The sequence below is a fragment of the Maritalea porphyrae genome, from assembly GCF_030159895.1.
Lineage (GTDB): Bacteria > Pseudomonadota > Alphaproteobacteria > Rhizobiales > Devosiaceae > Maritalea > Maritalea porphyrae.
In genome coordinates this window covers 2515773-2571533 of record NZ_BSNI01000002.1, presented here as the reverse complement: position 1 = coordinate 2571533, position 55761 = coordinate 2515773, and the positions used below count along the sequence as shown (strand labels likewise).

Genomic DNA, 55761 nt, shown 5'->3' with positions numbered 1-55761 from the left:
AACTGGCTCTCAAATCGCTAGGGTATCACTGCTTTCAGGCGCTAGACAGAATCTGCAAATTGTGATGGATTCCGTGGCATGCTAAGTGCCATTTCAATTCGCAACATAGTATTGATAGATCAGCTTGATCTGATGCTGGATCGCGGCATGACTGCGCTTACGGGTGAAACCGGCGCGGGTAAGTCGATTCTGCTTGATTCATTGTCGCTTGCTCTTGGTGGGCGAGGGGATGCGGCATTAGTGCGCAAAGGCTGTCCGCAGGGCCAAGTTGTTGCCACCCTTCATTTGCCACAAAAACATCTCGTGCGCGATTTGATGCGTGAGAACGAACTAGATGATGACGAAGAAATCATCTTGCGTCGTGTGCAATATGCAGATGGTCGGACACGTGGGTTTATCAATGATCAGCCCGTATCTGCCAAATTTCTTCGCCAGCTCGGCGCTCATCTGATTGAAATTCATGGTCAGCACGATGATCGTGCTTTGGTTGATCCCGCGACACACCGTACTTTGCTTGATGCGTTTGGTGATTGCCAAATGGCGTTGGCAAAAACCTCAGCAGCATTCAAAGCGCTTGGCCAAGCACAGGACGCACTGAACCGACAAGAAGCCAAAGTTGCAAAGGCACAAGAAGACGAAGATTTCGCCCGCCATGTAATTGTTGAACTGTCGGAGCTCAATACAGAAGTTGGTGAGGAAGAGGCACTTGCCACCACGCGCCAACGATTGATGGCGCTTGAAAAGGCCGCGGATGAAGTGCGCGATGCGGACGAAGTGTTGAACGGTCCCAATGCCGCTTCAAGCGCACTGGCGGGGCTGATGCGGCAATTGATGCGCAAAGGTGAGGCGGAGGGGGGCTTGTTCACGCCGCTGGTGGAAAGTCTTGATGCATCGCTTGTGGCACTTGATCGAAGCTCTGAGGCGCTAGAAGAAATTAAGCGTCAGATGGAGTTTGATCCGTTAGAGCTTGAGCGGACCGAAGAACGATTATTTGCCTTACGAGCTGCTGCGCGCAAACATCAAGTGTCTTGCGACGAGTTGCCGGCCGTATTGGACAAATATGCACAAGCCATTCGGGATTTGGAGCAAGGTGGCGATGATCTGACGGCGCTTCGTGATGCGTTGGACAAGGCAAGAACAGATTATCAAGCTGCCGCCAAGGCATTGGCTGAACAACGGGCACAGGCTGCCGACAAACTTGTTGGAGCCGTTGAAGCCGAATTGCCTGACCTCAAATTGGGGCAAGCCAAGTTCATTGTTGATCATCAGATCGATGAAACCCGTGAAAGCGCAAACGGCTTTGATGTGATTGAGTTTCACGTGCAGACCAACCCGGGCACTCATCCTGGACCAATGATGAAAGTGGCATCAGGTGGCGAACTTTCACGGTTCTTGTTGGCGCTCAAAGTTGTGCTGGCCGACAAGGGTTCCGCTCCAGTTTTGATTTTTGACGAAATTGACACAGGCGTCGGCGGGGCTGTTGCTGATGCAATTGGCAAGCGCTTGGCGCGTTTATCAGCAAAGGTGCAGGTGCTTTCGGTTACCCATGCGCCGCAAGTGGCGGCAAGGGCGACCAAGCATTTGCTGATAGAAAAGCAGGTAATCGCCGAAGGCAGTTTGACCCGCACCGATGTTGCTGAGTTGGATGACAAAGCGCGCCGCGAAGAAGTTGCGCGCATGCTTGCGGGCTCCACCATCACTGATGAAGCACGTGCCGCAGCACATAGATTGATTGATGAGGTTTCGGCGTGACCGAGCAGAAACAAGTTGCGGATCTATCCGCAGACGAAGCAGCGCAAGAACTTGCGTTTTTGGCAACGGAAATTGCCAAGCATGACGCGGCCTATCACCAAAATGATGCCCCCGAGATTGCCGATGCGGCTTATGATGAGTTGCGCAAACGCAATGAAGCGATTGAAGCGGCATTTCCTGATTTGGTACGCGACGACAGCCCGACAAAGCGGGTTGGGTTTGCAGTGGCTGATGGCTTTAAAAAAGTCACTCATCGCGTTCCCATGCTTTCGCTGGGAAATGCGTTCTCTGATGAAGACCTGTCTGATTTTGTTGGCCGAGCTCAAAAGTTCTTTGCCAAAGACGCCGGGCTAGAAATCGCATTTACGGCGGAGCCGAAAATTGATGGCTTATCGGCAAGCCTGCGTTACGAAAATGGCATTTTCGTTCAAGGTGCGACGCGCGGTGATGGTTCTGAAGGTGAAGACATCACCGAAAATCTCAAGACGATCAAAGATATTCCGCAAAAGTTGGTCGGCGATGATGTGCCCGCAGTGTTTGAGGTGCGTGGCGAAGTCTACATGTCTCATGCAGATTTTGAGGCGCTCAACAAAAAGTTGGAAGCCGAAGGTAAGCAAACCTATGTGAACCCGCGCAACACCGCTGCTGGGTCATTACGGCAGCTTGATTCAAACATTACCGCGAGTCGCAACCTTAAATTCTTCGCTTATGCGTGGGGTGATTATTCGGCTTTGCCTGCGGATACACAAATGGGTGTAGTCGAGGCTTTCAGTCGATGGGGCTTTAAGGTTAACCCATTGATGCGATGTGTGAAATCCGTTGAGGAAATGGTTGCGCATCACACATTGATTGGCGAGCAGCGAGCAACCCTTGGCTACGATATTGACGGAGTGGTTTATAAGCTTGATCGCTTGGATTTGCAGGCGAGATGGGGCTTTGTTGCGCGCGCGCCGCGTTGGGCGATTGCCTTTAAATTTCCAGCGGAAAAAGCAACAACCATATTAGAAGACATCGAAATTCAAGTTGGTCGCACCGGGGCACTAACGCCGGTTGCAAAGCTTAAGCCTGTCACCGTTGGCGGTGTCGTTGTATCTAACGCAACACTGCACAATGAAGATGAGATCGAGCGCAAGGGCGTGATGATTGGTGATACGGTGACCATTCAGCGCGCAGGTGACGTAATCCCGCAAGTGCTGGGGCCAGTTCTTGAAAAACGACCAGCTGACGCGAAGGCATTCGATTTCCCGACCCATTGTCCAATTTGTGGGTCTCCGGCGGAAAGGGAGATCAATGAAAAAACAGGCAAGCTGGATGCGGTTCGTCGATGTACCGGCGAATTGATTTGCCCGGCACAGGCGGTCAACCAGCTTAAACACTTTGTATCACGCGACGCGTTGGACATTGATGGCTTAGGCGCCAAACAGGTAGCTGCGTTTTACGAAGAAGGACGTATCAAGTTTGCCGCTGACATTTTCACGCTTCGGGATCGCGATGCTGAGAGCTTTAAAAAGCTAAAAGATCAAGAAGGGTGGGGCGCCACTTCGGTGCGCAAACTCTTTGATGCCATTGATGCGTGTCGCATGCCTGAGTTGGACAAGTTCATATTTGCGCTCGGTATACGTCATGTTGGCAGCACTACTGCCGCTATGTTCGCCAAAAACTACGGGACTTTTGAAGGTTTCATGGCGGCATGCGTCGCTGCCGGCGATGGCGATGCAGCGGCACGTGAAAGTCTATTGTCAATTGACGGTATCGGTGAAACGGTCGTGCAATCGGTAGTGGGTTTCTTTGCCAACGCCCAGAACCGCGAGGCGATAGATGCGCTTCTTGCTGAGGTTAAGCCGCTCGAATATGTAGTGGCCTCGGCAGAAGAAAGCCCAGTGGCAGGCAAGACCGTGGTCTTTACCGGTTCGCTCGAGCACATGTCGCGTTCAGAAGCAAAGGCTATGGCTGAGCGCCTGGGGGCAAAGGTAGCTGGTTCCGTTTCGGCAAAAACTGATTTGCTGGTGGCAGGGCCGGGTGCCGGTTCAAAGTTGAAAAAGGCTCAAGATTTGGGCGTTGAAACCACCGATGAACAAGGTTGGTTTGATTTGGTCGGTCGCTAGTTTCTTCTAATTTGAGATGTGCAATTTTGTCCAAGACGGCTTGTCACCATTGCGCTAGTGTTTGTGCATGGAGATGATTTCGGGGCAAGATGAAACGACGATTGAGCTCAAGCAGGGCGAGCACGCTACCTTTTGGCGTGAAGAAAGCTATGACAGCCTAGAGTGCTTCAAAGCCACATTTCTTCGCCACGAGTATTCCCCTCACACCCATGATACTTTTGTAATTGGTGCAGTGGTTTCTGGCTATCAACGCCACAAACTGAAGGGGTCGGAGTCTGTTGGAGGTCCTGGTTCTGTATTCATGTTGAACCCCGAGGATGTGCACGATGGTCGTCCTTTGGAACAGGGGTACACTTACCGCATGTTCTATCCGTCGGTCCGCTTGATGGATGAGATCGCTGCTGATTTGCCTGGCATTCGCCAATCTGGTTCTTTGTTCTTTCGAGAGCTGATGTGTGATGACAAGCGCATTGCCCGCGCCTTGATTGAAGCGCACAACGTTATTGAGCACAGCAGAGACCCCTTGGAAAAAGACGAAGCCCTTTTTCGCTCCTTGGGTGCTTTGATCGACAAATATGGAAGTTGGTCGACAGGACTGTTGGAAAAGCGGGAACCGCGCGCAATTGCGCGTGTTTGCGACTATATGCAGGCGCATTTTGGCGATGAGTTAAACCTTGAAATGCTGGCCAATATCGCCGGCATGAGCCGGGCATATTTTGTGCGTGTGTTTGCCAAGAATATGAACCAAACGCCGCATAGCTATCTCACCGATATTCGCATCCGCGCGGCGCGGAAGCTGTTGAATTTGGGGCGAGACCCCATGTCCGTTGCAATTGAATGTGGCTTTTTTGATCAGTCTCACCTGAACCGGCATTTCAAACGCCGGATTGGCATCACCCCCGGCGCCTACAAAAATATGCACGCCCACCAAAACTAGCGCATTTCGTCCAATCCATTCAGTGTTTTTGTCTCTAAAGTCCTAGGACATAGGAGATCAATGATGACAATTTCATCCAACACAGATTTGCGGCCAAACGACTTTGCGGATGGGTTGCGTGCGATCGCGCCATTGGTTGTCGCTGCGTTTCCTATCGCCTTGGTGTTTGGCGCGTTGGCTGCCCAAAAGGGCTTGTCACCATTCGAAACCATGTTGATGAGCAGCGTGGTGTTCGCTGGCGGCTCGCAGTTCGTTGCTGTCGACTTCTGGGCGGACCCAGTGCCGTGGGTTGCCATTACAATTAGTGCGCTTTTGGTCAACATTCGCCATGTGCTGATGAGTGCATCGCTGGGCACCAAGACCCATCAAATGGGATTCGGTAAGCAGTTGATCGCGTTTGGTTTTCTTGCGGATGAGATTTGGGCGTTATCTGAGCATCGTGCACGAAAACAGGACGCCAGCTTTGCCTTCATGATGGGGCTTGCGATGCCGTTTTATATAAATTGGGTGGTGATGACGGGAGTTGGCTCTAGTTTGGGCACGCTCCTTGCTAATCTCGATCCAGCGAAATGGGGTTTTGACTTTGCATTCCCAGCGATTTTTATCGGACTGATTATGGGCTTCTGGCAGGGTCAAAAAACGGGCATCATTCTAGCGGCCAGCGGGTTGGCGGCTATTGCATGCAAGGCATTGGTGCCTGGGGCTTGGTACATTGCCGCGGGTGCGGCCGCTGGCGTGTTGGTCGCTGCCATTTTGACCGATCCAGAAGCGGTGGAGGGTTAGAAATGGAGAGTTTTTTCCACACTGATCCGCTTACATTGCTCGCTATTTTAGGCATGGGTGTCGCCACCTACGTCACCCGTATTTCTGGGCTGTTGCTGGTCCGATTTGTAGATCTCAAGGGCCGAACTCGTGCCGCTTTGGAGGCGGTACCCGTGGCTGTTTTGATGGCGGTAATTGCACCGACAGTTCTTGCCACTGGACCAGCTGAAACGGGCGCTGCGATCATCACGATGCTTGCTGCTTTTCGACTGCCCTTGCTTGGCGTTGTGGCCGTTGGGGTTGTGTCTGTCGCTGTACTGCGCGCAGCGCTTGGAATGCTTTAGATTTGTCCGAGCAGAGTGCCAACGATGGCGCCGATTAAGACCACCAGCCAAGGCGGTAGCTTGTAAACCATCAACAGCAGAAATGCAGCTATTACCAATGCAAAATCAAGCGCTGTAAGGACAGTGCTTTGCCAAATCGGTGTGAAGAACGCAGCGGCTAGAAGCCCGACTACAGCGGCGTTTGCGCCAGCCAAGATGGACCGTGCGCCCTGCCAGTTTCTGAATTTCTGCCAATGCGGAAGCATAGCATAGACCAGCAAGAAACCGGGCAAGAAAATAGCGATTGTGGCGATGGCGGCGTTCAGCGCAGCGTCGGGCATTGGCGCGCTTGCAGCGCCCAAAAAGGCAGCGAAGCTGAAAACTGGCCCGGGCACCGCTTGGGTTATGCCATAGCCGGCTAAGAAGCTGTCTTTGTTGACAATTCCTGTGGCGACGACCTCGGTTTTAAGCAAGGGCAAGACCACATGACCGCCGCCAAAAACCAATGCGCCAGCGCGATAAAAACTGTCTAGGAGCTGGATCCGAAGGTCCGATGTGAACTGCGCCAATAGGGGAAGAAATAGGAGTAGTGCGAAAAAAAACGCTAAGGCGATGTATCCAGCAAAAACGGGGATATGTCGTGTTGGTGTGTTTTGGAATGTAGGGACATGTTCTGACTTATTCACGAACTTTCCTAAAAACGCCCCAAAGGTGATTGCTAGGACCTGGCCGAGCGGGCCAGCGATCAGTGTGACAATAAGCAGGGACAGAGCCGCAATAGTTGCAGTGGCTTGTGTCTTACATAGACTTGTCGCCATGCCCAAAATCGCCTGTGCGACGACTGCTGCGGCGACAATTTTCAGGCCGTGGATAAGACCGTCCCCAAACGTTCCTGATAGCGTGTCGGCATAAAGGGCAAACAGCACCAAAAATAGCGCGGATGGCAAAGTGAAAGCCAAGAAGGCAGCGATGCCGCCAAATAATCCACCGCGCTGCACGCCGAGTGCAAAGCCAACTTGCGAACTGGAAGGGCCGGGCAAGAACTGACAAAGCGCAACCAAATCAGCATAGGCATCATCAGTGAGCCATTTGCGCTTTTCAACGAATTCGGCGCGAAAGAAACTCATATGAGCAACCGGCCCACCAAAAGAGGTGAGACCGAGTTTTGCAAAGGCGTTGAAAATTTCAAACAATGGACGTGACACAATCAAATACCCTTTTGGTTGGGCACGCCTTGTTTTTTAAATCGCTTTTGTCGCGCTCGCCAACCACGCCTTGTCACTATCGCTCAATTGTGACGCTGCGATCTCGTAGCATTTTTTGTGATAGTCATTCAGCCAGTTGATTTCAGTTTCCGTCATCAAGCTTTTGTCGATCAAGCGCGTGTCGATTGGCGTGAAAGTGATGGTTTCAAAGCTATAGAATGGCTGGTCTTTGGTGCCCTTGTCACTTTCAACAACAACAATCAGGTTTTCAATGCGGATGCCGTGGCTACCTTCCAAATAGTAACCCGGTTCATTTGAGATGATGTTGCCGACTTCAAGTGGTGCTGTATAGCGTGGAGAGATGCCGCATGGCCCTTCGTGTACGCCCAAGAAAGCGCCGACGCCATGACCGGTTCCGTGATTGTAATCAAGACCTTCTGCCCACAGGAATTGACGCGCCAAAATATCCAGATGCGAGCCGGTCGTGCCTTTTGGGAATGTTGCTAGAGTAAGAGCGATCATGCCCTTGAGCACCAAAGTGAAGTGCTTTTTTTGCTCTGCTGTTGCAGGGCCAGTGGCCATGGTGCGGGTAATGTCAGTTGTGCCTTCGCGATATTGACCACCGCTATCGACCAGCATCAATTCGCCAGGGATAAGGCGACGATCTGAGTTTTCAGTAACACGGTAGTGGCAAATCGCGCCATTTGGGCCTGAGCCTGAAATGGTTTCAAAGCTGATGTCGACGAGAGAGTTGGCCTGGCGACGTATCTGCTCAAGCTGTTTGACGATAGCGATTTCGGTTAACTCGCCTTTTGGTGCTTCGGCGTCAAGCCAAGACAAGAACTTCGCCATCGCGGCTGAATCAAGCCGCTGAGCGGCTTTCATGCCATCAATTTCTACAGCGTTTTTACGTGATTTGATTTTGAGAACTGGATCAGCTTCATTGACTAGTTTGCCGCCAGCTTCGGTGACAATGTTGGCCAATTTGGAAGGGCAGGTGTTGCCGTCTAGCCAAATGGTCTTGTCTTGTGCAAGTTCTGCAAGGTTACCGGTTAAGTCGCCAATCGGGCGCAGTGCTACCACGTCACCAAGTTCATTTTGAACGTCGGCAGTGATCTTTTCAGGTTGCACGAACAGTGTTGCTTTGCCAGATTTCTCGATGATCGCAAAGCCTAGTGTCACCGGCGTATTTGGAATGTCAGAGCCGCGAATGTTGAATAACCAACAAAAGCTTTCTGGCAAAGTCAGAACGAGAGCGTCGGCTTCGCGTTCCTCAATTGTCTTGATCAGATCGCTCACTTTGTCCGCAGCGCTTTTGCCTGTTTGATCCAACGACAATGTAAAAATCTTGTCGGTTGGCGGGGCAGGACGGTCTGTCCAAATTTCATCAACCAAGTTGTTGGTTTCAACCAGATTGATTTCGGCTTTTGCCAAAGCCTCGCGCAGCGTTTTGATGGCGTTCGGTGTATGTAGCCAACCGTCAAACCCGACTTTGCTTCCGGCTTCAAGCGCATCAACTAACCATTTTTGTGCAGCATCTGGCTTCATGTCGACGCATTCAATGTGGTCGGTATCTGTTTGCGCTGGCGCTTGGATCGTGTATCGCCCATCAACCACGAGAGCCGCGCGGTCTTTGGTTACAAGTGCATAGCCTGCAGACCCGGTAAAGCCTGTCATATAGGCAAGGCGTTCGTCACCCGCCGGAACGTTTTCACCGCGGTGCGCATCATCACGCGGGACAATAAAGGCATCCACATTTGCAGCAGATAGCGCGGCGCGCAATGCAGTTAGGCGCGGCAGAACTTGGGTTGAGTCAGCTTTTTCATCAAATTGTTGGAATTGAATTGAGCCGTCATTGTTAAACATTCGGTACGGTATCCTTTGAATCGCCGATCTTTCACTGCGATGTGTCTGCGATTTGATTTGTTTGTTGGTTTCTCGGACAGGAGGAAAAATTGGCTAAGCCATTTGAATTTGTACGCGATATTTTTGCTGCAATCATGAACTCACGCTCGAAAGCGGTTGAACATGATATCGACCACATCGTGGAAGCAGAGCACCATGATTTCACCAAAAATCACACGCTATAGACAGCCATTTCACATTATTCTATCCGATTTTTAAACGCGCAGCTTGTTCAAAGCGGCGCGTTTTGCATGTCTCCGTTTGTATTGGTCTATCGGTATTCCAAAAACGCATGGCTGTGGTGCGTTTCCAGCTCTACCTAAAAAATTTTACTGCGCTACATTGGTTTCACGAATTCAAAAAAGCAACCCCACTTTTGGTGGAAATTGTAGGAGACGAATATGGCACAGACAGTTGGATTTTTTCGCAACGTAGTAGACGCAATGGTTTCTTCTCGCTCAAAACACGCTGAGCGCCAGGTTGCAAACTTTTTGAAAACCCACGGACACGAAGCGATCAACAATGATCGTTTGAACGGCTTTTGATTTTTGGCGTAATCGCCACACTTTTTTAGGATGCACAAAATGGCTAAATCTGGTTTCTTCCGCAACGTAATGGACGCAATCGTAACATCACGTTCTAAGCACGCTGAGCGCGAAGTTGCTCGCTTTGTGGAAACACATGGCTACCGCAATTTGTTGAACGAAGAGCGTTCACGCAACAGCTTCTAAGGTTTACGCCTCACGTTGCAATCTTAGGATTGTCCAATCGCCCTTTTCGACACGTTCGAGAAGGGCGATTTTGTTTTTGGCATAGGCTTCAATCACGCCGTCAGCCTGACGGTTCAAAAGCCCGGCTAGCACAACCACACTGCCTTCATGGGTGTGTTTGGCAATATCAGGTGCCAACTCTACCAGTGGCCCGGCCAAAATATTGGCCAAAACCAAATCAAAGGGTCCGCGTTGTGCAAAGATTTCATGATCCATGCCAGTGGCGACCGCGGTTTCTATTTTGTCAGCAACGCCATTGATTTCGGTGTTTTCAGCCGTCACCTCAATTGCCTTGGCATCAATGTCTGTCGCCAGCACATTCTGATCTAACCGTTTTGCGGCAGCAATTGCCAAAATGCCGGTGCCAGTTCCCAAATCAAGAATCTTTTTTGGTGCGAGGTCAGAATTGGCCACGATAGATACGGCTTCTAAACAACCCGTAGTGGTTTCGTGGTGGCCGGTGCCAAAGGCTTGGCCCGCATCTATTTTGATGGCGATCTTGTCATCAGGAATAGGTGTTTCTTCGTGGCTTCCATGCACAAAGAATTCACCTGTGTCGATTGCCGACAGCCCTTCAAGTGAGTGGGCGACCCAGTCTTTATCTGGCACTTGCCCGATGGTGAATTCAACTTTGCCGTTCAAAACACGTTGCGCCAGTTCGTTGAAGCGCTCAACGTCAGGCTTTTGATCGCACGTTGCTTCAAACACCCAGTCGCCATTCTCATTTTCAAAGGCTGAGGCGGAAAGCGCCAAGCCAAACTCTTCCATTACCGCGTCGGCCAGGGCAAATGCGTCTTGTTTGGACATCGGGACAAAGATTTGTTCAAGGGTCATTGGGTGCTGCCTTTATGGGCGTTTAATAAAGCTCTCGAGCACTTTTTTGCGCCCAACGGATGGGAAGTCAATGGTCAGCTTGTTGCCATCAACGCTGGCCACAATGCCTTCACCAAACTTAAGGTGCAATGCTTTGTCGCCTTGTTTGAATGAAGATGATGAGGTGTTTATGCTGCCAGACCGGACAACCAATTCGCCTTCAATCGTGGGGCCTCGGTCGTGAGCCCGTGCTTTGTTTTGTTTTTGCGCGCGCTGCCACCCAGGGGTTTCATAAACACTATCAAACGGGTCTCGCGTGTCGAATTTGGACGCGGCATTACGTCCGCCATAATTGTAACCGCCATAGCTTGAGCCTGTGTCTTTTACTTCCACAGCGTCAGCCGGCAATTCATCTAGAAAACGCGAGGGAATACACGACTGCCAAAGGCCGTGGATACGGCGGTTTTGTGCGACGGTAAGTTTGGCGCGTTTTTTGGCGCGGGTGATGCCCACATAGGCGAGGCGACGTTCTTCTTCCAAACCGATGCGACCGCTTTCATCAAGCGAGCGTTGGTGGGGGAACAATCCTTCTTCCCAACCGGGAAGGAAGACCGTATCGAACTCAAGTCCTTTTGCCGCGTGCAAAGTCATGATGGACACCGCGTCTTCGGCACCATCGCCGCTGTCGCGCTCCATGACGAGGGAAACGTGCTCTAAGAATCCGCCAAGCGTTTCAAACTCTTCCATTGAGCGAACAAGTTCTTTGAGGTTCTCCAAACGGCCCGGCGCGTCGGCAGAGCGATCGTTTTGCCACATCTGTGTGTAGCCGCTCTCGTCCAATATTGCTTCGGCGACTTCGGCGTGCGGCATGTTTTGCAAACGGTTGGCCCAATCGTCGAATTGGCTGATCAAAAAGCGCAGGGTTGAGCGCTGTTTTGGCTTTAACTCGTCGGTTTCAATAAGATCGCGGGTGGCTTGAATAAGCGGCACATTGGCGGCACGAGCCGCGTCATGCAGAAGGCGAATAGTTGCGTCGCCTAGTCCGCGTTTGGGCACATTGACAATGCGTTCGAACGCCAAATCGTCAGCTTGTTGCGTTGTGGCGCGCAAATAGGCGAGAGCGTCGCGAATTTCTTTGCGTTCATAAAAGCGTGGGCCACCAATGACGCGATAGTTTAGGCCAAGTTTGATAAAACGTTCTTCAAATTCGCGCATTTGGAATGAAGCGCGCACCAAAATGGCAATTGAATTGAGCGTATGGCCTTGACGTTGAAATTGCTCGATCTCTTCACCAATATGGCGGGCTTCTTCTTCTGAATCCCAAACCGAAGTAACAGTGACCGGATCACCTTCTTCGCCCACATCGGTTTGAAGGGTTTTACCCAGACGGTCTTCATTGTGTGAAATAAGGTGAGACGCAGCGCGCAAAATCTTTGAAGTGGAGCGATAATTGCGTTCCAATCGGATCACTTTTGCGCCTGGAAAGTCTTTTTCGAAACGAAGGATATTGTCGACCTCAGCACCGCGCCACCCGTAGATGGATTGGTCATCGTCGCCAACAACGCAGACATTGGAATTGCCTTGCGCCAACAATCGTAGCCACAAATATTGCGCCACGTTCGTATCTTGGTATTCGTCCACCAGCATGTATTTGAAGCGTCGGTGAAATTCTTCGAGCACGGTCGGGTTGTCTTTAAGAAGGCGAATGCATTCGAGCAACAAGTCGCCAAAGTCGGCCGCATTAAGAGTTTTCAGCCGCGCCTGATAGGCGGCGTAAAGCTTTGCGCCTTTGCCATCTGCAAAAACACCTGCGTCTGATGCATCGAGCTGCTTAGGCTGTAGGCCCTTATTTTTCCAACCATCAATCATGTGCGCAAGCTGACGTGCAGGCCAACGCTTTTCGTCGATATTTTCCGCTCGCAGCAATTGCTTGAGCAGACGGATTTGGTCGTCAGTATCAAGAATGGTGAAATCGGATTTCAATCCCACGAGCTCGGCGTGACGACGCAAAATCTTTGCGCCAATCGAGTGGAATGTGCCAAGCCAAGGCATGCCTTCAACAGAACCGCCAACAAATTTGGAAATCCGCTCTTTCATTTCGCGGGCCGCTTTGTTGGTGAAGGTCACGGCCAAAATTTCATGGCCACGGGCGCGGCGGGTGGCCAGGATGTGCGCGATGCGGGTGGTCAGAACACGGGTCTTTCCGGTGCCTGCACCAGCAAGCACCAAAAGCGGTCCCTCAATGCTTTCAATCGCGTCTTGTTGCTCGGGATTTAGGCCATCTAGATAGCGCGGTGCGCCGCCGCCAAATTGCGACGTAATTGGTCCAGGTTGTGAACTGGGGGCTTTGCCCGGCCTTGCAGTCATAGAACGCGCTCGAATCTCGTTTTGTTCTTTATAGGTCAGTTGCCAATATTTGTATATGCAGCGGTCAACTTAGAATTGTCATCTCATTGTTGCATGGCCGGAATATCCCCAACAGCGGTTTATCTCACAATCAAGGAACCGTACAACATGAAATTCCAACATATCCTTGGCGCTTTTGCATTTGGTGCGATCAGCTTGACCGCCCTAAATGCAGCCGCTGCGCCCCACTTTAACCGGATCGCCAGCTTCCCCGTTGCCAGCAATATTCCAGCGAGCATAGATGCCAACAGCGAATCATCCTCAGAAATCATTGCGGCCACAGAAGACGGTATGACGTTGATTTACTCAGACAGTCCATTGGGTGGTATCGGCTTCATCGATATTGCGGACCCCAAAGCGCCAAAGGCGGCAGGCTTTTTGACGCTGACTGGCGAGCCAACATCGGTTTCGATTGTTGGCAATAGCGCCTTTGTTGGTGTGAACACCTCTGAGAGCAATGTGGCACCCTCTGGGCATTTGGCAGTGATTGATATCGCCTCAAAAGAGGTAGTCGCCAAGTGCGATCTTGGCGGTCAGCCTGACAGCGTTGCGGTTTCACACGACGATTCACTGGTCGCAATTGCAATTGAGAATGAGCGCGACGAGGATTTGAACGATGGCGAGTTGCCTCAATTGCCAGCCGGCTTTGTGACGATCTTCAGTGTTGCGAACGGCGTTGTTGATTGTGAAAGCAAAAAGCAGGTTGAATTGACAGGTCTGGCTGAGATTGGTGGTTCTGATCCAGAGCCAGAGTTTGTTGATTTCAATGCGCTGAATGAGATCGTTGTTTCAATGCAGGAAAACAACCATTATGCCATTATCGACGGTGTAACTGGCGAAGTGAAATCTCATTTTTCAGCTGGTGCAGTTGATCTTTCTTACATCGATGTTGAAGAAGAACGCGCATTCACATTTGACGGTAGCCAAACTGAACGTTTGCGCGAACCCGATGCGGTGAAGTGGTTGGATGATAATCGCTTTATTGGCGCTAATGAGGGCGACTTTAACGGCGGTTCTCGCGGGTTCACCATCTACCACAAAGATGGTTCAGTTGAGTTTGAATCGGGCACATCTTTGGAAATCTTGGCCGCGCGCGCTGGTCACTACCCGGAAAAACGCTCTGGCAATAAGGGTGTGGAACCTGAGGGCTTGGCAACAGGTACCTTTGGCGATGACACATACTTCTTCGTGTTGCTGGAGCGTGCATCGTTGGTCGGCGTCTACAAAGACACCGGTGCTGACCCTGAATTTGTGCAGTTGCTACCATCCGGGATTGCACCAGAAGGCGCGCTGACAATTCCCTCGCGCAATCTGTTTGTGTCTGCAAACGAAGCGGAATTGGTCGAAGATGGCGGCGTACGTTCACATGTCATGATTTATGAATTGCAAGACGCACCAGCTGCTTACCCGCAAATCATGTCTGAAATGGCTGACGACCATCGCCCAATTGGTTGGGTTGCTCTGTCAGGGCTTGTAGCTGACGCCGAAGTGCCTGGAAAGCTTTACGCGGTGAACGACAGCTTCCTGCGGGCGCAACCTTCAATCTATGAGATTGATGCAACGAGCATGCCCGCCAAAATCACAAAGCGTATTGGGGTGACGCGTGATGGTGCACCTGCGCAAAAGCTAGACCTTGAAGGCATCACCTTGGATGGCAAAGGCGGTTATTGGCTCGCCTCTGAGGGCCGTGCTGATCGTTTGACACCACATGCGATTTACAATGTGAATGCAAAGGGCGAGATCAAGCAAGAAGTGCCATTCCCAGCTGAATTGCTTGCTGTAGAAAAACGCTTCGCTGCCGAAGGCATCACAAGTGTCGGTGAAGGCGATGATATGGTGCTTTGGATTGCCATCCAGCGGGAATGGCAGGACGACCCAAAAGGGCAGGTGAAACTGGTTTCTTACCAACCTTCAACTGGCGAATGGGGTGCAGTGCGTTACCCGCTTGATGAGACAGCAAATGGCTGGGTTGGCCTTTCTGAGATTACGACATATGGCGAATACGTTTATATCATTGAGCGTGACAATCAGATCGCTGAAAATGCGAAAGTCAAAAAGCTCTACCGCGTAAAACTTGATGATATGCAAGCTGCCCCACTTGGTTCCGATTTGCCAATTGTTGCCAAAGAAGAGGTGCGTGATTTCATTCCTGACCTTCAATCGCTGAACGGTTACGTTCAGGACAAAATTGAAGGCTTTGCAATTGACGCCGCTGGTGAAGGATTCGCCGTTACCGACAATGACGGGGTTGACGATCACTCAGGGGAGACGTTGTTCTTCTCGATTGGCAAGCTTTAGCATCTAGCAATATCTCATAAACACTAAAGCGTCCGGGCAGTTTTGTTCGGGCGCTTTTTCGAGCATCATTCAAGTTCTACCCATTTTGGAGGACAAAGTTTGATGTTTGAAGTTTGGGGGATAAATGTCGCTTGTTGAAGCCATTTTGCGATTTGATGGAACGCATGTTGATGAATTGAAACATGCGCTGAGCAATGAACTCTCTCGAGATGATTGGCGCGAGATTTTGAGTTTTTTTGATTCAGATGATCGTATGCACCAATCGGCCTCAACTTGGCTCGTAAAAAACGCTGCCGAAAGGGGGCAAGCGATCTATCCAGAGGTTCTTGAAAAACTGATTTTGGCGGCACCGCAATTCACCTATTGGGAGCCGCGCTTGCACTTGTTGCAAACCGTTAAATATATGCCGAACGATCTTTTGACCACTGATAAGCTCAGCAAACTCGTTGCTGAATATTGCGCTGACAAGAAGACTTTGCTGCGCGTTTGGGCTCTAGACGCCCGTTGCCGTACCGCTAAGGCAAATGGTGATGGGTCTTCAATTCAGACGCTTTTGCAACACGCACAAGATGACAAAGCAGCTTCAATGCGCGCACGGGCGCGGTTATTGCGCGAAGAGTTTGCAAAGGTGCTCTAGCGGATTGGAGCAGACAATTGCTTGAAACGCTTGACATTGGCTTGGTGCTTCCCATGTGTTGTGAACACCAATAAGGGAACAATCATTATGAAAGCTGCTGTTTACCGCGAGTTCGGTCCGGCCGAAAATGTAAAAATCGAACAAGTTGACAAGCCGACCCCGAAAGCGGGCGAAATTCTCGTCAAGGTGATTGCATCAACGGTGGACATTGCCGATGTGCGCGTTCGGGCATTGCGCGTTCCGGGCGGTCTATCATTTCCAACGCGATTGGCCATGGGCCCCTTTAAACCCAAACACCCGGTGCTTGGTTTGCAGCTTTCTGGCGTTATCGAGCAAGTTGGCGAAGGTGTAACTGGATTTAGCGTAGGCGATGAGGTCGTGGGCTCGTCTGGGTTCAAGTTTGGGTGTCACGCAGAATATGTTTGTCTAGATGCCAGCGGTGCGATTGCCGCAAAACCTGACAGCTTAAGCCATGAAGAGGCGGTTTCGGTGTTGTTTGGCGGGGCAACGGCGAAGGCCTATTTCGATGCGGCGGGTCTAAAAAAAGGCGACCGTATTCTGATCAACGGCGCTTCTGGCGCGGTTGGGGTGGCGGCAGTTCCCCTTGCCAAGCAAATCGGCGCCAATGTAACGGGTGTGTGTAGCGGCAAAAATGCCGAGCTGGTTACATCGCTGGGTGCAGACAAGGTCATTGATTATACTAAGGCCGATTTTAAATCTTCAGGCGAGAAGTTCGACTACATTATGGACAATGTGGGAAATGCGCCATTCGGCGAGATAGAGCACTTGCTGAAGCCTGAGGGTAAGCTGCTTGTCGTTATTTTCAAAAACGTCTGGGAAATGATCAAAAACAGCTTCAACAAGCGCGCATTGTTGCTGACCGGCGATGATGAAAAAGACGTCATGTCGGCGAAGATGTATAAGAAGCTTATGGAGTTGACGATTGAAGGCGGATTGAAGCCCGTTATTGATGCCACCTACACATTAGAAGAGGTCGTTGCTGCCCATAATCACGTGGACACGGGCCGTAAGGTTGGTTCTGTGGTTTTGCGAATTGCGGCGTAGTTTTGGTGCTCGCAGTTGCATTTAGCCATGTTCTTATTGAGACTAAGTTGACATAGCCAGTTGCGCGCCTTAGCGGGCAAGCGAGCCTTCAATCAATCGCTCCATAGCGTTTACGTATATTTCTGCATCCGCACCCGCTGATACTGCAATCGCGGCGCGATCAAATGCTGCGGACAAAAGGTCTGCTAGCACTTCAATGTCTTTGGATTTTGCTTGGTCATCATCAAATGCCGCTTTTAGTCCATCTAAAAGGGTTCGATGCGCTGCGCCATCGTCAATTTTGCGCATCAGGTTCGTGCCTAAAACAGCAGGGCCGATCTCGAGCAGTAAGCGCGTCCTGCCTGGCACTTGCATGGCCTCAATGTAAGCTCGAGAACCGTTCTTGAGGGACTGAATTGCTGAGGTCCCTTCAGCATGGCTGATTATGCTCTCAGCTACTGCCTGTGCTTCTTCAGCAATAACCGCTGTAAGCAGATCCGCTTTGTCCACAAAATGATGATAAAGCGCGCCTCTTGTCACCTTGGCTTTCTTGACGATCGCTGGCGTGCCCGTGTCGGCATATCCGCCTTCAACAAACAATTCTCTGGCTGCTGCAATTAATTGAGCGCGTGTGGCTTGGGTTCTGTCTTTGTTTGATTTGTAGATTTTTGATTGCATACATACAGCCTGTATGTTAAATGGAAGATACATACAGACTGTATGTTAATTGAGCAGAGAGGTAAAGTGATGAAAACAAGTTCTTATTATCCTGTTTTGATGGTCGATAATGTCGCAACGACAGTTGAATTCTACTGCAATCACTTCAATTTTACGCCCACATTCGAAAGTGATTGGTACGTGCATTTGCAGTCAAAAGAAGATGAATTGGTCAATATTGCAGTGCTGCAATTTGATCATCCAACCGTGCCAGCAGGGGCAGAAGCGCGAACTAATGGGTTGATCCTCAATTTTGAGGTTTCAAATGCTCACGTTGAATATGATCGGCTGCGGAGCGCTGGAATTTCATTTTTGTTGGATATTCGTGATGAAGATTTTGGCCAGCGTCACTTCATTGCTCAGGACCCGAATGGTGTGATGATTGATATCATTCAGCCCATCCCGCCAAGCGCTGAGTTTGCAGCCCAGTACACACCTGCAACCCTACCGCAATAGGTGTCTAGCAGGGGGAAGCGAAGAGTTTATGGTTACAAATGCTCTTCGCGACTTTGGTCGACTAGGGCCTTGTTGAAGCTTGAAAGGGCTGCCACATGGGTTGCCCAGCCAACCTGTCGCATTCGCTTGCCAGACCCTTCCATAACGGGGAGACACTCTTTGTGTGTCGCGTCAAAGGCACGCAAGGCATTTTCCAGTGTGTCATTGGATTTCAGCCAGGGCTTGCCAGAAAGAATGTCGAAAGGTTCCTGGTCGCCGTCTTTGTCAAACGGGGTCATGAAATCGCGCACACGGAAATATTTCACAAAGTGTTTGTGCGGACCTTCTTCGAGCATGATGCCGCGGGTATAGAGCTGCCAATAAAAGAATGACCGCCCCATTACGGCTTGGCTTATGCCCGTTGAAATCGATACCGCAAATAGCAGCGCAATAGAGAAGGCAAAGCCACCTGTCAGCTCGAATATCATCACAGTTGTTGAAATTGGTGCACCAAGAACCGCCGCCGCAACTGCGCCCATGCCGATAATCGCGTAGAGCGCTTCGGATGACGCTAGTTCTGGAAAAACGCTTGCCGCCATCAAACCAAACGCGCCACCTGTCATCGCCCCGAGGTAAAGCGAAGGCGAGAAAATGCCGCCACCCATTCTGGATGCGAGCGTAATTGAGGTGGCAATTGTTTTGGCAATGATCAATGCAAGCATTGTTTGCAACGACCAATGGTTGGTCAATGCAGCGTCGGTCGCTTCATATCCAACGCCAAGAATTTGAGGGAAGGCAAGGGCGATAAAGCCCACAAGTAAACCGCCAATTGCGGGGCGGATGAATGCCTTAATTCTGAAGTGACGGGCTATCCAGTCCCCGCCAATCAATGAGGATTGGAAACAGATAGCGACGACCGCACAAGTGACGCCTAGCAGCGCAAAGGCTGGAATTTCCCAGTAGGAGGTGATTTGAAAATCTGGAACCAGGAATGCGGGGTTGTCGCCAAACCACGCGCGCGACATGGTCGAGGCGATCACGGATGCAATCACAACGGGCACAAAGGCGGACATGGCGAAATGCCCTAATATCACCTCATGCGCAAACAGCACTCCAGCGATTGGGGCGTTAAAACTGGCGGAAATAGCGGCGGCAACGCCACACCCGAGCATGATGCGGCGGGCAGAAGGCGGTAGTTCAAAGTAGCGAAACAAGGCCTTTGATACAGACGCCGCAAAATAGACCACCGGGCCTTCACGCCCGGCGCTGCCACCAAAACCAAGTGTGATGAGAGAAATTGCGGTGCCAATTAGGGCCTCTTTTAGCGAGAGTTTTTTGCCGTCATGGGCGCGCGCTTCAATAACGTCGGCAACCCCGCCATAGCGTGATTTGGGTCTGAAATAGATGATCAGGCCAATAAGACATCCGCCAAAAATGGGACCGCCCATGGTGAAATACCAAGGCAATTGGGCCAGGCGATCAAGTATGCGTTCGGATGTTGTGCCGATCCATAGGAATTGTAGCCAGCCAATCATTGATCGGAATAGGATCGCAACAATGCCGCCAGCGATGCCGGCGCCGATGGATAGCAGCCAGATTTTTGGTTGTTGAGCGGTGCGAAAAGTCGCCAAGTGGGGTTCCACCCAGCGGTGGACAACGCGGTATATGAGACGGGCGTTTTTTGCCATATTCTTGCGCGATCCCCCTTAAAATCGCACTCCTACCTTATTCGGTGATAGGCTGGTTTGCGCCATAAGTGCAAGGGGTAAAGCCGTAATGCGGTGATTTCAAACACACAATTGTTGAAATTGGCATTATTTTAGGGTGACGTAGCAGGCGCAAACGCATAGGATTTTGCGAGAGGTTTCGAATTGCTGCGGTCAGTTCCTTGTTAAATCGGCTTTATATTGTTGTAGGCGTTGTACTTATTCTGCTGCTCACGGCAGCATTCGTGGTTCCGCGTCTTTATGACTGGTCTCCATATCGTGAGCGCATGGAAGTTATCGCTTCTGAAGCGCTGGGCACAGACGTCAAAATAAATGGTGATTTGTCGTTTACGCTGCTGCCGCAGCCGCAAATGGTGATGTCGCGCGTGGTCGTTGGGCCAGAGGGCGCACCGATTCTAGAAATCGACCGCGTTGACGCGCATTTGGCGCTGATGGAGTTCTTGCGCGACTATTATGAAGTGCAAAAACTTGTGTTGGACACACCATCATTTCATCTCAAAGTAGCCGAAGATGGTGGCCTAGATTTACCCGTGACGCTGGCGCAAAATGGCGGACGCGACAATGTTTCAATTGAAGATGCTCACATCATCAATGGGTCGTTTTTGCTCAGCGATTTGCGCTCCGACGAGCATTGGCGTGTTGAAAATATTCAAGGACACCTGAGTGCAACAGCCCTACGTGGTCCGTTTGCCTTTACGGGTTCTGGCGTGTTTAACGAAAAAGAGCTGGCGTTACGACTAAACACCTCAGACCTGAATACGCGCGGCGATATCCGCGTAAGCTCGTTTTTGTCACCACCAGATAAGTCATTTTCTCTTGCAAGCGAGGGGTTGCTGACCACTACTGCGCTGTCACCATTTTATGATGGCGAAGTGACGCTGCGGCTGACGCCGCAAAATGTTGCCGAAACAGAAGTGCGCGGCGATATGGTAATGGAAGGCAAGGTGCAGCTTTCGCCAGATCGGCTTAAGCTAACTGAGTATTCAATCCAGCCTGATGAAAATCGAGCCGGGACTCGGCTCACGGGTGCAGTTGACCTGCGGCTTGGTGCGGACCGGTATTTCGATGCGGTGATTTCAGGCGGGGTTGTGCCTTTATTGCCCAAAGATGCGCTCAGTGAAACCCAAGGTGATCCCTATGCCTTGGTTTCTCTTTTGACCCAATTGCCAGCGCCGCCAGCGCTGGGCAATGTAAGCGGCGCATTGTCTGTTGATATTTCTGAATTGGGCGTGCGGGAGTTGGCGCTGCGCAATGTGCTGCTTGATGCAAAAACTGATGGTGCCAATTGGACCGTCGATAGTTTTAGCGCCAAGCTGGCTGGCGATAGTTTGTTGTCTTTGTCAGGGGAGCTCATCGAGGCTCAAGGCAACGCAGCGTTCGATGGCAGCTTTTCAATTGAAACGGAACGCTTGGATGCACTTGCACGTTCCTGGCGAGCATTTGGCGAAAGCAACCCACTCTTTGGCGCAAAGGCGAGCATTGTTGGCGGCATAGATTTCTCAAATTCAGGCGCTACATTTGCAGATTTGGCCTTTAACCTCGATGGCTATGAAATAAGTGGACAAGTTGATTGGCGGGAAGAAAATCAGCGTCGGTTGTCTGTTCGTGCCGAATTAGGGGCATTCGATGCGCAGGCGACAGCGCAATTGATGGGGCTGTTGCCAGATCCAAAACGCGCCGACAAGTTTCAAAACAGTTTTCCGGTTGGCACTTTTAATATTGCTGCGCAAAGTCTTGATATCTCTGGCCAACTCGCGCGCGGCGTCGCGTTTGAAGGGCAGTGGAGCCCAGATGCTATTGATCTAGCGCGCGGTCGGGTTGAGGAAATCGCACAAATTCGCTTAGAAGGTGCGGGGCAAATGACAGGTGAAGTTGTGTCGCCTCGCTTTGAGGGTACTTTGCGCGCCGACCTGCAGCCACAAGCTGATGTTGCAGCGCTTTGGTCCGTTCTACCTCTACCAGAATTACATCCTTCGATTGAAAGTGTTTTTTCAGCTAATCGGCCTGCGCGATTTGATTTTGAATTGACAGAACCAGGGTCGGCGAACGAGCAGAAACTGCTGCTCACCAGCAGTGCAGGGGAGTTGAGCATGAACGCAGAGGTCATGCTTACTGAAGGGCTGACCAATGCATTTACAACACCCACAATTGGCAAGTTTGAAGTCAATGCACCGTCCGCAAGCGCACTATTTGCTCAATTGGGGCTCGACGGTGATGCATTTGATGATCAAGTGCCCGCCGCGCTTAAACTTGAGTATCAAGGCACGATTTTTAACAGCGTACAGTTGACTGGAATATATACCAGCGCTGACGACGCGCTGGGGTATCAAGGGTCTCTAATTGTAAGCGATTTGGACCGTCTGCGCGGAAATGGCGAATTGCGCGTAAAGCTTGCCGATACGGAAGGCTTCGCAGATTGGATCGGACTAGAGAGTTTTCAGGTCCCCGTCGTCAATGGCAAAACCAACCTTAAGTTTACTGGCGTCGGCAATGTCGAATTGAATGATCTGCAATTGCGCGCTGGTGACGAAGATGTTTCAGGCAATATGCAAATCCGCCTTCTAGGCGATGTGCGCGTTGTGACCGGAGATATTAATGTCGGCCGTTTGGATGTTGCTGCATTTTCAACGTTCTTGGGTGGCGCAGCAGCCAATCTAGGGGATGAAGGGCAGATTTGGCCCAATGGGCCGTTTGGCGTTGATAATGGCGCGCGTAATACGCGCGGACGGCTTCATGTCGAGACGCCGCTTCTGCTTGCAAATGGTGATGCTCTTCTTACCGAAGTGGGTTTTGATGTCACGTGGACCAAAGACGAGAACCGAATTCGAAACCTTGTTGGCGCGCGTGGTCAGGGAGAGGTTTCTGCAGATATTTCGCTATGTTGCCACGGCAGTGTCGCGCAAAAACAAGTCGCGGGTCGCTTTGCAATTGATGGGGTGACATTTGATGACCTATTCCCCCAAGCCGTTGCAAATCGTATTGAAGGCGAAGTGTCGGGAAGTGGACAGTTTTCAGGAACGGGCGAAGATTTCGCGGGCGTTGTAAATAGCTTGGGCGGCGATGGCAGCTTTTCGGTTATGGGGCTGCGGGTTGAGGACTTTGATCCCAAGATATTTGAAAAGATCAATGCCGTTGAAAATATCTTGGAAATGGAGGCGCAGGATCTGGAAGCAAGGGTGCTAACCGAGCTTGCTGGCGCTCCGTTTGTTTCGACGGGATTTGAGGGGCTTTTCAGCTTAGCTGCAGGCAGAGTGTTGATCAGCAATATCGCAATTGAAGATGAGCGCACCCGTTTGATTGGTGATGCGAGCCTGGCTTTGCTTGATATGGGGTTAGAGAGCGGTTGGTCACTTACGCCGACACAAAACATTGGCGATGGTTCTGTGCTCGACGAAACCACAGGTCGGGTTGACGCATTAATCTCCGGCACACTTATGGCCCCAGAATATCGCATTGATATTCAGCAAATGGTCGATTCTATTCAGGTGAAAGCTTTTGAGTTAGAAGTAGATCGGCTTGAGAAGTTGCGGGCAGAACAGGAAGCGCGGGCACTTGCGCAAGCTGAAGAACAACAAAGGCGCATGGCGGAACAAGCAGCGCAACTTGCGCGGGAAGAGGCTGCAAAGCTTGCAGCAGAGGAAGAAGCACGGCGAAAGCAACGTGAGGAAGCTGCGGCGAAAGCTGCTGCTGAGGCTGCCGCTGCAGAACAGCAAAGCGAAAGCCCGAGCGTTACTGAGCTTCCACCGCTGAACTTAGATGATCAGCCATTACCATTGCTTGATTTGGATGCCTTGTTCGACCCGAATGCGCCCTTTGATCCCAACCTGACGGACGAAGACGTGCCAATTGATTTGATCGAGGGCGGCAACTAAGAAGTTTGGTTCTTCAGGTTTTCAAGCACGGCTAAACGCAGTGCGGATGCAAGGTTTTCCGTGGTGCGCGCCTCATCAATTTCCTCAATGAGCTGAGAGAGTGTAAGGGAGCGCTCTTTGGCCAGATCATCAATTTCACTCCAAAACTCTTGCTCGAGCGCCACGCTTGTGCGGTGCCCGGCAATTGTGATGGATCGTTTTTTCATGATGGGATTAGGGCTTTTTGCGGAAAGAATCGAGGCTGACAACATTTTCTTTGTCATCATCGCCGTCTTCTGCCTTATCGCCAGCTTCAGACTTGGTGTCTTCTAGTGCGTCATCATCGTCGCCGTTTTCCGCAATCGGCGTTGTGACGTCACCATTTTCGTCAACAACATCAAATTGAAGGCCAAATTGCACAGATGGATCAAAGAATCCTTTGATTGCTGAATAAGGCACAACAAGATTTTCTGGTTGTCCGTCAAACGACAGTCCAACTTCAAAGCCGGTATCGTGCACCTTTAGGTCCCAATACTGGTTTTGCAAAACAATAGTCATCTCGTTCTCGTACTGCTTAAGCAGTTTTTCGGAGATGCGAACACCCGGGGCGGTTGTCACAAAGGAAATGAAGAAATGATGTTCGCCTGGTAGTCCAGTTTTGCCTACTTCAGTCAATACTTTGCGCACCACGCCACGTAGCGCTTCTTGTGCCAAAACATCGTAGCGAATGAGGTCTTCGGCCATCACTTTTCCTTGTTGTTATTCCGAATCCGGTTCATGACCATATCAGCCCTAAATTTATTGCAATTGCAAGTGGATAGGCAGCTGAAACTGGGACTTGGGTAAAAAATGAGTGCAGGTTTCTGTTGCCAGGTACCTGCGAACCCCGCCTAGACCCTGCTAGGGGAATAGGGCTTCAATTCGAGGTGTCGAACCGCATTACGCAGCCAGACGTGCCTCAGCGAAGTTGTCATTTGCAACTATCATAATGGCCCGATGCGGTGGTACCATGCCGAGCGAAAGCAAACCTTTTACACCCTCGTCGATCCTATTTCGCCCCCAAAATCTTATGCTTTAGCATCGCATTAGATGTTTTGGTGGAGGCGCCGGGTACCGCCCCCGGGTCCGAATGGTTTATTACGATCGCGATTTATCGCCATAGCTGTTGCCAGCACCTCTAATATAGGTTCGATTCTACAAAATGCAATCCACAGTGTGCGAGTAAAACGCTTTACTTGGCGTTTTGGTTGTGGAATCGTTCGATATGCGGGGTCACCGGTTGTGAGTGGCTAAAGGCGGCAAATTGAGGGAGTTGTGTGGCAATGAGCAAGCACCTAGAAGAAATTCAAAAATACGATGCAAAGGCCGATCCGGCAATTGTGGAGAAAATGGCCAAAACATATCGTTTGGTGTTGAGCAAGCGCGACAGCGCCTATGTTTCTGCAAGCGACGAAAAAGAGCTGAAAACGGTTCGTGAAAACTTCTTGAAAAAGAAGCTTGGCATGAAAGATAGCGACGACAAGTTGGATGCTATTATTGCCGAAGTCGCCAATGACATGAAGGCTGACCGGATGAAGGAACGGCTGACGTTCTATTATCTGTGCGCTAAAAAAGCTGGCAAGCTCTCAGTATTCTCATAGTCTTTTCGAACAGACTGTTAGTTGCATCGCGGCGTCCATTGGGCGCCGTTTTTGTTTGTTCGCAGGCTTGTGATCGACAATTGAGGTGCTGAATGCGCTATTATTGCTATGTTAGATGAAACATTCAGTTGGAGACATTAGCCATGGATCGCCGTCTTTTCTTAAAAACTGCTTTGGCAACGAGCGGTGTTTTTATGTTTTTATCGCCAAGTTTTGCCGCGGATGAAATTTACACCGGTATTGTGCCCGGCGTCGCGATTGGGGGCTATGACAGCGTGGCCTATTTCACAATTGGTGAAGCGACAAAAGGCGATAAAGCCCTAACGACCAGCTTTAAGGGCGCAGAATGGCGATTTTCTAGCCAAGAAAATCTAGATTTGTTCTTGGCCGATCCTGAAAAATACGCACCTCAATATGGCGGATATTGTGCCTATGCTGCATCCAAAGGCGCTTTGGCAAAGGGTGATCCTGAAGCATGGACGGTTTATGAGGACAAACTCTATTTGAATTTCTCGAAGTCCGTGCGCGCTTTGTGGAAAACAGACATTCCGGGGAATGTTGCAAAAGCGGATGTGAATTATCCAAAACTGTTGGAATCTTGGCCCAACGTTTCGGAATAGCGAATGAGACTCAACCCAGTTTTGAGAATCGTTTATTGATAGGTTTATGCAGACCTATTTGAACTTACTCAGTCATGTTTTGGAAAATGGTGTGGATCGCGGTGATCGCACCGGCACGGGCACGCGCGGCGTGTTCGGCTACCAGATGCGGTTTGACCTTCAAAAGGGATTTCCGCTGCTCACCACCAAAAAGCTTCATCTCAAGTCAATAATCCACGAGCTCTTGTGGTTTTTGATGGGTGAGACGAATATCGCTTATCTCAAAGAAAATGGGGTGCGCATTTGGGACGAATGGGCGGACGAAGATGGAAATCTTGGTCCCGTTTATGGATCGCAATGGCGCTCATGGCCCGCAGGTGATGGCGAAACCATTGATCAGATTGAACGTTTGGTCGAAGGGATCAAGAACAATCCCAATTCGCGTCGTCACATCGTTTCGGCTTGGAACCCGGCTGAAATCGAAGACATGGCGTTGCCGCCTTGTCACTGCCTGTTCCAGTTCTTTGTTGCGGACGGAAAGCTATCTTGTCAGCTATATCAACGCTCAGCGGACATTTTCTTAGGGGTTCCGTTTAATATCGCATCATACTCGTTGCTCACGCACATGGTTGCGCAAGTCACAGGGTATGAGGTTGGTGAGTTTGTGCACACGTTTGGTGACGCGCATATTTATCACAATCATTTTGAGCAAGCTCGGCTGCAACTTACAAGATCACCCAAGCCATTGCCGACATTGGTGATCAACACAGAACGCAAGTCGATTTTCGACTTCCAGTTTGACGATTTCTCGTTTGACGGATACGACGCGCATCCGACCATCAAGGCACCAATTGCGGTATGAGTCAGCTCTCGCTTGAAGAACTAACTCACAAAGTTGCCAAGGTCAGTGATACCTATGCTCGGCGATGCGCGATTAGGCGTGACGATGATTGGTATGCACTTAAGCTGACCGAAGAAATTGGTGAACTTAACGCCGAGTATCTTAGGCTGAGCGGGCGCGGGCGGTCAAAAGGGAAAAGCGCCGACGAGATTCGCGCGGACCTCGGTCAAGAATGTGCTGATGTCTTGGCTCACCTTTTGCTGTTTGCGAAGAACAACAATATCGACCTGGAAAAAGAACTACGCGACAAATGGTTCGTGTACTTGGATGATCATGACAAGTGACATAAAGATAGCGCTAATCGCTGCTGTGCCGAAGAATAATGTGATTGGTGCTAATGGCGGCATGCCTTGGTATTTGCCATCAGATTTCAAGTTTTTCAAAGCGCAGACCATGGGCAAGCCGATGGTGATGGGCCGCAAGCAGTTTGAAACTGTTGGAAAGCCATTGCCTGGACGGACCAACATTCTGGTGACACGGCAGCAGGGTTATCAGCCAGATGGCGTTATCGTTATCAATGAGTTTGATTCTGCAATTGAACACGCTAAGACCATTGCAAAAGCTGATGGCGTTGATGAAGTGATGGTAATTGGCGGCGGAGAGATCTATAAACTCGCAATGCCGATTGCGGACAGGCTATATATCACTCATATTGATGCGGAACCTGATGGTGATGTCGTATTTCCACCCATCGAGAATGTTTGGGTATGTGTAGACAAGCCTGAATTTGAGCCGCATGAAAAAGATACGGCACAATATGAGATTTCAGTTTACGAAAAAAGATAAAAATTGCGCTCGCATTGATCCAATCGCGCGGTTTTCCTATATAACGAACACAGTTCAGATCAATTGAAAGGTTTCCAATGCCTTGGAACGAAAATAATAGCGGCGGCCCATGGGGCCAATCTCCCGGTGGTGGTGGCGGACCTCGTCGTCCGGGCGGTCCACCAAAACTAGAAGATATTCTATCACAAGGGCGGGACCAATTCGGCGGCGGATTACCTGATTTACGCTGGATCTTGCTGATCGGCCTCGTATTGTTGATCGCCTTTTTGGGTTCACGTTCGATTTATCAGCTAGAGCCAGATGAAATTGGTGTTGAGCTGCGTTTCGGCGTGCCAAAAGAAGAGTTTTCAAATCCAGGTCTGCACTTCATGTTCTGGCCTATTGAAACTGTTGAGATTGCAAAAACGTCAGAAAACGAAACGCGTATTGGCAGCATTCGCAATTCACGTTCGGGTTCTACTGAAGGCTTGATGCTGACAGGCGACCAGAACATTGTTGATTTGGACTTTACGGTTCTATGGCAGATCACAAACCCGAACCACTATTTGTTCAACGTTGCTGACCCAGATGGTGTGTTGCGCCGTGCGTCAAACAGCGCGATGCGCGAAGTGGTTGGTCGTCGTCCAGCGGAAGACATTTTCCGTGACGAACGTAAAGGCATTGAGTTGGAAGTGAAAACCACGATCCAATCCATGCTCGACAACTATTTGACAGGCGTAACCATCAACGACGTTAAGATCGAAGATGTGGCCCCACCAACCGAAGTTGCTGATGCGTTTGACGAAGTGCAGCGCGCCGAGCAAGACCAAGACCGCTTCCAAGAAGAAGCGCGTCAATATTCAAATACGAAGCTTGGTCAAGCACGTGGTCGAGCTGCGCAGATTTCAGAAGAAGCTGCAGCTTATAAAGACCAAGTCGTAAAGGAAGCGGAAGGTGAGGCGGCTCGCTTTACTTCTGTTTATGAAGAGTATGCGAAGGCACCTGAGGTGACACGCAAGCGCTTGTTCCTTGAAACTATGGAAGAAGTGTTGGGTCGTTCAAACAAAGTTATCATTGAGAATGATGCTGGTGGCACGGGCGTTGTGCCTTATCTGCCGCTGAACGAACTGAACTCTCGGTCTAACTCAAGCGCGGGGAACTAATCATGAATGCACGTTTAATAGTCCTAGTCGCTGGTCTTTTCATCGCACTGTATTTGTTTGCGAGCTCAATCTTTATTTTGGATGAGCGTCAGCAAGCGATTGTGATGCGCTTTGGTGAGATTACACGCGTTGAGCAGAAGCCTGGCTTAAACTTTAAATTGCCAACAGACATCGTCGAAACGGTACAAATCGTTGAAGACCGCATTTTGCGCTATGAACTTGAAGACATCACCGTGCAAGTGAGCGGTGGTAAGTTCTACGAAGTTGATGCGTTCTTGATGTACAAAATCGTTGATCCTCGTAAGTTCCGTGAAGTTGTTCGTGGACAAATTAGCGAAGCGGAAAACCGTATTCGTACACGTTTGGATTCAGCATTGCGTCAAGTTTACGGTTTGCGTGAATTTAATGCGGCGCTTTCTGAACAGCGTACAGAGATGATGCGCGAAGTGCGGGATCAAGTTGGTCCTGAGTTGGCTGCCGCCGGTATTGAAGTTATCGATGTGCGGATCACTCGGACAGATTTGACAACGCAGGTTTCGCAACAAACTTACGATCGTATGAAAGCGGAGCGTTTGGCTGAGGCTGCGTTCTTGCGTGCTCGTGGTCAAGAGTTGGCGCAAACATTGCGTGCGCAGGCTGATCGTCAAGCAGTTGAACTTGTAGCGACAGCACAGCGTGATGCGGATATCTTGCGCGGTGAAGGTGAAGGTCTTCGAAACAAGGTATTTGCGGATGCGTTTGGCAAAGACCCTGAGTTCTTTGAATTCTATCGGTCAATGCAATCATACCGCAATGCGCTACAAAGCGATGGCACCACCATGGTTCTCTCGCCAGATTCGGAATTCTTCCAGTATTTCAAATCTGATACGGTAACGGCACCGTCAGGACAGTGATGCAAGATTTATTTGTAGCACTCGCATTGGCGTTGGTATTGGAAGGGCTGCTTTATGCAGCCTTTCCTGTTTTTATGAAGAAAACAATTGCGACGATCCTGCAATCGCCCGACGGACAAATACGCGTGATCGGCCTTACAACTGCGGTTTTGGGCCTTATTGTATTGTTTTGGTTGCGCAGTTGAACTGATTGGCGTGAAATGCCGTATTAAAGGTGTAGCCATTTTGGGGAGGAAACTATGCCGGTTCTAAAAACGCCAATGCGTGCATGTTTGCGTATTACGCTTGCGCTTATCTTGGTGGCGGCAAGCGCTGTTGCCAGTTTGGCGCGGGGCCCTGCTTCCTTTGCGCCGCTTGCTGCTGAGCTGCAAGGGGCAGTCGTCAATATCTCGACAACCTATATTGTGAATTCCAACGGGCGCGGATTTCCATTCCCCAATGTGCCTGAAAGCTCGCCATTGCGCGAATTTTTTGACAAATTGCAACCCCAACAGCCACCTGAAAGCGATGAGCCGATTGAAAGCCGTTCGTTGGGTTCAGGGTTCGTCATTGATCCGAATGGCACGATCGTAACCAACTATCACGTCATTGAAGGTGCTACCGAGGTGTTTGTCGCATTTGTCGACGGCACGCGGGTTGAAGCAAGAGTTATTGGCGCTGACGAAAAAACTGACTTGGCCGTTTTGAAAGTCAATGTGGATCGTTCGCTCAAACATGTTGAGCTGGGCGATAGTGACACAGCGCTTGTCGGCGATTGGGTGGTTGCAATTGGCAATCCGTTCGGCCTTGGCGGCAGCTTAAGCGCAGGGATTGTTTCTGCACGTAATCGGGACATTCGCTCCGGCCCTTACGATAATTTCATCCAAACGGATGCCGCCATCAATCAGGGCAATTCCGGTGGGCCTTTGTTCAATATGAATGGTGAAGTTGTTGGCATCAACACCGCGATCATATCTCAATCGGGCGGCTCGTTAGGTATTGGATTCTCGATCCCAATCAATCTTGCAAAGCCGGTTATTGAACAGCTTATTGAGTTCGGCGAAACACGTCGAGGCTGGTTGGGTGTTGAAATTCAAGATGTGAGCGAGGACATCGCAGCGGGCCTTGGGCGACCTGATACGGCGGGCGCGCTTGTTTCGGGTGTGGTGCAAGGTTCTCCGAGCGACGGCGTGATTGAAGAGGGCGATTTGATTTTGGCATTTGACGGCAAATCGATCTCAAAAATGCGGGATCTGCCGCGTATTGTTGCCGAAACCGAAGTCGGCAAGAAAGTTAAACTAGGTGTTTTGCGGCGCGGGCAAATCGTGGAGTTGGAAATCACGCTTGGTCGGCTTGAACAAGTTGACCCATTCATGGGGATTGAAAACCTTCCACCTGAAGAAGTGCCGGTGAATACAGGTTCCTTGCTTGGCTTGTCGGTTGCAGACATAGATGATGGATGGCGCGAAAGATTTGGCATTCCAAAAAACATTGATGGTGCGGTTGTTAGCGAAGTTGAGGTCGGTTCGGATGCAGAAGACAAGGGTTTGCGCATTGGGCACACCATTCTCGAAGTGAACCAGCAACTTGTATATTCAGCTTTGGATGTCAAAAACATTGTTGGGACAGCAGCAGAGGCCGGTCGCGAAGTGATTTTGCTCAAAATCGCGGACCCGACAGGTTCACGTAGGTTTGTGGCGATACGCCTCAATAAATAGTCTTCAACCGCCATTCTTAAAGCTGTACAGCACGTGTGGAAGCATCTTGCTTGTGCGCGGCAGCTTGGGGTGATCAAAGTCGCGCAAAGGGTTGTGTTTGAAACCGAGCTTTTCCATCACTTTGCGCGATGTCCAATTGTTGCGGTAGGTAATGGCGACAATCTCTGTCACGTCAAAATTGGCAAATGTATGTTTGATCGCTGCACTGGCCGCTTCTGTTGCGTAGCCTTTGCCCCAATATTGCTTGCCGAAGAAGCCAGCCCGCTTCCACGTCGCTTGGGCCTGGTACATCATAGGGAAGACGGCCACAGCCCGCTAGACCGAGTAGGGCGCCGTCCGATTTGCGTTCTACGGCCATCATGTGGAAGCCGTTCTTTTCAAATCGCTCATTGCAGCTTTGTAGCCATTGCTCGGCTTGTTCGCGTGTTTGCACCTCCGGATAGAAGCGCATGACTTCTGGATCTGAAGTGAAGCTTGTAAATGCTTCAGTGTCTTTTTCCCGAAAGGGACGGAGTATGAGGCGTTCTGTTTCAATCATTGCCGTACTAAATCGGCTTCCTCATATCCTTGTAAATACAGCAAAGCACTTAGATCTGAATGGTTGAACTGGTATTGCGCTTCCGCAGCTACAATTGGCTTTGCGTGGATCGCAACGCCCATGCCAGCGGCCTTGATCATCATCAGATCATTTGCCCCATCACCGACAGCCATTGTGTCTTCCAATGAAAGGCCTTTTTCGGCCGCGAGTGCGGTTAGCTTTTGCAGTTTGGTGTCTTTGTCGACAATCGGACGCGCGACCGTGCCTGTGAGCTTGTCGTCAGCGAACTCGAGAATGTTGGCGGTCGCCTCGTCAAAGCCAATTCGTTTGCCGAAATAGTCTGCAAACAGGGTAAAGCCACCAGATACTAGCGCGGTGTAAGCGCCGTGTGTTTTCATAGTTTGGATCAGCACGCGACCACCCTGTGCATAGGTAATGCGCTCGCGACGTACTTCTTTCACTTGATCAAGTGGTAAGCCTTTTAGAAGCCCAACACGTGCATCTAACGCTTCTTCGAAGTCCAATTCTCCGCGCATGGCTCGGGCCGTAATGTCGGCGATTTTGTCTTTGATCCCCAGGGCAGCGCCAAGCTCATCGATGCACTCTTCGTTGATCATGGTTGAATCCATATCCGCGATCAAAAGCTTTTTGCGACGACCTTTGTTCGGCACCAGGTTGGCATCAACCTTTGTGTCGGCGATGATGTCTCTTGCAATTTGCAACGCATCGCTTGCCTTAGGATCGATGAATTCCACCGCAATAGATTGGTGCAGCCAGTTGACGCTGCCGCCAATTTCAGCATGTATGGCGGCCACCAATTCGGCGTCCAGTTTTGGATTTGATGGGTTGGTGGTGAGAACAAGAATTGGCATGTCGATCCTTTGAGGAAACTATAATGGCGCAACGCGCATTGTTGATAGCGGGTCCAACCGCAAGCGGCAAGACAGCGATGGCGATTGCGCGTTCGGCGGATGAAAGATCGCTGATCATAAATACCGATTCAATGCAGGTTTATGATGTGCTCAACATCATCTCTGCGCGACCAAATGCTGAAGAATTAGCGCAGGCACCACACAAGATGTATGGCTATGTGCCCCCCTCAGTTCGGTTTTCAACCGGTGCTTGGTTGCGCGATGTTGAAGCGTTGATTCAACAAGAAGGCACCAACTATCAAAAGCTAATTTTTGTTGGTGGAACAGGGCTTTACTTTGATGCGCTAACAAACGGATTCGCGCAGATACCTGAGATACCTCAAGAAGTGATTCAACAAGTTGAAGAAGTGATTCAACCACTTGATGCTAAAGGGCGGGCCAAGTTGCTGGCGGAAAAAGACCCAGAGATGGCTAAGCGGTTGCAGGCACCAGATCCACAGCGCGTTGCGCGCGCCATATCTGTCATAGAAGCTACAAACAAATCGTTAGCGCAGTGGCAGGATGAGCCAAATGAGCCGTCAATTCTTCAGGGTTATGACATTGAGAAGATTGTACTCAATCCTGAACGGGATGTTTTGCGCGAACGGATTGCGTTGCGTTTCAAGCTTATGATGCAAGCAGGGGCGATTGAAGAGGTGGAAGCTATCAACGCGCTTAAGCTTGATCCGACCTTGCCCGCCATGCGCGCCATCGGGGTGCCGGAAATTTCTGCCTATTTGCGGGGCGAGATGGATTTGGAAGAGGCGACTGAGAAATCCATCATCGCAACGCACCAATATGCCAAACGTCAACGGACATGGTTCCGCAATCGTATGAAAGATTGGCATTGGATTGATCCGCTCGCATAAGTACCTATGTTAGCTCCAAGCATTTCTATTTGCGGCTGACTTGGCCGTACGTTTCTTTGGAAGAATTCGTTGCATACTCTTTTTAATAAATGGCGGCAGTTGCCGCGCATCGCTTATATTTTTTGTTTGACCAATTTTGTGGTTGCAGCCGGCGCCTTTGTGATGCCGTTCATGACGTTGATGCTGACGAGAAAGTTGGGCATGTCGACGATGGAAACGGCGTTCTATGTTAACATCGTCTTTGTCGCCTATGTCCCCGCAACCATTCTTGGGGGCTGGTTGACCGATCGGTTTGGTCGCAAGGTCGTCTATCTCGGCGCGATAAGTTTGGAGATATTGGCGACTGCATCCGCTGGGTTCTTCGCGAACCAATTTGAGCTGATCTATTTCCTTTTTGCAATCGCCTTTACGAATGGCATGGTTTCGCCTGTTATTCAGGCATGGCAGGCGGATTATTCGACGCCGGAGAACCGGCAGATGGTCTTTGGTGCCAGCTATTTTGGTTGGAATTTAGGGTTTGCCATTGGCCCCGCAGTTGCCAGCCTTTTGTTCAATAATCATTTTCAGCTGATGTTTTGGGGTGATGCCTCAACAACCTTCTTGGCGATGCTCCTGGTATTGTTTTTGTTGCCACGAAACAAGCCAGAGAATGTCGAAACTGAAAAAGTAGAGCGCGATTCGGAAAAGGACCATGAGGGCGGTATGTGGTCATTGTTATTGTCACGTCCACGCCTGTTGTTGTTTGCGCTGGTGGGGTATTTCTTACATCTGATTTATGGACAGATGGCATTCAGTGTGCCGATCCATTTAAACGCGACCTTTGGGGATGATGGCGCACGAATTTTCGGGCAGCTCTGGATGATCAACGCGCTGATGGTTGTCGTTTTCACGCCATTGGTTGCCAGTTTTTCCGGGAAGTATTCTACCTATGCGAATCTTGCATTTGCCGCGGTTTGTTATGCGATCGGGTTTGGGCTTCTGGGCAGCACGAACAGTTTGATGCTTTTAGCAATGTGCATCGCTGTATTCACCTTTGGTGAGGTGATGTCCGCCACAAATACGCAAGCGCATATTGCCAATGAAAGCCCAAAGAATTTTAGAGGTCGATTGTCGGGTACAATAAATCTGCTCATCGGGGCGGGCTACGGCATGAGCCCGCTATTGAGTGGGTTATTTATTGAGCGTTGGGGTATTGAGAATATTTGGCCCACGGTATTTGGCATCGGCCTTTGCTGTGCGGTTGCAATGTTGGTGTTGCGTGCCTCAGCGAAAACCGCAAGCGCCTAGTACTCCGCATCATCGCGTTCATAAAGCCCATCTAGCGTGTAGCTGCCGTTTACTGGTGGGAAAGCTTGGCTGTCATAATCAGGGTCGGAGACTGTGCAGTTACGGCCACACAACAAAATTGCTTTCTCCCGGTCCGCATCGTTCTTCCAAATCCGGCCACCAGGTGTCGCCACATAACCATCGACTTCCTCATCAATGTCCGCTTCCAGATCTGCAGATGAAGGCGTTTCAGCATCCGCTTCATAGTGGAATGCACCATGCGTGTGGTAAGAGGCCAGAACCTCAACCATATCGTCGCTCGGTTCCGCCAAGCAGCTGTCCTCGCGGCCGCGTTTGGGCTTCGTGGCGATCAGCTTGCCAGCATCGTTTAGCCCGAAATATCCGCAATATTCCCGTTCGTCAGCAATCGATTTTTCTTGAATGGGGGCAAAGAAGTCGGCCAGATATTGTTGGGTAATTTGTTGCGCGTTCGCAGAACTTGTCGCCAACAGAAAACTCATAATGAAAATCGAGTACCGCATATTTCCTCCATGTGCATGAAGGCAATTAGAGCACGTCAATCGGTTGTGCACCAGTGATTGAAATGAGTTCTTGTACACTTGTTGGAAACACAGATCGAGGATGGCCGGCTGCTGCCCAAATGTCTCCAAGTTCTAGAAGAGATTGGTCGATAAATATCTTGACGTCACCAACCGCGCCAAGTGGCGACACGCCGCCGATCGCAAAACCGGTATGTTCGCGGACAAATTCAGCATCTGCGCGGGAAAGCTTTTCGCCTATTTGCTTGCTGGTGCGCCGCTCATGAACACGGTTGGCACCAGATACGAGCAGAAGGTACGCCGCATCTGTTTCTTTGCCGCGAAAAACAAGTGACTTCACGATTTGAGCAACATCTACGCCTAGCGCATCGGCGGCTTGTTGAGCGGTGTGTGCCAACTCATCAAGCTTAACGATTGTCGCTTTGGAACCGAAAGCGCGCAGAGCTTCGTCCACGCGCTTTTCTGATGTGCTCAATTCGCTCATTTCACTTCGGCAAGCTTTGCTAGAATTGCTGCGTGAGATCGAATGCCGCGCTGCAAACAAGTCAGTTCATATTTCTCATTTGGCGAGTGGATGTTGTCATCCGACAAACCAAATCCAACCATAACACTATCAAGGCCCAGGGTTTCTTTGATTTGGCCAACAGCCGGGATTGAACCGCCCATACCGATCAGCTTGGTTGGATTGTCAAACTCATAGTCCAAGCCAGCTTTTGCTGCCTTTAGGAATGGGCTATCGATTGGTAGTTTGGCAGGGTGTCCAAAGCCATGATTTGTGAACTTCATGGTGAAGTCTTTAGGCAAACGTTCTTGGAAAAACGCTTCGATGTTCTTCAGTATTGCAATGGGGTCTTGATCACCCACCAATCGGCAAGAGAGTTTCAAGCTTGCTTCGGAAGCGATAACTGTTTTGTGGCCTTCGCCAATATATCCGCCCCACATGCCGTTCACGTCGCAAGTTGGACGGGCCCAAAGTTTTTCAAGTGCGGTGAATTCCGGCTCTCCGGCAGGGCCGGATAGTCCTATTTCGCCAAAGAACCCATCATCGTCATGGTTCAACGCTGCGAGTTCGTCGCGTTCTTCCTGGGTAAGGGGAGGGACACCATCGTAGAAGTCTTTGATTTGGATTTTGCCGTCTTTGTCGTGCAAATCCGCCACGATCGCTGAAAGCGCGTGCAGTGGATTGACCACTGCGCCGCCATACATGCCAGAGTGCAAATCTCGCGTTGGGCCAGTGATGGTGATTTCTGCGTCGACTAGGCCACGCAATGAATAGGTAATGGCAGGTGTGTCGATGTCCCACATCGCTGTGTCGCACACAACGCACACGTCAGCCTTTAGCAATTCTTTGTTGGCTTCTAAGAAACCTGCAAGACTTGGGCTGCCAGTTTCTTCTTCGCCTTCAAGCATGATTTTGACGTTGCAGGGAAGGTTGCCAGCCACTTCGATCCAAGCGCGAAACGCTTCGATGAAAGTCATAACCTGGCCCTTGTCGTCCTGCGCTCCGCGGGCGACTAGCTTTTTGCCATATTTACTGTCTTTGATGACTGGCTCAAACGGTGCGGTTTCCCATAGTTCAAATGGGTCACCTGGCTGTACGTCATAGTGACCATAGTAAAGCGCAGTTGGTGCGCCGGCATCATCTGATGCGCGCTCGGCATAGAGCACTGGGTGGCCAGCGGTTTCGATCAGCTTGATCTGAAAGCCCAGCGCTTGAAGTTGTTCACCCATCCAGTTTGCGGCGCGCAGAACTTCTTCGTCGAATTTACTGTCTGTGCTGACGGATGGAATTTTGAGCCAGTCGATGAGCCGGTTAACAGATGCGTCAAAATTGTCGTCGACATAGCTTCTGACCGCATCAAGTTTATTCAAAGTCATATATGGGTGTCCGGTGTTTTTTTGACCAATTGGTCATTTGGAGGGAGCAGTTTCTTTTGCCATATGGCTTTCAAATTTGGTTGTACCAGTCAAGTAAAATTGTCTCACCGAACGGTTTTGAGCCATTTTGGGGCTTGACCGATAAAAAATGCCCCCTTACCAATGTTGCCCAACAAATGAATTTAGGTAGAGCATTCCATGCGGAACGTACTCGTACTCGTGATTAGTGGCACCGGCGGCGCAAACATCTCTTAGAGGTTTGCGAGTGTCGGTGCATGTCTAGGTCCCAAACGGGGCCTTTTTTTATGGCTTATTCGTATCTAAAGTAACTTTGGGTACGGCCAACTGAGGAGAAGATAGAACGATGGCTCAGCAAATGACCGGTGCAGAAATGGTCATTCAAGCGTTGATCGATCAGGATGTCGAACATATTTTCGGCTATCCCGGCGGCGCTGTTTTGCCGATTTACGACGCAATTTTCCAACAGGACAAAGTTGAGCACATTCTTGTGCGGCACGAACAGGGTGCAACACACATGGCCGAAGGCTATGCGCGATCAACTGGAAAATGCGGCGTGGTGCTTGTGACTTCAGGGCCAGGGGCCACCAATGCAGTCACGGGCCTAGCAGATGCTTTGCTCGATTCTATTCCTATGGTGTGCATTACAGGGCAGGTGCCAACGCCTTTGATCGGTTCGGACGCTTTCCAAGAGTGCGACACGGTTGGGATTACCCGCAATTGTACGAAGCACAATTACTTGGTGAAGTCGGTTGAAGATTTGCCGCGTATTTTGCACGAAGCATTCTATGTGGCGACCAGCGGCCGTCCTGGCCCTGTTGTTATCGACATTCCAAAAGATGTTCAGTTTGCGCTCGGTAGCTATATGAAGCCGAACAATGGCTCACATCCAACTTATAAGCCGCAGATGGAAGGCGAGCTTGAGGCCATTAAAATGGCGGTTGATATGATGCTGAAGGCTGAGAAACCGGTCTTTTACACAGGTGGCGGCGTTGTGAACTCTGGGCCAGAGGCATCCAAAGAGCTGCGCGAGCTTGCGGACCTTACCGGATATCCAGTTACCTCTACATTGATGGGCTTGGGCGCGTTTCCAGCGTCATCTGACCAGTGGTTGGGTATGCTTGGCATGCACGGCACTTATGAAGCCAATATGGCGATGCATGACTGTGATTTGATGATCTGCGTTGGCGCACGTTTCGACGACAGGATCACGGGCCGTTTGGATGGCTTTTCGCCAAACTCAAAGAAAATTCATATCGATATCGACCCATCATCGATCAACAAAAACATTGTCGTTGATCTGCCAATTATTGGTGATTGCGGTTTGGTGCTTGAAGAGATGGTTCGTATCTGGCGTTCGCGCACAAACGAGCCGCGCACTGAAGCGATTGCGCCTTGGTGGAAGCAAATCAACGAATGGCGCGACGTGAAGTCACTCGCTTATGAGAAATCCGACAAGGTGATTAAGCCGCAATATGCGATTGAGCGCCTGTTTGAATTGACCAAAGAGCGCGACGTTTACATCACCACAGAAGTTGGACAGCACCAAATGTGGGCGGCTCAGCATTTCCACTTTAATGAGCCAAACCGTTGGATGACATCAGGTGGTTTGGGCACCATGGGTTATGGTTTGCCCGCAGCGGTTGGTGTGCAAACGGCCCATCGCGACGCATTGGTGATTGATATTGCCGGTGAAGCAAGCGTTCAAATGACCATGCAGGAAATGTCGACGGCCGTTCAATATGGTTTGCCGATTAAGGTCTTCATTTTGAACAACGAATATATGGGGATGGTGCGTCAGTGGCAGGAACTGCTGCACGGCGGTCGCTACTCCAACTCATATTCTGAGAGCTTGCCAGACTTCGTGAAGATGGCTGAAGCATTTGGTGCGCACGGCATCATTTGCGAAGATCCAGCTGAGCTGGACGACAAGATCATGGAGATGATTGATAGCGACAAACCGGTGATCTTTGATTGCCGCGTGACCAAGGAAGAAAACTGCTTGCCGATGATCCCATCGGGCAAGGCACACCACGAAATGATTTTGCCGGACACGGCAGATATCGGCAACATCATTGATGAAAAGGGGAAGGTCCTTGTTTAAGCCAAGTTGGGATTTAGAGCGCAACCAGCTGGTTGAGCGCCACACATTGACTGTTCTTGTCGATAACGAGCCAGGTGTCCTAGCGCGTGTCGTTGGCCTGTTTTCTGCACGGGGTTTCAACATTGAAAGCCTCACGGTTTCAGAAACAGAGCATGATCGTCACCGTTCGCGCATCACAATTGTTACAACGGCAACGCCGAAGGTTTTGGCGCAGATCAAGTTGCAACTCGAGCGCTTGGTGCCTGTACACCGCGTGCACGATTTAACCGCTGAAGGCAATGCGCTGGAGCGTGAATTGGCGCTGATCAAAGTTTCTGGCAAAGGCGAAAACCGTGTCGAAACACTACGTTTGGCAGAAGCATTTCGCGCCAACGTTGTTGACGCGTCAATTGAGAGCTTTGTGTTTGAAATCACGGGGCGCCCGAACAAAGTTGAGCAGTTCATCACTCTGATGCAACCACTTGGCCTTGTTGAAGTGGTGCGCACCGGCCTTACCGCGATTTCTCGCGGCAAAGAAGGCATGTAGATTTTCGCAATTGCGATAGACGTGGATGAAGGCGGCCAATGGCCGCCTTTTTTTATTGCCATTCTGACATACGTGATTTCCAGTCGCTGAATTTTACGCCAAGTGCTTTTTCTGCTTTCGAAGCTTCAAGAACCATACCGTTTTCAGGCATTGCGTTTATCTTTTCATAGAGCTCGCGCATCATGTTGCCGATTTGTGGGATGCCCGTCGTATTGGTGATACGCGCTCCAAGTTCGGTTGGGCTTTCTGGCTTGAACTGCGCGTTCGCGTCGGTGTGTGTGTTGTAATAGGCAACAATTTCATCGCCAGTTGGTGCCCCCTTGCTTGAAATGTCAAAGCTTTTACCAGCAAGGTCTGGCCTTTGCAGTGCAGCTATTGCAGCAATTGCTTGGTCCTGGTGCGATGTGTAGCTAATCCTCCGATCATTTGAGATTGGTGGATAGTAGAGGTCTTCCCCTTGAACGAATCCCGGCGCGAGAGCGTGCGTTTTAAGGTTTTCAAGATACACAGTTGGCCGCAAGACGATCACTTTAAGCCCAGACTTGAGAAATCCGTCTTCCAGCTTTTTGTTGTTTGTGATCAATTCCGCATCGTCAAACCGCGCATCACTTGGTCCAGATGTCGAAATGACAAGAAGATTGAGCCGTCGCATATGCGCAGCGATGATGAGATTGCGAATCCAGATGCTGGGCGACTTTGCGTCCAGTGGCGTGGGCAAATGCCAAAAAGCGGCTCTAATCCCTTTTAGGGCGCTAAAGACGGACCAAAAGCTGTTCAAGTCAGATGCTTTGGTTTCAATATTTTGCGGGTTTGGCCATTGGGACTTGTCCGGCTCGTTTCGGCTGATCGCTCGAACCTGCAGCCCTTGCCGAGCAGCCTCAGCAACGATTGGGTTCGCCTGATCGCTGTTGGCATTGAAAACAGCGTATGTCGGTCTTTTGGACATGGGATTATCCTTGATAGTTACTTTGAGTAACCGATATAGTGGTGTCAGCGAATTGATGAAAGAATGCACTTTGAAGTGCGATAGGCACCTGCAAGTAACTGTAAGGCAAAGGCAGCTTTGGAATGGCTAAGAAGCAACTGGATATCAAAGCCCAAGCAGACCTGACACGTGCGTGGGCAGAGGCAGATTATGCCGGTGTGTGCCCGGTGCGGCAGACCTTGGATAGTGTTGGGGATAAATGGACAGTCCTTGTGGTGCTGCGTTTAGGCGTCGAAAAACAAAGATTTTTGCAGTTGCTGCGTGCGGTTGATGGCATTTCTCAACGCATGCTCACAGTGACGTTGAGAAAACTGGAGCGAGACGGTTTGGTGCGCCGTACTGTTCTAGATACCCGCCCGCCGACAGTTGAATACGAGTTGACCGTGCTCGGCAATTCGTTGCTTAAGCCTATCGGCATGTTGGCTGAATGGGCAATTGAAAACCAGCCGGCGATGGATGCAATGCGGGCAGCCTATGACGAGGGCAAAAATTAGAATTGCGCTGAGTCATTGTTGGGTCACGAAAGCCGTGTGAGGATTAGACATCAAACATGGAGGGAAACGAAATGGCTAAACTCTGTCAAAGCTGTTCGATGCCGATGGATAAAGACCCAGGTGGCGGTGGAACGGAAACTGATGGGAGCAAGAGCGATAAGTATTGTTCGCTTTGCTATCAGGATGGCAAGTTCTTCAATCCGGACTTCACTGCAAAAGAAATGCAGGATTTCTGCATTCAGCAGATGAAGAAGCAGGGAATGCCCGGATTTGTGGCATGGATATTCACTCGCGGTATTCCAAAGCTAGAGCGCTGGAGGGCCGACTAGGCGTCTTCGGTTTCGACCCAAAGTGTTTCTTGGCCATTTTCTAACACGTGCACCACGCCTTGTGGCTCATCAAGTGCGATGGAGGCCGCGCGATCAAGTCCACAATAAATGCCACGGATCACTTTGCCGACCTGGCCGTGTGAAACGACAATTGTTGGGCCGATAAGACCGTCGAGCCAAGATTTGGCGCGACTATGCACTTGGTCAAAGGTTTCGCCGTTTGGCGCATCAAAATACCATTCTAGCCCTTTCTTGCCTTGCAGGTGGTCAGGGAACTCTTGGCCAATTTCAAAAAGTGTCATCCCCGCAATATCGCCAAGTGCTACTTCTTTAAGGCGATCATCTTCGGTCGGGTTAAAGCTGAAATGCTTTTTGATGCCGTTCGCGGTTTGCAACGTACGACCAAGTGGGCTGACAAACTGATCAAAACCAGATGCTGTGCCAATTCGCCCTTTCAGAATTCGTCCAAGCGCTTCAGCTTGTGCTTCGCCTTTTGCAGTCAGCGGAGAATCTAAAATGCCTTGCGTGCGGCCGATTAGGTTCCATTCGGTTTCGCCGTGACGCATGAATAGGATTTTGGGGTAAGTCAATTGCTGCTCATTTATTGGAGGGAATTGAAGCGGAAGCGTTGGTGTTGATCTTATGGCTTATTGGCAGAAATATGTCATCCCTTGGTCTTAGATTAGCCAGTGCCCGGTTGCCACATCGCGCGATTTCGCATAACGCTTTGAGTAATCATTTCTTTAAGGGCTCAGCCCCTAAGTGTGGGGAGATCAGATGACCGCACTCTCTGTAAATTTGAACAAAGTGGCACTGTTGCGTAACCAACGCGATTTGCCTTGGCCAAGCGTTGTTGGTATTGCGCGCATTGTTTTGGATGCGGGTGCGGATGGCATTACCGTGCATCCTCGGCCAGACGAGCGCCATATCCGCCGTTCTGATGTGTATGACTTGGCAGCGCTTGTGCGCGACGAATATCCGGACAAAGAGTTCAACATTGAAGGCTATCCAGACGATAGCTTTGTTGCGCTGGTGTTGGAAAACAAACCGCACCAAGTCACCTTTGTGCCCGACGATCCGAACCAAGCCACGTCCGACCATGGCTGGGACGTCAAAGGCTCACACAATGTGTTGGCAGACCCAATTCGACGCATGAAAGAAGCTGGCATTCGCGTTTCTTTGTTCGTTGATGAAGACCCAAACATCCCGCCAGATGCAGCTGAAATTGGTGCGGATCGGATTGAGATTTACACGGGTCCTTATGGTGGCACTTTTGGCACGCCAGAAGGCGATCATCATTTGCAACGCATGCAGGTTACGTCGCGGGCGGCAAGTGCGGCTGGCCTTGTGATTAATGCCGGACATGATCTAACGCTTGAGAACCTGCCAGCATTTATGGAACAGGTGCCCAACGTTGCGGAAGTTTCGATTGGTCACGGCATAACAGCGGACGCATTGTTGATGGGATTTGCAGAAGCGGTTCGACGCTACAAATCTGCAATTACCCTTACGGACTCAAAATAGGTCAAACTGTACGTTCTTTGCTTTTTCGAGCTTCAGTAAGAACTGCTTTTTATCGACACCACCGGTGAAGCCGCCAATATTGTTTTTGGCGGCGATCACTCGATGGCAGGGCACGATTATTGGAATTGGGTTTTTCCCGTTTGCGTTGCCAACCGCTTGTGCGCCTTCCGGGGTGCCGACACGCCGTGCCAATTCGCCATAAGTAATGACTTCACCAAATGGGATATGTGTCAGTTCTTTCCAGACTTTCATATTGTAGTGCGAACCTTGTAGGTCGATTGCAATGTCAAAAACGTCGAGTTCGCCCGCAAAATAGGATTGAAGCTGCGCCTCTTCATGTTCAAATCGCTTAGCGTCTCGCTGCCAACTGTTTGGCACTTTGAATGGCGTGTCATATTCAGCAAAACGCAAATAAATTAGAGCTTTATCTGTGCCTGCAAGAGTAAGGACACCCAAGGGGCTTTGGATCTGGTGATATAGAAGGTCAGCGATCACGCTTAGTGTTCCTCATTTTCCTTATCGATCCCAACAGGTTCCCAGAGTTCAATGCAGTTTCCCTCAGGGTCAAATAGCTGCGCAAAGCGTCCATTTGGCTCCGCATCAGGCTGAACGGTGACTTCGATCCCAGTCTGGCGTAGTTGTTTCACCATTCTGTCCAAGTTGGCGACCCGAAAATTGAGCATGAATTGCTTTTCTGGGTTTTTGAAATAGTCAGTGTCATCATCAAATGGCTGGAACACAAGCGTTCCGCCATTCGGGCGCCAGCCCAATATGCCGTATTCGTCCGGCGTTTTTGCAATACCGAGGTTCTTTTCGTACCAGTTGGAGAGCATTTTGGGATCTTTCGCCCGAAAGAAAATGCCGCCCACGCCCGTTACCTTTTCCATTTGTCGTGCTCCCTCATACCTCATTGTTAACATGTTGATTGAGATCAAAGCGGGCCGCAAGGGGAACATGCATGATCATTGTGGACGGGCACTTTGGGTTTCTTTTTGGGGAGACAGACATGATCAAAGACATCTTGGTATATTTGGACGGCAGTAAGGAAGACGATGTGCGTCTTTCATATGCAGTGCCGATTGCTGAGCGGCATGACGCAATGCTTACAGGCTTGCTGTGCATTGAGGTTCCAGATGTGATTAGCGCGGGCGACGGTGTATTTTCCGTGGGCAAGGTCGCTGCGGAGCTGCAAGCGCAAGCTGATGAGCACGGTGACAACGCGGAGAAAGAACTGAAGGAGAAGTTTGCAAAGCTCGAAGTGCGAAACGAGCTTCGCCGGATCGATACTGTGGGTTCGCAAATGGGCGCTGCCATTTCAGACGAAGCGCGGGTTGCTGATGTTTTTGTGGCAACACGACCATATGGACATTATTCCGAGCAGCCTGAACTGCTAGAGAAAATCCTGTTTAGTTCTGGTCGCGCATGCTTGTTCGTGCCACCAGCGGTTCCGGCCAAAGAACCCTTTACCGACATCGTAGTGGGTTGGCGCAATTCAAGAGAAACCGCACGCGCTGTTGCTGATGCGATTCCATTCTTGCAGAAGGCAAATAAAGTCACACTCGCCATGGTCCACGAAGGTGACTCAACCGAAGAACTTCGGATTGAACCGGGTGCTGACATGGCGCGTCACCTTGATCGCCACGGCGTCAATGTTGAATTGCGCAACATTACTGGTTGGGACAACCCAGGCGAAGCTTTGTTGAATGAGATTGAGCGTACAGATGCGAACATGTTTGTGATCGGTGGATATGGCCATTCACGGTTCCGCGAATGGGTTCTGGGCGGTGTAACCCGCGATGTTCTCACAAAAGCAGAAGTGCCTGTGCTAATCGCACACTAACATCCTTCCTGACGGAATACTTGGGGCCGGCGTTCGCTGGCCCTTTTTTTGTGCGTGTGTGCAATTGAAATTGACAGATCAAATCTGAACGGTTCTATTCAAAACTCACATCGCTTTAGTCACATCAAAAAATGTTGGATACTATGTCGGCCTATCGTCAGCTCGTTGATCGTTTTAATCAAATTTCTGCAATTCGTGGGGCTTCGTCTATGCTTAGCTGGGACGCAGAAACGATGATGCCCGACGGTGCCGCCGGTGTGCGGGGCGAACAGTTGGCAGCTCTTGCAGGTGTTGCACACGAAAAAATAACCGATGCTGCATTAAGTGATATGATCGAACAAGCGAAAGGTGAGGCGCTTGATGGATGGGATGCGGCGAACCTAAAAGAGATGGAGCGTAGCTTCCATCATGCCAATGCTTTGCCAAACGACTTGGTTTCGGCGCTGACCAAAGCGACATCTCACTGCACACATGTTTGGCAAGCAGCACGACCAAAAGACGATTTTGAATCTTTTGCCAAAGCGTTCGAGCCGGTTCTTAAACTGGTGCGTGAAGCTTCAGTGGCCAAATCGGAAGCTTTGGGTCTTGAGCCATATGACGCAATGTTGGACGAATATGATCCGGGCATGAGCTCTGCGCAGGTGGACGAATATTTTGGTTCCTTGCAAGCATTCTTGCCGGATTTTTTAAGCGAAGCGCTAGAGCATCAAGCCAATAACCGTCAGTTCAAACCCCTTGAAGGCGACACGCCAACCGCAGCGCAAGAAAAACTTGGCCGCAAATTTATGACGGCGCTTGGCTTTGATTTTAATCACGGCAGAATTGACGTGTCAGCGCATCCATTTTGTGGCGGTGTGCCGGGCGATGTGCGTTTGACTACGCGCTATAATGACGATGCATTTAGCCAGAGCCTTTACGGCGTTTTGCACGAAACTGGGCACGCAATGTACGAACTTGGTTTGCCGGAAAAGTGGCGCGGTCAGCCGGTTGGCCAGGCGCGCGGCATGTCTATGCATGAAAGCCAATCACTGTTTTTGGATATGCAACTGTGCCGCACGGATGAGTTTTTTGCCTATGCGCTGCCTGTCGTGCGCGACACATTCGGTGTTTCTGGTGATACTTGGGAATCTGAGAATTTCAAGCGATCGCTGCTTGAAGTTGAGCGCGGTTTCATCCGGGTGGATGCGGACGAGGTGACTTATCCGTTGCATGTGATGTTGCGCTATCGTTTGGAAAAGGCACTTCTTTCTGGCGATCTACAAATCAACGATTTGGAAGCTGCCTGGAACGACGAAATGAAAAAATCTGTCGGCGTGGTGCCTGATCGTGTTGGCAATGGCTGCATGCAGGACATTCATTGGCCCAGCGGTGCGGTTGGCTATTTTCCTACCTACACAATCGGTGCAATGATCGCGGCGCAGCTTTTTGATACCTTGAAAACGCAAGTGCCGAGTTGGGCTGAAGACGTACAAAAAGGGGAATTTGGTGCTGTGTTTGCTTGGCTGCGCGAAAATGTGCACCAGAAAGCATCGCTGCATTCAACGCCTGAGCTGATCACCCAAGCAACCGGCAAACCGCTTGATGTTGAAATCTTCAAAAACCATTTGCGGGATCGCTATTTGTCGTAGCGATCTAATCACTAAGCTCGCTTGTATTTTGTTCTCGGTAGAAGACGTAAAGTCCGGCGCCAAGGATAATGGCGATGCCTAGCCATGTGATTGCGTCTGGGAAATCACCAAAGACAAGATAGCCCAAGATTGTTGCTGCAACGATTTCTAGGTATTGAAATGGTGCCAAAAGGCTCGCCGGTGCGCGTTTGAACGCCTCTGCGATAAGCACATAGGCAAGCACGCCGATGGTGGCGGAAAGTGCCAGCCACGCCCAGTGGATGCCTTGGGGAAGGGCGAAGGCCATGTCTTCAAAACTAGAAAGATGCCCGGCAATCATGGCGGCGCACAGAAAGCCAGTGCCAAACAATGTTGCCCACCCTTGAACGGCGATGCCATCCATTTTGCCTTGGAGCTGTTTCGTCAAAGTGAAATAGCCGGCCATGCAAATGGCGGTGAGGACAGGCATTAGGGCGTAAATGCCAAACGTCGCATAGTTTGGTCGAATGATGATTAGCGCGCCCAGAAGTCCAACAAAACACGCTGTGATCCGCCGCCAGCCAACTTTCTCGCCTAAGAAAACAACGGAAAAGAACACGAGAATTAGCGGCTCAACAAAGAAGATGGCGATAAATGTTGCGAGCGGTAAAACGCTTAAGCCCAGCATGAGCGTTAGCATTACAACACAAATCAGCGCGCCCAGTCCCATGAGTGTTTTCCACTGAGCGCGCGGCAGACTTAGCTTTCGCTGGATGCCCAAAAGATGCATAAATAAAGTTGCCTGAAGCACAAACCGGAAAAGCGCAATTGTTCCGGGGGAAAGAAAGTTGGTCAGGTATTTTCCGATAGTGTCCATGACCGGCAACAACATGGCCATTGAGATCATCAAGAGCATGCCGAGTTTGGGATTCGTGTGATGGTTTGTCATGTCGGGCGCTTTCAACTCTGGAAAAGTCTGGACGACCGCGCCCGCGTGATTGGCAATCAACAGGGGTCTGCCCAGAATGTCGGAGCGCTCATCATATATTCGGGAATCAGCGCGTGGCAACACATAGTTAGGGTGTTGATTGGAGCTGAAGATGTCATTTAACGCGTTATTTATCTGCGGTTCCCATAATGCGCCGCAGTAAGCATTTTGAATAGGCGATTTAAATTGGACCGAATCCGCGCATTTTTTGATTTGTACCGGGTGCCGATCGACAACCCAGAATTTGCTCAGGCGCAGCTACGCGAGCTCGCTAAGCGAATGCCAATGATCTATTTCATTACATGTGTGAGCTCATTTGGTCTTGCACTGACGCAATATCAATTTGCGCCACCAATTTTGACCATTGGTATGCCCATGATACTTACTGCTGTGTGTGCAGTTCGCTTGCGCTATTGGGTCAAAGAAAAGCATCGTAAATATACCTATCGCGAGGCAATAGTGCGGTTGCGAGGGTCGGTGCGTCTTGCTGCGTTGCTGGGGTTTGGTTTTGTTTCCTGGTCGTTGTCTCTTTACCCGTTCGGTGATGCCGTGGCGCACAGCCATATTGCGTTTTTTGTAGTTGTAACCATCGTCGGTGTTACTTGCTGTTTGTTGTATCTGCGCGCCGCTGCAATGAGCGTTGCAACAGCCGTCTTGGTGCCATTCTGCATCCACTATATTGCCACTAATCAGCTGGTGCATATTTCGATGGCGTTCAATGCCATGTTGGTTGTTGGCGCGGTAGCTTATGCAATGCTCACTTACAATAACGATTTTGCGCGTCTTATTTCTGGTAACGCAAAAACAAGGAAGTTGAGCAACGACAATTTAAAGCTTGCCAATCTTGATAGTTTGACGGGTCTGCCCAACAGGAGAAAATTCTTTGAGGCGCTTGAGTCAGGCTATTCAACTGAAGGGCCAACAGATGTAACCGTTGGGTTGCTTGATATCGACGGGTTTAAACCCATTAATGACGTTTACGGTCATATTGCCGGTGATCAGTTATTGGTGGAAGTCGGCAATCGTCTATCAAAGTTCTCTGGCGATACAGTCACTGTTGCGCGTCTTGGTGGCGATGAATTTGGGTTTCTTGTGCAACCGGCATTGGATGATGCCCGAGCAAAGGAACTTGGGGAAGCCATCTGCAAGTGCATTTCTGAGCCAATCCATCTGGCACAGGCAACCGTTCGTGTTTCAGCATCAATTGGGCTTTTGAGTGCGCCCGTCGATGGTTCGGTGCAGGCCAATCAGTTGTTCGAAAAGGCAGACCACGCGCTGTACTTTGCTAAACAAAACAGTCGTGGGCAGATCGTGATCTATTCTGCAGAACATGAAAAAGCTATTCGACAGCGCAGCTTTGTCGAAACAGAACTGAAAAACGCTGATTTAGAAAAAGAACTTACCTTGGCATTTCAGCCAATATTTGACCAAAGAAACGGCAAGGTTGCTGCAGTTGAAGCATTGGCGCGCTGGTCCAAAGATGGGGTGCAGTTTTCGCCAGACGTGTTCATCCGCCAGGCAGAGCGCTGCGGCATGATGGGTAAGTTGACCGAAGTGTTGCTGAGCAAGGCGCTTCGTGCGGCGCGCGCATGGCCCGATGAGGTAAGCTTGTCCTTCAACCTGAGCGCAGCGGATATTGGCTCTGAGCATACAATGGCCAAAATAGTTGAAATGGTCACAAACTCTAGGTTCCCAGCGCATCGCATAACATTTGAGATAACAGAGACGTCAATCGTGCGGGATTTTGATCAAGCAGAAGCGATGCTCTTAAAACTCAAGGAGCTCGGTGCAAAGATTGCGTTGGATGATTTTGGTACAGGCTTTTCGAGCTTGAGTTACTTACAACGATTGCCGTTTGACCGCGTAAAACTAGACCAAAGTTTCGTCGCAACAATTGAACATGATCCAAAGACACAGAGCATCGTACGGTCAGTCATTCGACTGGTTCGCGAACTTGGTATTTCGGTCGTGGCAGAAGGAATCGAAAACAAAGCTCAGCGAAATCTGCTGCTGGAAATGGACTGTCGGCTAATGCAAGGGTTTTTGCTTTCACGACCGATATCCAGTGGCGATCTCCTCGCCATCTTTAGAAATAATGGCGCCAGCACTGCTGAGTGCGAAGAGCCGCCAGTTCCAAGCGTTGCAAGTGGCAAATAAGTAGTTTTCATGAGATTTCAATCAGCCAAGCTAATGCCGCAAATTCTGTTGTGCTTGACGTCACACGACCAATTTATATAATAAGAAAAAACTTTCTTTATAGGTGGTGTTGTGATTTGTGAAACATGCGGCGTTCAGCGAAATGATAATCCAGAACTAGATTTGTGCCCGATTTGCGCGGATGAACGGCAATATGTGCCCGCAACTGGGCAGGAGTGGCGCACGCTGGATGAAATCAGTGCGGGGCGTCAATTTGAAATCATTGAGCGAGAAGCGGGGGTTTATGAAATTCGGGTCACGCCGACATTCGGCATTGGGCAACGTATGTGGTTCATCAAGACTGAGGGGAAGGGCGTGCTTTGGGATTGCGTGCCCATGGTCGACCCAGAAATAAAACAGTTTTTTGATCGCCACGGCGGCGTGTCGGCCATGGCGATATCGCACCCGCATTTCTATTCAACGATCAAAGCGTGGTCGGAGCTGCTTTCTATCCCGGTGTATGTGCATGAAAACGATGCGCGTTGGATTGGGCAGCCATTTGAAGCGTTGGTGACCTGGAGCGGGACACATATGGATCTGAATGGCGGCGCGAAGCTAATATGCGCTGGTGGGCATTTTGAAGGTTCAAGTGTGATGACTGTACATCGCGCGAACGGCGATTTGATGTTCTCAGGCGATACAGTTTTTCCAAATCCCGATCGCAAATCAGTGTCATTTATGCGCAGTTTTCCAAATCGCTTGCCGCTTGGCCTGTCCAAACTTTCAGGCATTGAGAATGCGATGCAAGGGATCGATTTTGAAAAAATCTATGGCCCATTCCCTGACGTGGAGATATTGGAAAACGCCCGACAGGTGTTCGATTTTTCGGTGCAGCGCCATAAATTGGCAATTGCTGAATAAGAAATGAGACAAGAAAAAACTTGCCATTTGTCTTATTCACATGCATAGAGACTTCTACGTTTTCAGCCGTCTTTGGCTAACTTGATGCCCGGCTTGCCGGTTAGAATGGTTTTCCCCCTGATATTTGCGAACGTTACCCCTTATTGCATGTTGCAAGAAGGACAATCCGCTGGATCGAATAATTCGCACCAGCACCACTACAATAGGTATTACCATGGCTAACGGTACAGTTAAATTCTTCAATTCAACCAAGGGCTTCGGCTTTATTTCTCCTGACGATGGCGGCAAAGATGCATTCGTGCACATTTCTGCTGTAGAGCGTTCAGGTCTTTCAGGCCTTAACGACGGTCAAAAAGTTTCTTACGAACTTGAAGCTGGTCGCGACGGTCGCGAGTCAGCTACAAATCTTGAGCTTTTGGACTAAGTCCAACTCAACGGTTTGAGTTTTAAAGAGGGCCACCCAGTTTGGGTGGCCCTTTTTCGTTGCCTATTCAACGCTCAATGGTGCTCTTGCCAATACCCTGCCAGTGTCTTTCACCTTATAGCGCACTTGGTATTCACCTGCATCTTCAGGTGCATAGATGAATAGGGGGCTGCCTTGCACCGTGCCAGCCTTGGCAAGTGGTGCCGCACCGTCATCCGCGCCCATGGGCACGATTTCGATGGTGTCGCCTTTTGCGGCCGGGCCGGTCCAACTGATCTCAATCGCTTCACCAGCTTTGGCTGTTGCGGGTGGCGTCACGGTTGCACTTACTGGTTTCAGGGTTATGGGCACGCTTGCCAAGGTGCGATCTGATGAGCCAACAACATACCGAACTTCAAATACGCCTAGCGCTTTGGGCAAGTTGATCTCTGCCGGTGAGCCGTTTTTGGTATAGGCGTAATCCATATAGGTGCCTTCATCCGCTCCCATTTCCACAACCGTAATATAGTCGGATGGTCCGTTCGGGCCTTCCCATTCTACACGAATGGTGCCGCCAGGAATAATGGGTCCGGGAACGTTCAAGCTCGCGGAGACTTCTGTTAGTGTTATCGGCTGTGACGCCAACGTGCGCTTGCTCGAGGCGATGACGTAGCGCACCTCATATGCCCCCACATCATCAGGCGCGGTCAGCTCCGATGGCGAGCCGTGCTGGGTGTAAGCGTAATCCTTGTAGCTGCCTTCTTCCGCGCCGGCTGGCACAATAGTGAGATAGTCACCTTGGTTGCTCGGACCTGTCCATTCAACTTTAAATTCAGAACCAGCAGGCACGCTCTCTGGTGCATTGATCGTCCCAGAAACCGGAGTGACTTCGACAGTCGTAGCGGCAAGAGTGCGCTTGCTTGCGCCAATCACATAGCGGACTTCAAACGTGCCTAAACTGTCCGGCGCTTGGATTTTTGCCGGGTTTTCATTTTTGGCATAGGCATAGTCCTTGTAGCTGCCTTCTTCAGCGCCGACTTCGACAATAGTGATATAGTCACTTCTATAGGCTGGGCCCGTCCAATTCACCTCAAATTCACTGCCAGCAGCAACTTGTTCTGGCGCGGAAACTGAGCCGGTAATTTCGACTATTTCAATGTCTGCGACCCCAAGCGTCTTACGCGTTTCGCCATGCACATAGCGCACCTCATATGCGCCTAATCCGTCGGGTGCGTTGATTTCGGATGGGTTGCCGTTTTTCGTGTATGCATAGTCGTTGTAAGTGCCTTCGTCGCTACCTTTAGCAACGATGGTGATGTAATCGCTTTTGTGATCTGGCCCTTCCCATGTTACGTCAAATTCTGCGCCGGCCGCAATTTGGGCAGGGGCTGTGACGGTTGCTTCAAGGCGCTGAACTTCAAGCGTGATCTCAAAACTTTGGGATTTTACATCTGCGACAACGCTTATGGCGCCACCACCTGAAGCTGCTGGTCCTTCAACACTTACGGTATAGTCGCCAGCGCCAAGTTTGCCGCCCGCACTGCCAAATCCGTAGTCGGTAAAGGCTTCAGTGCCATCTGCATTCAAAACGCTCCAGGTGAGCGTGATGTCGGTAATTTTTTCGCCACTTTGATCGACGGGGACAAGTGTCACCGATGGGGTGATCGCCACCACAGTTTCTTTGAGCGCGTCTGCGAGTGCCGCACCGTTATCGGCGGAGAAGTATTGACCGCCAGTGTTTTCGGCAAGGCAAGCGACTTGTGCGCCTTCTTCTTTAGATAATCCGAATCCAACCACGTGCGCTGTGAAATTTGCACCTTGCGATTCAAGCAATGCGCCGAGTTCACAAACGTTTGCTTTGCAGGTTTCTAGTCCATCGGTGATCAGGACGACCGTTGCCGTGTCTTCTGTATATCGCAGCTCTTCAGCAGCGCGTTTTACGGCTTCGGTTAGGGGCGTCTTGCCCAAAAACTTCATGCTGTCGGCTTTGTCCGCAATGGTTGATGCGGTGCCAAGCGCAGGCGGCACGACCAATTCAATGTCGTTACAGTCGCCTTTTTTGCGGTGGCCATAAGCCATCAAGCCAAGCTCTGTTGTGTCAGGCACGGACTTTAGGACTTCACGCAGCGTATCTCGCGCGATCTGCAGCTTCGGCACACCATCAATTTGGCCCCACATCGAGCCTGAGCCGTCTAAGACAATCATTGTTCGTTCGTTTGCGAAAGTGGCGTTGGTGGCCAGCAAGCTTGAAGCAAGCACCGCGCTAGCGAGCAGCATTTTGCGCATGATAGTTTCTCCCTTTTGCCATCTGTGTTTGTGGCGCGTAATTTGTTTTTGCTTTTATCTCAAAATCTTAATTCGCTCCAAGCTATGGAAATCCATAAGTCTTGGCAAAATAGTTGTCTGCATTGTTCTATTTTCGTTGACAAATATCAAGGTTTTCCTGGTCGCAGTCAGAGTTGCCGGCATGCTGAGATAAATTGTCTCGTCGGTCCAGATCGCGTCAATCTGACTAGTCCAAAGCTGGCAATTCTTGCTAGGTTGACCGTCGAAAACCACTAGCGAAGGACTGACCGATGAAACTTGAATCACTCGCGCTTCATCATGGCTATGAATCTGAGGCCACCACCAAAGCAGCAGCTGTGCCGATTTACCAAACGACATCATATACTTTTGATGATACGCAGCACGGCGCTGACCTGTTTGACTTAAAGGTGCAGGGCAACATTTATACTCGCATCATGAACCCAACCACAGCGGTATTGGAGCAACGTGTTGCTGAGATGGAAGGTGGTATTGCAGGCTTGGCGCTTGCTTCAGGCATGTCGGCCATCACCTATGCCATTCAGACCATTGCGGAAGCTGGCGATAATATTATTTCCGTCGCGCAGCTTTATGGTGGCACCTACAACTTGTTCGAACATACATTGCCGCGTCAGGGCATCGATGTGCGCATGGTTGATGCAAGCTTTGAGGGTATCGAAAATTTGTTCGATAGCAACACAAGAGCTGTATTTTGTGAAAGCATTGGCAACCCTGCGGGCAATGTCGTTGATATTCAAAAGCTGGCGGAAATTGCACATGCGCACGGCGTGCCTGTGATTGTCGACAACACCGTGGCTACACCATATTTGTGTCGTCCATTTGAACATGGCGCGGATATTGTTGTTCACTCATTGACCAAATATATTGGCGGCCACGGCACATCGATTGGCGGTATTATTGTTGACAGCGGCAAGTTTGATTGGGCGGCCAACAAAGAACGATTCCCAATGCTTAATGAACCAGATCCATCCTATCATGGCGTTGTTTACACTGAAGCACTTGGCGAGGCAGCATTTATTGGCCGTGCGCGCGTTGTGCCATTGCGCAATACCGGTGCTGCCATTTCACCGATGAATGCATTCTTGATTTTGCAGGGTTTGGAAACGCTGGGTTTGCGGATTGAGCGTCATTGCGAAAACGCGCAGAAAGTTGCTGAATATCTTGAAGCGCATGACAAGGTTGAATGGGTGAATTATGCCGGGCTGAAGTCATCGCCTTATCATGATTTGGCCAACAAGATTTCCGGCGGTAAAGCATCTGGCATCCTTAGCTTTGGCATCAAAGGTGGGCGCGACAATGGTGCTAAGTTTATCGACGCCCTTAAAATGATATTGCGCCTTGTGAATATTGGCGATGCAAAATCGCTAGCTTGTCACCCTGCTTCGACCACGCACCGTCAATTGAGTGCGGATGAGCTGAAAGCCGCTGGCGTGTCTGAGGATTTGGTGCGTATTTCTGTTGGCATCGAGCATGTCGACGATATCATCGCTGACATTGATCAGGCATTGGCCAACGTTTAGCAAAGCTGCTAAGGGTCGCGCCAATCAGCGCGACCCTTTTTGTGCCTTGGAGGCCTTATGTCAGGAATGATCTATCTCAACGGCTATATAGACGTGCCTTTGGACCGGCTAGAAGAAGTTGAAGCGGCATTGCCAATGCATATCGAACTGACGCGCGCCGAGCCTGGATGCGTGTCCTTTGAGGTTGTGCCTTCAACACAAGTTGAAGGACGGCTTAAAGTGGCAGAACTGTTTGTGAATCGCGCCGCGTTTGAGGCACATCAGGAACGCACAAAATCTTCGAAATGGTTCAAAGTGACAGAAGGTATTCCGCGCGAATATGAAGTTCGCGAGGGCGAATAACGGCGATCACCACAATCGCAAGTGGTGACTTTGCAAACTATGCTGTCGTCGGTTCGCGGGACATCGCATTGCAGAACTCTTCGACCAAACTCTTAAACTCCGGCGTATCAAGCATTTCTCCGTGTGCCTTTAGGACAGCGTCCACTGGCGCGTCTAACAAAGACGCCAATTCCTTGGCCGCGCTATCTAAATCGTCTGGCCCCATGCCACATACGAATAGTCCGACACTCTTTTTGGATTTGAGATATTGGTGTGCCGCAGCGCGTATAGGGGCACAGGGTCGCCCAAGCCAAATTGGTCCACCAAGTATGATCTGGTCATATTCATCAAGATCTGGAATTTGCGGAAGTTTA

At 50.3% G+C, this 55761-nt stretch carries 58 protein-coding genes and 1 other RNA gene (2 of these 59 running past the window's edge); 37 read left to right on the top strand and 22 right to left on the bottom strand.

What is annotated here, in order from left to right:
* From QQL65_RS16070 to QQL65_RS16045, 6 genes are all read left to right on the top strand, one after another.
* Positions 1-21 carry the 3' portion of an outer membrane protein assembly factor BamD gene (locus QQL65_RS16070; protein ID WP_284366108.1) on the top strand. Its footprint begins 819 nt before the window's first position, so 21 of the gene's 840 nt are visible here — the last part of the coding sequence; the start codon falls outside the window, past its left edge; it ends in the stop codon at positions 19-21.
* A 57-nt stretch (positions 22-78) separates the two neighbouring features.
* On the top strand, positions 79-1752 hold the full coding sequence (gene recN, locus QQL65_RS16065; protein ID WP_284366106.1) for a DNA repair protein RecN: 1674 nt from the start codon (positions 79-81) through the stop codon (positions 1750-1752).
* The gene (gene ligA / locus QQL65_RS16060; RefSeq protein WP_284366104.1) at positions 1749-3857 is read left to right on the top strand and encodes an NAD-dependent DNA ligase LigA; all 2109 of its coding nucleotides are present in this window, start codon (positions 1749-1751) and stop codon (positions 3855-3857) included. The genes recN and ligA overlap by 4 nt, the downstream gene beginning before the upstream one ends.
* Before the next feature lie 67 nt (positions 3858-3924).
* Positions 3925-4794, top strand: a complete 870-nt coding sequence (locus tag QQL65_RS16055; RefSeq protein WP_284366102.1) for an AraC family transcriptional regulator — start codon at positions 3925-3927, stop codon at positions 4792-4794.
* A gap of 60 nt (positions 4795-4854) precedes the next feature.
* The gene (locus QQL65_RS16050) at positions 4855-5577 is read left to right on the top strand and encodes an AzlC family ABC transporter permease (RefSeq protein ID WP_284366100.1); all 723 of its coding nucleotides are present in this window, start codon (positions 4855-4857) and stop codon (positions 5575-5577) included.
* A 2-nt stretch (positions 5578-5579) separates the two neighbouring features.
* Positions 5580-5900, top strand: a complete 321-nt coding sequence (locus tag QQL65_RS16045) for an AzlD family protein (protein ID WP_284366099.1) — start codon at positions 5580-5582, stop codon at positions 5898-5900.
* On the opposite strand, the gene chrA is transcribed toward QQL65_RS16045, so the two are convergent.
* Both chrA and QQL65_RS16035 read right to left on the bottom strand, forming a co-directional pair.
* On the bottom strand, positions 5897-7084 hold the full coding sequence (chrA, locus tag QQL65_RS16040; protein WP_284366098.1) for a chromate efflux transporter: 1188 nt from the start codon (positions 7082-7084) through the stop codon (positions 5897-5899). The genes QQL65_RS16045 and chrA overlap by 4 nt on opposite strands.
* A gap of 36 nt (positions 7085-7120) precedes the next feature.
* Positions 7121-8950 carry an aminopeptidase P family protein gene (locus QQL65_RS16035; RefSeq protein WP_284366096.1) on the bottom strand — a complete coding sequence of 610 codons (1830 nt, stop codon included), beginning with the start codon at positions 8948-8950 and terminating at the stop codon, positions 7121-7123.
* A gap of 89 nt (positions 8951-9039) precedes the next feature.
* On the opposite strand from QQL65_RS16035, the gene QQL65_RS16030 reads away from it, so the two are divergent.
* The 3 genes from QQL65_RS16030 to QQL65_RS16020 all read left to right on the top strand — a co-directional run bounded on the left by QQL65_RS16030 (position 9040) and on the right by QQL65_RS16020 (position 9720).
* A complete protein-coding gene (locus QQL65_RS16030) occupies positions 9040-9174 on the top strand; it encodes a hypothetical protein (protein ID WP_284366094.1) in 135 nt (44 codons plus the stop codon).
* Between the two features lie 216 nt (positions 9175-9390).
* Positions 9391-9534, top strand: a complete 144-nt coding sequence (locus tag QQL65_RS16025) for a hypothetical protein (RefSeq protein ID WP_284366092.1) — start codon at positions 9391-9393, stop codon at positions 9532-9534.
* A 39-nt stretch (positions 9535-9573) separates the two neighbouring features.
* The gene (locus QQL65_RS16020; RefSeq protein ID WP_284366090.1) at positions 9574-9720 is read left to right on the top strand and encodes a hypothetical protein; all 147 of its coding nucleotides are present in this window, start codon (positions 9574-9576) and stop codon (positions 9718-9720) included.
* A gap of 3 nt (positions 9721-9723) precedes the next feature.
* On the opposite strand, the gene QQL65_RS16015 is transcribed toward QQL65_RS16020, so the two are convergent.
* Together QQL65_RS16015 and QQL65_RS16010 are read right to left on the bottom strand one after the other, a co-directional pair.
* Positions 9724-10593 (bottom strand): 50S ribosomal protein L11 methyltransferase, encoded by an 870-nt coding sequence (locus tag QQL65_RS16015; RefSeq protein WP_284366088.1) that lies wholly within the window; start codon positions 10591-10593, stop codon positions 9724-9726.
* A 12-nt stretch (positions 10594-10605) separates the two neighbouring features.
* Positions 10606-12939 carry an ATP-dependent helicase gene (locus QQL65_RS16010; protein ID WP_284366086.1) on the bottom strand — a complete coding sequence of 778 codons (2334 nt, stop codon included), beginning with the start codon at positions 12937-12939 and terminating at the stop codon, positions 10606-10608.
* A 147-nt stretch (positions 12940-13086) separates the two neighbouring features.
* Between QQL65_RS16010 and QQL65_RS16005 the strand changes: the two genes are divergently transcribed.
* From QQL65_RS16005 to QQL65_RS15995, 3 genes are all read left to right on the top strand, one after another.
* Positions 13087-15276 carry an esterase-like activity of phytase family protein gene (locus tag QQL65_RS16005; RefSeq protein ID WP_284366084.1) on the top strand — a complete coding sequence of 730 codons (2190 nt, stop codon included), beginning with the start codon at positions 13087-13089 and terminating at the stop codon, positions 15274-15276.
* Positions 15277-15400: 124 nt separating this feature from the next.
* Positions 15401-15913, top strand: a complete 513-nt coding sequence (locus tag QQL65_RS16000; protein WP_284366083.1) for a hypothetical protein — start codon at positions 15401-15403, stop codon at positions 15911-15913.
* 87 nt (positions 15914-16000) lie between these two features.
* Positions 16001-16978, top strand: a complete 978-nt coding sequence (locus QQL65_RS15995; RefSeq protein WP_284366082.1) for an NAD(P)-dependent alcohol dehydrogenase — start codon at positions 16001-16003, stop codon at positions 16976-16978.
* Between the two features lie 69 nt (positions 16979-17047).
* On the opposite strand, the gene QQL65_RS15990 is transcribed toward QQL65_RS15995, so the two are convergent.
* Positions 17048-17635, bottom strand: a complete 588-nt coding sequence (locus QQL65_RS15990) for a TetR/AcrR family transcriptional regulator (RefSeq protein ID WP_284366081.1) — start codon at positions 17633-17635, stop codon at positions 17048-17050.
* Positions 17636-17704: 69 nt separating this feature from the next.
* On the opposite strand from QQL65_RS15990, the gene QQL65_RS15985 reads away from it, so the two are divergent.
* On the top strand, positions 17705-18130 hold the full coding sequence (locus tag QQL65_RS15985; protein WP_284366080.1) for a VOC family protein: 426 nt from the start codon (positions 17705-17707) through the stop codon (positions 18128-18130).
* 32 nt (positions 18131-18162) lie between these two features.
* Here the strand turns inward: QQL65_RS15985 and QQL65_RS15980 are convergent, their stop codons facing one another.
* A complete protein-coding gene (locus tag QQL65_RS15980; protein WP_348529150.1) occupies positions 18163-19740 on the bottom strand; it encodes a chloride channel protein in 1578 nt (525 codons plus the stop codon).
* A gap of 257 nt (positions 19741-19997) precedes the next feature.
* On the opposite strand from QQL65_RS15980, the gene QQL65_RS15975 reads away from it, so the two are divergent.
* Positions 19998-23708 (top strand): AsmA family protein, encoded by a 3711-nt coding sequence (locus QQL65_RS15975; protein WP_284366078.1) that lies wholly within the window; start codon positions 19998-20000, stop codon positions 23706-23708.
* On the opposite strand, the gene QQL65_RS15970 is transcribed toward QQL65_RS15975, so the two are convergent.
* From QQL65_RS15970 to ssrA, 3 genes are all read right to left on the bottom strand, one after another.
* Positions 23705-23914: a ribbon-helix-helix domain-containing protein gene (locus QQL65_RS15970; protein ID WP_284366077.1), complete on the bottom strand. Its 210-nt coding sequence runs from the start codon at positions 23912-23914 to the stop codon at positions 23705-23707. The two genes, QQL65_RS15975 and QQL65_RS15970, sit on opposite strands and share 4 nt — an antisense overlap.
* Positions 23915-23921: 7 nt before the next feature.
* Positions 23922-24431 (bottom strand): SspB family protein, encoded by a 510-nt coding sequence (locus QQL65_RS15965; RefSeq protein ID WP_284366075.1) that lies wholly within the window; start codon positions 24429-24431, stop codon positions 23922-23924.
* A gap of 108 nt (positions 24432-24539) precedes the next feature.
* Positions 24540-24898, bottom strand: a transfer-messenger RNA (tmRNA) gene (ssrA, locus tag QQL65_RS15960).
* Positions 24899-25009: 111 nt separating this feature from the next.
* Between ssrA and QQL65_RS15955 the strand changes: the two genes are divergently transcribed.
* The 9 genes from QQL65_RS15955 (at position 25010) to QQL65_RS15915 (ending at position 31345) form a co-directional block, all read left to right on the top strand.
* A complete protein-coding gene (locus tag QQL65_RS15955; protein ID WP_284366074.1) occupies positions 25010-25327 on the top strand; it encodes a DUF2853 family protein in 318 nt (105 codons plus the stop codon).
* Between the two features lie 143 nt (positions 25328-25470).
* Positions 25471-25947 carry a YHS domain-containing (seleno)protein gene (locus QQL65_RS15950; RefSeq protein ID WP_284366073.1) on the top strand — a complete coding sequence of 159 codons (477 nt, stop codon included), beginning with the start codon at positions 25471-25473 and terminating at the stop codon, positions 25945-25947.
* A gap of 46 nt (positions 25948-25993) precedes the next feature.
* Positions 25994-26788: a thymidylate synthase gene (locus tag QQL65_RS15945; protein ID WP_284366072.1), complete on the top strand. Its 795-nt coding sequence runs from the start codon at positions 25994-25996 to the stop codon at positions 26786-26788.
* A complete protein-coding gene (locus tag QQL65_RS15940) occupies positions 26785-27111 on the top strand; it encodes a nucleoside triphosphate pyrophosphohydrolase family protein (protein ID WP_284366069.1) in 327 nt (108 codons plus the stop codon). The genes QQL65_RS15945 and QQL65_RS15940 overlap by 4 nt, the downstream gene beginning before the upstream one ends.
* Positions 27101-27613 (top strand): dihydrofolate reductase, encoded by a 513-nt coding sequence (locus tag QQL65_RS15935; RefSeq protein WP_284366066.1) that lies wholly within the window; start codon positions 27101-27103, stop codon positions 27611-27613. Before QQL65_RS15940 ends, QQL65_RS15935 begins: the two co-directional genes overlap by 11 nt.
* Before the next feature lie 77 nt (positions 27614-27690).
* Positions 27691-28755: an FtsH protease activity modulator HflK gene (gene hflK, locus QQL65_RS15930; RefSeq protein ID WP_284366064.1), complete on the top strand. Its 1065-nt coding sequence runs from the start codon at positions 27691-27693 to the stop codon at positions 28753-28755.
* Positions 28756-28757: 2 nt separating this feature from the next.
* Positions 28758-29648 (top strand): protease modulator HflC, encoded by an 891-nt coding sequence (gene hflC, locus QQL65_RS15925; RefSeq protein WP_284366062.1) that lies wholly within the window; start codon positions 28758-28760, stop codon positions 29646-29648.
* Positions 29648-29833, top strand: coding sequence for a DUF2065 domain-containing protein (locus QQL65_RS15920; RefSeq protein WP_284366061.1), 186 nt, complete (start codon positions 29648-29650; stop codon positions 29831-29833). Before hflC ends, QQL65_RS15920 begins: the two co-directional genes overlap by 1 nt.
* Positions 29834-29887: 54 nt before the next feature.
* A complete protein-coding gene (locus QQL65_RS15915; RefSeq protein ID WP_284366060.1) occupies positions 29888-31345 on the top strand; it encodes a Do family serine endopeptidase in 1458 nt (485 codons plus the stop codon).
* A 3-nt stretch (positions 31346-31348) separates the two neighbouring features.
* Here the strand turns inward: QQL65_RS15915 and QQL65_RS15910 are convergent, their stop codons facing one another.
* The 3 genes from QQL65_RS15910 to serB are packed head-to-tail and all read right to left on the bottom strand — an operon-like array spanning position 31349 to position 32755.
* Positions 31349-31636 (bottom strand): GNAT family N-acetyltransferase, encoded by a 288-nt coding sequence (locus tag QQL65_RS15910; RefSeq protein WP_379863707.1) that lies wholly within the window; start codon positions 31634-31636, stop codon positions 31349-31351.
* Positions 31518-31883: a GNAT family N-acetyltransferase gene (locus tag QQL65_RS16570; protein ID WP_379863161.1), complete on the bottom strand. Its 366-nt coding sequence runs from the start codon at positions 31881-31883 to the stop codon at positions 31518-31520. Before QQL65_RS16570 ends, QQL65_RS15910 begins: the two co-directional genes overlap by 119 nt.
* Positions 31880-32755 carry a phosphoserine phosphatase SerB gene (gene serB / locus QQL65_RS15905; protein WP_284366058.1) on the bottom strand — a complete coding sequence of 292 codons (876 nt, stop codon included), beginning with the start codon at positions 32753-32755 and terminating at the stop codon, positions 31880-31882. The genes QQL65_RS16570 and serB overlap by 4 nt, the downstream gene beginning before the upstream one ends.
* A 23-nt stretch (positions 32756-32778) precedes the next feature.
* On the opposite strand from serB, the gene miaA reads away from it, so the two are divergent.
* Entirely contained in the window at positions 32779-33663 is an 885-nt protein-coding gene (miaA, locus tag QQL65_RS15900; protein ID WP_284366056.1) for a tRNA (adenosine(37)-N6)-dimethylallyltransferase MiaA, read from the top strand.
* Positions 33664-33732: 69 nt separating this feature from the next.
* The gene (locus tag QQL65_RS15895) at positions 33733-34950 is read left to right on the top strand and encodes an MFS transporter (RefSeq protein ID WP_284366055.1); all 1218 of its coding nucleotides are present in this window, start codon (positions 33733-33735) and stop codon (positions 34948-34950) included.
* Here the strand turns inward: QQL65_RS15895 and QQL65_RS15890 are convergent.
* The 3 genes from QQL65_RS15890 to QQL65_RS15880 are packed head-to-tail and all read right to left on the bottom strand — an operon-like array spanning position 34947 to position 37367.
* Complete coding sequence (locus QQL65_RS15890) at positions 34947-35471, bottom strand: DUF4329 domain-containing protein (RefSeq protein WP_284366053.1); 525 nt, start codon at positions 35469-35471, stop codon at positions 34947-34949. The genes QQL65_RS15895 and QQL65_RS15890 overlap by 4 nt on opposite strands.
* Positions 35472-35496: 25 nt before the next feature.
* Positions 35497-35973 (bottom strand): YbaK/EbsC family protein, encoded by a 477-nt coding sequence (locus tag QQL65_RS15885; protein WP_284366052.1) that lies wholly within the window; start codon positions 35971-35973, stop codon positions 35497-35499.
* Entirely contained in the window at positions 35970-37367 is a 1398-nt protein-coding gene (locus QQL65_RS15880) for a dipeptidase (protein WP_284366051.1), read from the bottom strand. Before QQL65_RS15880 ends, QQL65_RS15885 begins: the two co-directional genes overlap by 4 nt.
* Positions 37368-37731: 364 nt before the next feature.
* Between QQL65_RS15880 and QQL65_RS15875 the strand changes: the two genes are divergently transcribed.
* Positions 37732-39489, top strand: a complete 1758-nt coding sequence (locus QQL65_RS15875) for an acetolactate synthase 3 large subunit (RefSeq protein WP_284366049.1) — start codon at positions 37732-37734, stop codon at positions 39487-39489.
* Positions 39482-40015 carry an acetolactate synthase small subunit gene (gene ilvN, locus QQL65_RS15870; RefSeq protein ID WP_284366048.1) on the top strand — a complete coding sequence of 178 codons (534 nt, stop codon included), beginning with the start codon at positions 39482-39484 and terminating at the stop codon, positions 40013-40015. Before QQL65_RS15875 ends, ilvN begins: the two co-directional genes overlap by 8 nt.
* Before the next feature lie 52 nt (positions 40016-40067).
* On the opposite strand, the gene QQL65_RS15865 is transcribed toward ilvN, so the two are convergent.
* Positions 40068-40961, bottom strand: a complete 894-nt coding sequence (locus QQL65_RS15865; RefSeq protein WP_284366046.1) for an SDR family oxidoreductase — start codon at positions 40959-40961, stop codon at positions 40068-40070.
* Positions 40962-41083: 122 nt separating this feature from the next.
* On the opposite strand from QQL65_RS15865, the gene QQL65_RS15860 reads away from it, so the two are divergent.
* Entirely contained in the window at positions 41084-41494 is a 411-nt protein-coding gene (locus tag QQL65_RS15860) for a winged helix-turn-helix transcriptional regulator (protein WP_284366043.1), read from the top strand.
* A gap of 71 nt (positions 41495-41565) precedes the next feature.
* On the top strand, positions 41566-41823 hold the full coding sequence (locus QQL65_RS15855) for a zinc ribbon domain-containing protein (protein WP_284366041.1): 258 nt from the start codon (positions 41566-41568) through the stop codon (positions 41821-41823).
* On the opposite strand, the gene QQL65_RS15850 is transcribed toward QQL65_RS15855, so the two are convergent.
* Entirely contained in the window at positions 41820-42413 is a 594-nt protein-coding gene (locus QQL65_RS15850) for a histidine phosphatase family protein (RefSeq protein WP_284366039.1), read from the bottom strand. The genes QQL65_RS15855 and QQL65_RS15850 overlap by 4 nt on opposite strands.
* A 187-nt stretch (positions 42414-42600) precedes the next feature.
* On the opposite strand from QQL65_RS15850, the gene QQL65_RS15845 reads away from it, so the two are divergent.
* The gene (locus QQL65_RS15845; protein ID WP_284366037.1) at positions 42601-43347 is read left to right on the top strand and encodes a pyridoxine 5'-phosphate synthase; all 747 of its coding nucleotides are present in this window, start codon (positions 42601-42603) and stop codon (positions 43345-43347) included.
* Here QQL65_RS15845 and QQL65_RS15840 read toward each other — a convergent pair.
* Both QQL65_RS15840 and QQL65_RS15835 read right to left on the bottom strand, forming a co-directional pair.
* On the bottom strand, positions 43339-43842 hold the full coding sequence (locus QQL65_RS15840; RefSeq protein ID WP_284366036.1) for a methylated-DNA--[protein]-cysteine S-methyltransferase: 504 nt from the start codon (positions 43840-43842) through the stop codon (positions 43339-43341). The two genes, QQL65_RS15845 and QQL65_RS15840, sit on opposite strands and share 9 nt — an antisense overlap.
* Before the next feature lie 2 nt (positions 43843-43844).
* Positions 43845-44234, bottom strand: coding sequence for a VOC family protein (locus QQL65_RS15835; protein WP_284366034.1), 390 nt, complete (start codon positions 44232-44234; stop codon positions 43845-43847).
* Between the two features lie 119 nt (positions 44235-44353).
* Between QQL65_RS15835 and QQL65_RS15830 the strand changes: the two genes are divergently transcribed.
* Entirely contained in the window at positions 44354-45187 is an 834-nt protein-coding gene (locus QQL65_RS15830; RefSeq protein ID WP_284366031.1) for a universal stress protein, read from the top strand.
* A gap of 143 nt (positions 45188-45330) precedes the next feature.
* Positions 45331-46815 carry a carboxypeptidase M32 gene (locus QQL65_RS15825; RefSeq protein WP_284366029.1) on the top strand — a complete coding sequence of 495 codons (1485 nt, stop codon included), beginning with the start codon at positions 45331-45333 and terminating at the stop codon, positions 46813-46815.
* A gap of 4 nt (positions 46816-46819) precedes the next feature.
* Here QQL65_RS15825 and QQL65_RS15820 read toward each other — a convergent pair whose 3' ends face one another.
* Positions 46820-47722, bottom strand: coding sequence for a DMT family transporter (locus QQL65_RS15820; RefSeq protein WP_284366027.1), 903 nt, complete (start codon positions 47720-47722; stop codon positions 46820-46822).
* A gap of 225 nt (positions 47723-47947) precedes the next feature.
* On the opposite strand from QQL65_RS15820, the gene QQL65_RS15815 reads away from it, so the two are divergent.
* The 3 genes from QQL65_RS15815 to QQL65_RS15805 all read left to right on the top strand — a co-directional run bounded on the left by QQL65_RS15815 (position 47948) and on the right by QQL65_RS15805 (position 51242).
* Positions 47948-49918, top strand: a complete 1971-nt coding sequence (locus QQL65_RS15815) for a putative bifunctional diguanylate cyclase/phosphodiesterase (RefSeq protein ID WP_284366026.1) — start codon at positions 47948-47950, stop codon at positions 49916-49918.
* Positions 49919-50029: 111 nt separating this feature from the next.
* Positions 50030-50818, top strand: a complete 789-nt coding sequence (locus QQL65_RS15810) for an MBL fold metallo-hydrolase (RefSeq protein WP_284366025.1) — start codon at positions 50030-50032, stop codon at positions 50816-50818.
* Positions 50819-51032: 214 nt separating this feature from the next.
* Positions 51033-51242 (top strand): cold-shock protein, encoded by a 210-nt coding sequence (locus tag QQL65_RS15805; protein WP_284366024.1) that lies wholly within the window; start codon positions 51033-51035, stop codon positions 51240-51242.
* A gap of 63 nt (positions 51243-51305) precedes the next feature.
* Here the strand turns inward: QQL65_RS15805 and QQL65_RS16555 are convergent, their stop codons facing one another.
* On the bottom strand, positions 51306-53507 hold the full coding sequence (locus QQL65_RS16555) for a vWA domain-containing protein (RefSeq protein ID WP_379863168.1): 2202 nt from the start codon (positions 53505-53507) through the stop codon (positions 51306-51308).
* Positions 53508-53797: 290 nt separating this feature from the next.
* Here QQL65_RS16555 and QQL65_RS15795 point away from each other — a divergent pair, with 290 nt between their 5' ends.
* Together QQL65_RS15795 and QQL65_RS15790 are read left to right on the top strand one after the other, a co-directional pair.
* Complete coding sequence (locus tag QQL65_RS15795) at positions 53798-55066, top strand: O-acetylhomoserine aminocarboxypropyltransferase/cysteine synthase family protein (protein WP_284366023.1); 1269 nt, start codon at positions 53798-53800, stop codon at positions 55064-55066.
* 57 nt (positions 55067-55123) lie between these two features.
* Complete coding sequence (locus QQL65_RS15790; RefSeq protein WP_284366022.1) at positions 55124-55408, top strand: putative quinol monooxygenase; 285 nt, start codon at positions 55124-55126, stop codon at positions 55406-55408.
* Positions 55409-55445: 37 nt separating this feature from the next.
* On the opposite strand, the gene QQL65_RS15785 is transcribed toward QQL65_RS15790, so the two are convergent.
* Positions 55446-55761 carry the 3' portion of a flavodoxin family protein gene (locus QQL65_RS15785; RefSeq protein WP_284366021.1) on the bottom strand. 167 nt of this gene lie beyond the right edge of the window, so 316 of the gene's 483 nt are visible here — the last part of the coding sequence; the start codon falls outside the window, past its right edge; its stop codon occupies positions 55446-55448.

What these genes read in the sequence shown, in the direction of transcription:
- recN (WP_284366106.1), top strand. Translation starts at nt 79, where the DNA reads ATGCTAAGTGCCATTTCAATTCGCAACATAGTATTGATAGATCAGCTT.
- QQL65_RS16055 (WP_284366102.1), top strand. Translation starts at nt 3,925, where the DNA reads ATGGAGATGATTTCGGGGCAAGATGAAACGACGATTGAGCTCAAGCAG.
- QQL65_RS16050 (WP_284366100.1), top strand. Translation starts at nt 4,855, where the DNA reads ATGATGACAATTTCATCCAACACAGATTTGCGGCCAAACGACTTTGCG.
- QQL65_RS16045 (WP_284366099.1), top strand. Translation starts at nt 5,580, where the DNA reads ATGGAGAGTTTTTTCCACACTGATCCGCTTACATTGCTCGCTATTTTA.
- QQL65_RS16035 (WP_284366096.1), bottom strand. Translation starts at nt 8,950, where the DNA reads ATGTTTAACAATGACGGCTCAATTCAATTCCAACAATTTGATGAAAAA.
- QQL65_RS16025 (WP_284366092.1), top strand. Translation starts at nt 9,391, where the DNA reads ATGGCACAGACAGTTGGATTTTTTCGCAACGTAGTAGACGCAATGGTT.
- QQL65_RS16020 (WP_284366090.1), top strand. Translation starts at nt 9,574, where the DNA reads ATGGCTAAATCTGGTTTCTTCCGCAACGTAATGGACGCAATCGTAACA.
- QQL65_RS16015 (WP_284366088.1), bottom strand. Translation starts at nt 10,593, where the DNA reads ATGACCCTTGAACAAATCTTTGTCCCGATGTCCAAACAAGACGCATTT.
- QQL65_RS16010 (WP_284366086.1), bottom strand. Translation starts at nt 12,939, where the DNA reads ATGACTGCAAGGCCGGGCAAAGCCCCCAGTTCACAACCTGGACCAATT.
- QQL65_RS16005 (WP_284366084.1), top strand. Translation starts at nt 13,087, where the DNA reads ATGAAATTCCAACATATCCTTGGCGCTTTTGCATTTGGTGCGATCAGC.
- QQL65_RS16000 (WP_284366083.1), top strand. Translation starts at nt 15,401, where the DNA reads ATGTCGCTTGTTGAAGCCATTTTGCGATTTGATGGAACGCATGTTGAT.
- QQL65_RS15995 (WP_284366082.1), top strand. Translation starts at nt 16,001, where the DNA reads ATGAAAGCTGCTGTTTACCGCGAGTTCGGTCCGGCCGAAAATGTAAAA.
- QQL65_RS15990 (WP_284366081.1), bottom strand. Translation starts at nt 17,635, where the DNA reads ATGCAATCAAAAATCTACAAATCAAACAAAGACAGAACCCAAGCCACA.
- QQL65_RS15985 (WP_284366080.1), top strand. Translation starts at nt 17,705, where the DNA reads ATGAAAACAAGTTCTTATTATCCTGTTTTGATGGTCGATAATGTCGCA.
- QQL65_RS15970 (WP_284366077.1), bottom strand. Translation starts at nt 23,914, where the DNA reads ATGAAAAAACGATCCATCACAATTGCCGGGCACCGCACAAGCGTGGCG.
- QQL65_RS15965 (WP_284366075.1), bottom strand. Translation starts at nt 24,431, where the DNA reads ATGGCCGAAGACCTCATTCGCTACGATGTTTTGGCACAAGAAGCGCTA.
- QQL65_RS15955 (WP_284366074.1), top strand. Translation starts at nt 25,010, where the DNA reads ATGAGCAAGCACCTAGAAGAAATTCAAAAATACGATGCAAAGGCCGAT.
- QQL65_RS15950 (WP_284366073.1), top strand. Translation starts at nt 25,471, where the DNA reads ATGGATCGCCGTCTTTTCTTAAAAACTGCTTTGGCAACGAGCGGTGTT.
- QQL65_RS15945 (WP_284366072.1), top strand. Translation starts at nt 25,994, where the DNA reads ATGCAGACCTATTTGAACTTACTCAGTCATGTTTTGGAAAATGGTGTG.
- QQL65_RS15940 (WP_284366069.1), top strand. Translation starts at nt 26,785, where the DNA reads ATGAGTCAGCTCTCGCTTGAAGAACTAACTCACAAAGTTGCCAAGGTC.
- QQL65_RS15935 (WP_284366066.1), top strand. Translation starts at nt 27,101, where the DNA reads ATGACAAGTGACATAAAGATAGCGCTAATCGCTGCTGTGCCGAAGAAT.
- hflK (WP_284366064.1), top strand. Translation starts at nt 27,691, where the DNA reads ATGCCTTGGAACGAAAATAATAGCGGCGGCCCATGGGGCCAATCTCCC.
- hflC (WP_284366062.1), top strand. Translation starts at nt 28,758, where the DNA reads ATGAATGCACGTTTAATAGTCCTAGTCGCTGGTCTTTTCATCGCACTG.
- QQL65_RS15920 (WP_284366061.1), top strand. Translation starts at nt 29,648, where the DNA reads ATGCAAGATTTATTTGTAGCACTCGCATTGGCGTTGGTATTGGAAGGG.
- QQL65_RS15915 (WP_284366060.1), top strand. Translation starts at nt 29,888, where the DNA reads ATGCCGGTTCTAAAAACGCCAATGCGTGCATGTTTGCGTATTACGCTT.
- QQL65_RS15910 (WP_379863707.1), bottom strand. Translation starts at nt 31,636, where the DNA reads ATGTACCAGGCCCAAGCGACGTGGAAGCGGGCTGGCTTCTTCGGCAAG.
- QQL65_RS16570 (WP_379863161.1), bottom strand. Translation starts at nt 31,883, where the DNA reads ATGATTGAAACAGAACGCCTCATACTCCGTCCCTTTCGGGAAAAAGAC.
- serB (WP_284366058.1), bottom strand. Translation starts at nt 32,755, where the DNA reads ATGCCAATTCTTGTTCTCACCACCAACCCATCAAATCCAAAACTGGAC.
- miaA (WP_284366056.1), top strand. Translation starts at nt 32,779, where the DNA reads ATGGCGCAACGCGCATTGTTGATAGCGGGTCCAACCGCAAGCGGCAAG.
- QQL65_RS15890 (WP_284366053.1), bottom strand. Translation starts at nt 35,471, where the DNA reads ATGCGGTACTCGATTTTCATTATGAGTTTTCTGTTGGCGACAAGTTCT.
- QQL65_RS15885 (WP_284366052.1), bottom strand. Translation starts at nt 35,973, where the DNA reads ATGAGCGAATTGAGCACATCAGAAAAGCGCGTGGACGAAGCTCTGCGC.
- QQL65_RS15880 (WP_284366051.1), bottom strand. Translation starts at nt 37,367, where the DNA reads ATGACTTTGAATAAACTTGATGCGGTCAGAAGCTATGTCGACGACAAT.
- QQL65_RS15875 (WP_284366049.1), top strand. Translation starts at nt 37,732, where the DNA reads ATGGCTCAGCAAATGACCGGTGCAGAAATGGTCATTCAAGCGTTGATC.
- QQL65_RS15865 (WP_284366046.1), bottom strand. Translation starts at nt 40,961, where the DNA reads ATGTCCAAAAGACCGACATACGCTGTTTTCAATGCCAACAGCGATCAG.
- QQL65_RS15860 (WP_284366043.1), top strand. Translation starts at nt 41,084, where the DNA reads ATGGCTAAGAAGCAACTGGATATCAAAGCCCAAGCAGACCTGACACGT.
- QQL65_RS15855 (WP_284366041.1), top strand. Translation starts at nt 41,566, where the DNA reads ATGGCTAAACTCTGTCAAAGCTGTTCGATGCCGATGGATAAAGACCCA.
- QQL65_RS15845 (WP_284366037.1), top strand. Translation starts at nt 42,601, where the DNA reads ATGACCGCACTCTCTGTAAATTTGAACAAAGTGGCACTGTTGCGTAAC.
- QQL65_RS15835 (WP_284366034.1), bottom strand. Translation starts at nt 44,234, where the DNA reads ATGGAAAAGGTAACGGGCGTGGGCGGCATTTTCTTTCGGGCGAAAGAT.
- QQL65_RS15830 (WP_284366031.1), top strand. Translation starts at nt 44,354, where the DNA reads ATGATCAAAGACATCTTGGTATATTTGGACGGCAGTAAGGAAGACGAT.
- QQL65_RS15825 (WP_284366029.1), top strand. Translation starts at nt 45,331, where the DNA reads ATGTCGGCCTATCGTCAGCTCGTTGATCGTTTTAATCAAATTTCTGCA.
- QQL65_RS15820 (WP_284366027.1), bottom strand. Translation starts at nt 47,722, where the DNA reads ATGACAAACCATCACACGAATCCCAAACTCGGCATGCTCTTGATGATC.
- QQL65_RS15805 (WP_284366024.1), top strand. Translation starts at nt 51,033, where the DNA reads ATGGCTAACGGTACAGTTAAATTCTTCAATTCAACCAAGGGCTTCGGC.
- QQL65_RS16555 (WP_379863168.1), bottom strand. Translation starts at nt 53,507, where the DNA reads ATGCGCAAAATGCTGCTCGCTAGCGCGGTGCTTGCTTCAAGCTTGCTG.
- QQL65_RS15795 (WP_284366023.1), top strand. Translation starts at nt 53,798, where the DNA reads ATGAAACTTGAATCACTCGCGCTTCATCATGGCTATGAATCTGAGGCC.
- QQL65_RS15790 (WP_284366022.1), top strand. Translation starts at nt 55,124, where the DNA reads ATGTCAGGAATGATCTATCTCAACGGCTATATAGACGTGCCTTTGGAC.